General features: G+C 40.6%; 56 protein-coding genes and 2 pseudogenes. 5 read left to right on the forward strand and 53 right to left on the reverse strand.

The features are described from left to right. Positions 1-239 (forward strand): annotated as a pseudogene (locus HT679_RS07625) (IS30 family transposase); the annotation flags it as partial. Positions 240-460: 221 nt separating this feature from the next. Here the strand turns inward: HT679_RS07625 and HT679_RS07630 are convergent. From HT679_RS07630 to HT679_RS07675, 10 genes are all read right to left on the reverse strand, one after another. Beyond that, a complete protein-coding gene (locus HT679_RS07630) occupies positions 461-1,525 on the reverse strand; it encodes a HAMP domain-containing sensor histidine kinase (RefSeq protein WP_173213904.1) in 1,065 nt (354 codons plus the stop codon). Then, positions 1,522-2,220 carry a response regulator transcription factor gene (locus tag HT679_RS07635; protein ID WP_173213906.1) on the reverse strand — a complete coding sequence of 233 codons (699 nt, stop codon included), beginning with the start codon at positions 2,218-2,220 and terminating at the stop codon, positions 1,522-1,524. Before HT679_RS07635 ends, HT679_RS07630 begins: the two co-directional genes overlap by 4 nt. Before the next feature lie 166 nt (positions 2,221-2,386). Continuing rightward, a complete protein-coding gene (locus tag HT679_RS07640; RefSeq protein WP_173213908.1) occupies positions 2,387-4,630 on the reverse strand; it encodes a PavB family fibronectin-binding SSURE repeat adhesin in 2,244 nt (747 codons plus the stop codon). 115 nt (positions 4,631-4,745) lie between these two features. Further along, on the reverse strand, positions 4,746-5,762 hold the full coding sequence (locus tag HT679_RS07645; RefSeq protein ID WP_173213910.1) for a glycosyltransferase family 2 protein: 1,017 nt from the start codon (positions 5,760-5,762) through the stop codon (positions 4,746-4,748). Between the two features lie 271 nt (positions 5,763-6,033). Next, positions 6,034-6,699: a TrkA family potassium uptake protein gene (locus HT679_RS07650; protein ID WP_050082205.1), complete on the reverse strand. Its 666-nt coding sequence runs from the start codon at positions 6,697-6,699 to the stop codon at positions 6,034-6,036. A gap of 13 nt (positions 6,700-6,712) precedes the next feature. Further along, positions 6,713-8,092: a potassium transporter TrkG gene (locus HT679_RS07655; protein WP_173213912.1), complete on the reverse strand. Its 1,380-nt coding sequence runs from the start codon at positions 8,090-8,092 to the stop codon at positions 6,713-6,715. Between the two features lie 33 nt (positions 8,093-8,125). After that, positions 8,126-8,890, reverse strand: coding sequence for a nucleoside phosphorylase (locus HT679_RS07660; protein ID WP_173213914.1), 765 nt, complete (start codon positions 8,888-8,890; stop codon positions 8,126-8,128). A 657-nt stretch (positions 8,891-9,547) separates the two neighbouring features. Then, positions 9,548-10,105 carry a sugar O-acetyltransferase gene (locus HT679_RS07665; RefSeq protein ID WP_173213917.1) on the reverse strand — a complete coding sequence of 186 codons (558 nt, stop codon included), beginning with the start codon at positions 10,103-10,105 and terminating at the stop codon, positions 9,548-9,550. A 102-nt stretch (positions 10,106-10,207) separates the two neighbouring features. Beyond that, positions 10,208-11,062: a VOC family protein gene (locus HT679_RS07670; protein WP_173213919.1), complete on the reverse strand. Its 855-nt coding sequence runs from the start codon at positions 11,060-11,062 to the stop codon at positions 10,208-10,210. A 240-nt stretch (positions 11,063-11,302) separates the two neighbouring features. Next, the gene (locus HT679_RS07675; RefSeq protein WP_173213921.1) at positions 11,303-12,535 is read right to left on the reverse strand and encodes a carbohydrate-binding domain-containing protein; all 1,233 of its coding nucleotides are present in this window, start codon (positions 12,533-12,535) and stop codon (positions 11,303-11,305) included. Positions 12,536-12,764: 229 nt separating this feature from the next. Here HT679_RS07675 and HT679_RS07680 point away from each other — a divergent pair, with 229 nt between their 5' ends. Then, a complete protein-coding gene (locus HT679_RS07680) occupies positions 12,765-13,541 on the forward strand; it encodes a polyphosphate polymerase domain-containing protein (protein WP_173213923.1) in 777 nt (258 codons plus the stop codon). Then, the gene (locus HT679_RS07685; protein WP_173213925.1) at positions 13,534-14,217 is read left to right on the forward strand and encodes a DUF4956 domain-containing protein; all 684 of its coding nucleotides are present in this window, start codon (positions 13,534-13,536) and stop codon (positions 14,215-14,217) included. Before HT679_RS07680 ends, HT679_RS07685 begins: the two co-directional genes overlap by 8 nt. Positions 14,218-14,443: 226 nt before the next feature. On the opposite strand, the pseudogene HT679_RS11405 reads toward HT679_RS07685, so the two are convergent. Then, positions 14,444-14,773 (reverse strand): annotated as a pseudogene (locus HT679_RS11405) (choline-binding protein A); the annotation flags it as partial. 2,074 nt (positions 14,774-16,847) lie between these two features. On the opposite strand from HT679_RS11405, the gene HT679_RS11590 reads away from it, so the two are divergent. Next, the gene (locus HT679_RS11590; RefSeq protein ID WP_261805030.1) at positions 16,848-16,973 is read left to right on the forward strand and encodes a hypothetical protein; all 126 of its coding nucleotides are present in this window, start codon (positions 16,848-16,850) and stop codon (positions 16,971-16,973) included. A 243-nt stretch (positions 16,974-17,216) separates the two neighbouring features. Here HT679_RS11590 and HT679_RS07695 read toward each other — a convergent pair whose 3' ends face one another. From HT679_RS07695 to HT679_RS07730, 8 genes are all read right to left on the reverse strand, one after another. Further along, on the reverse strand, positions 17,217-18,404 hold the full coding sequence (locus HT679_RS07695; protein WP_173213927.1) for a CAP domain-containing protein: 1,188 nt from the start codon (positions 18,402-18,404) through the stop codon (positions 17,217-17,219). Positions 18,405-18,533: 129 nt separating this feature from the next. Then, positions 18,534-19,571 carry an aldose epimerase family protein gene (locus HT679_RS07700; RefSeq protein WP_173213929.1) on the reverse strand — a complete coding sequence of 346 codons (1,038 nt, stop codon included), beginning with the start codon at positions 19,569-19,571 and terminating at the stop codon, positions 18,534-18,536. A gap of 116 nt (positions 19,572-19,687) precedes the next feature. Further along, complete coding sequence (locus HT679_RS07705) at positions 19,688-20,854, reverse strand: SIS domain-containing protein (RefSeq protein WP_173213931.1); 1,167 nt, start codon at positions 20,852-20,854, stop codon at positions 19,688-19,690. Between the two features lie 361 nt (positions 20,855-21,215). Then, on the reverse strand, positions 21,216-21,620 hold the full coding sequence (locus HT679_RS07710; protein WP_078706327.1) for a PTS sugar transporter subunit IIA: 405 nt from the start codon (positions 21,618-21,620) through the stop codon (positions 21,216-21,218). Positions 21,621-21,626: 6 nt separating this feature from the next. Then, positions 21,627-22,442: a PTS system mannose/fructose/sorbose family transporter subunit IID gene (locus HT679_RS07715; protein WP_173213933.1), complete on the reverse strand. Its 816-nt coding sequence runs from the start codon at positions 22,440-22,442 to the stop codon at positions 21,627-21,629. Continuing rightward, a complete protein-coding gene (locus tag HT679_RS07720) occupies positions 22,429-23,334 on the reverse strand; it encodes a PTS mannose/fructose/sorbose/N-acetylgalactosamine transporter subunit IIC (RefSeq protein WP_000617004.1) in 906 nt (301 codons plus the stop codon). The genes HT679_RS07715 and HT679_RS07720 overlap by 14 nt, the downstream gene beginning before the upstream one ends. 27 nt (positions 23,335-23,361) lie before the next feature. Next, positions 23,362-23,838, reverse strand: coding sequence for a PTS system mannose/fructose/N-acetylgalactosamine-transporter subunit IIB (locus HT679_RS07725; protein WP_050289171.1), 477 nt, complete (start codon positions 23,836-23,838; stop codon positions 23,362-23,364). After that, complete coding sequence (locus tag HT679_RS07730) at positions 23,835-25,622, reverse strand: beta-galactosidase (protein ID WP_173213935.1); 1,788 nt, start codon at positions 25,620-25,622, stop codon at positions 23,835-23,837. Before HT679_RS07730 ends, HT679_RS07725 begins: the two co-directional genes overlap by 4 nt. Positions 25,623-25,969: 347 nt before the next feature. Between HT679_RS07730 and HT679_RS07735 the strand changes: the two genes are divergently transcribed. Beyond that, the gene (locus HT679_RS07735) at positions 25,970-26,686 is read left to right on the forward strand and encodes a GntR family transcriptional regulator (protein ID WP_001007208.1); all 717 of its coding nucleotides are present in this window, start codon (positions 25,970-25,972) and stop codon (positions 26,684-26,686) included. Between the two features lie 259 nt (positions 26,687-26,945). Here HT679_RS07735 and purB read toward each other — a convergent pair whose 3' ends face one another. From purB to HT679_RS07895, 34 genes are all read right to left on the reverse strand, one after another. Further along, positions 26,946-28,241 (reverse strand): adenylosuccinate lyase, encoded by a 1,296-nt coding sequence (gene purB / locus HT679_RS07740; protein ID WP_033688008.1) that lies wholly within the window; start codon positions 28,239-28,241, stop codon positions 26,946-26,948. A 174-nt stretch (positions 28,242-28,415) separates the two neighbouring features. Next, complete coding sequence (locus tag HT679_RS07745; protein WP_173213937.1) at positions 28,416-30,803, reverse strand: AAA family ATPase; 2,388 nt, start codon at positions 30,801-30,803, stop codon at positions 28,416-28,418. A 22-nt stretch (positions 30,804-30,825) separates the two neighbouring features. Continuing rightward, a complete protein-coding gene (gene purK / locus HT679_RS07750) occupies positions 30,826-31,899 on the reverse strand; it encodes a 5-(carboxyamino)imidazole ribonucleotide synthase (protein ID WP_173213939.1) in 1,074 nt (357 codons plus the stop codon). After that, positions 31,886-32,377: a 5-(carboxyamino)imidazole ribonucleotide mutase gene (gene purE, locus HT679_RS07755; RefSeq protein WP_038804287.1), complete on the reverse strand. Its 492-nt coding sequence runs from the start codon at positions 32,375-32,377 to the stop codon at positions 31,886-31,888. Before purE ends, purK begins: the two co-directional genes overlap by 14 nt. A 14-nt stretch (positions 32,378-32,391) precedes the next feature. Next, entirely contained in the window at positions 32,392-32,850 is a 459-nt protein-coding gene (locus HT679_RS07760; protein ID WP_173213941.1) for a hypothetical protein, read from the reverse strand. Between the two features lie 19 nt (positions 32,851-32,869). Further along, positions 32,870-34,132: a phosphoribosylamine--glycine ligase gene (purD, locus tag HT679_RS07765; RefSeq protein ID WP_173213943.1), complete on the reverse strand. Its 1,263-nt coding sequence runs from the start codon at positions 34,130-34,132 to the stop codon at positions 32,870-32,872. Positions 34,133-34,253: 121 nt separating this feature from the next. Beyond that, the gene (purH, locus tag HT679_RS07770) at positions 34,254-35,801 is read right to left on the reverse strand and encodes a bifunctional phosphoribosylaminoimidazolecarboxamide formyltransferase/IMP cyclohydrolase (RefSeq protein ID WP_173213945.1); all 1,548 of its coding nucleotides are present in this window, start codon (positions 35,799-35,801) and stop codon (positions 34,254-34,256) included. Positions 35,802-35,825: 24 nt separating this feature from the next. Continuing rightward, a complete protein-coding gene (locus tag HT679_RS07775) occupies positions 35,826-36,335 on the reverse strand; it encodes a VanZ family protein (RefSeq protein WP_050391181.1) in 510 nt (169 codons plus the stop codon). A gap of 84 nt (positions 36,336-36,419) precedes the next feature. Then, a complete protein-coding gene (gene purN, locus HT679_RS07780) occupies positions 36,420-36,965 on the reverse strand; it encodes a phosphoribosylglycinamide formyltransferase (protein ID WP_173213948.1) in 546 nt (181 codons plus the stop codon). Then, entirely contained in the window at positions 36,962-37,984 is a 1,023-nt protein-coding gene (gene purM, locus HT679_RS07785; protein ID WP_173213950.1) for a phosphoribosylformylglycinamidine cyclo-ligase, read from the reverse strand. Before purM ends, purN begins: the two co-directional genes overlap by 4 nt. Positions 37,985-38,197: 213 nt before the next feature. Next, entirely contained in the window at positions 38,198-39,640 is a 1,443-nt protein-coding gene (gene purF, locus HT679_RS07790) for an amidophosphoribosyltransferase (RefSeq protein ID WP_049522364.1), read from the reverse strand. Positions 39,641-39,733: 93 nt separating this feature from the next. After that, positions 39,734-43,459 carry a phosphoribosylformylglycinamidine synthase gene (locus HT679_RS07795; protein WP_173213952.1) on the reverse strand — a complete coding sequence of 1,242 codons (3,726 nt, stop codon included), beginning with the start codon at positions 43,457-43,459 and terminating at the stop codon, positions 39,734-39,736. A 67-nt stretch (positions 43,460-43,526) separates the two neighbouring features. Further along, the gene (gene purC / locus HT679_RS07800; protein WP_173213953.1) at positions 43,527-44,234 is read right to left on the reverse strand and encodes a phosphoribosylaminoimidazolesuccinocarboxamide synthase; all 708 of its coding nucleotides are present in this window, start codon (positions 44,232-44,234) and stop codon (positions 43,527-43,529) included. Positions 44,235-44,403: 169 nt separating this feature from the next. Further along, a complete protein-coding gene (gene comB, locus HT679_RS07805) occupies positions 44,404-45,753 on the reverse strand; it encodes a competence pheromone export protein ComB (RefSeq protein WP_173213954.1) in 1,350 nt (449 codons plus the stop codon). 12 nt (positions 45,754-45,765) lie between these two features. Beyond that, positions 45,766-47,919, reverse strand: a complete 2,154-nt coding sequence (comA, locus tag HT679_RS07810; protein ID WP_173213955.1) for a peptide cleavage/export ABC transporter ComA — start codon at positions 47,917-47,919, stop codon at positions 45,766-45,768. 755 nt (positions 47,920-48,674) lie between these two features. Further along, a complete protein-coding gene (locus HT679_RS07815) occupies positions 48,675-48,881 on the reverse strand; it encodes a bacteriocin immunity protein (RefSeq protein WP_000673799.1) in 207 nt (68 codons plus the stop codon). Positions 48,882-48,959: 78 nt separating this feature from the next. Further along, a complete protein-coding gene (locus tag HT679_RS07820) occupies positions 48,960-49,139 on the reverse strand; it encodes a hypothetical protein (protein WP_173213956.1) in 180 nt (59 codons plus the stop codon). A gap of 80 nt (positions 49,140-49,219) precedes the next feature. After that, complete coding sequence (locus HT679_RS11410) at positions 49,220-49,435, reverse strand: bacteriocin immunity protein (protein WP_138705309.1); 216 nt, start codon at positions 49,433-49,435, stop codon at positions 49,220-49,222. A gap of 3 nt (positions 49,436-49,438) precedes the next feature. After that, a complete protein-coding gene (locus HT679_RS07825) occupies positions 49,439-49,606 on the reverse strand; it encodes a class IIb bacteriocin, lactobin A/cerein 7B family (RefSeq protein WP_001047583.1) in 168 nt (55 codons plus the stop codon). A gap of 8 nt (positions 49,607-49,614) precedes the next feature. Beyond that, positions 49,615-49,815, reverse strand: coding sequence for a hypothetical protein (locus HT679_RS07830; protein WP_023940558.1), 201 nt, complete (start codon positions 49,813-49,815; stop codon positions 49,615-49,617). A 27-nt stretch (positions 49,816-49,842) separates the two neighbouring features. After that, entirely contained in the window at positions 49,843-50,037 is a 195-nt protein-coding gene (locus HT679_RS07835) for a class IIb bacteriocin, lactobin A/cerein 7B family (RefSeq protein ID WP_000180815.1), read from the reverse strand. 34 nt (positions 50,038-50,071) lie between these two features. Further along, entirely contained in the window at positions 50,072-50,227 is a 156-nt protein-coding gene (locus tag HT679_RS07840) for a hypothetical protein (RefSeq protein WP_171039272.1), read from the reverse strand. Between the two features lie 11 nt (positions 50,228-50,238). Next, on the reverse strand, positions 50,239-50,367 hold the full coding sequence (locus tag HT679_RS07845; RefSeq protein WP_000658221.1) for a smi_0059.1 family bacteriocin-like peptide: 129 nt from the start codon (positions 50,365-50,367) through the stop codon (positions 50,239-50,241). A gap of 492 nt (positions 50,368-50,859) precedes the next feature. Further along, positions 50,860-51,906 (reverse strand): DUF6287 domain-containing protein, encoded by a 1,047-nt coding sequence (locus HT679_RS07850; RefSeq protein ID WP_173213957.1) that lies wholly within the window; start codon positions 51,904-51,906, stop codon positions 50,860-50,862. A gap of 29 nt (positions 51,907-51,935) precedes the next feature. Further along, entirely contained in the window at positions 51,936-53,333 is a 1,398-nt protein-coding gene (locus tag HT679_RS07855) for an N-acetylmuramoyl-L-alanine amidase family protein (RefSeq protein WP_173213959.1), read from the reverse strand. A 46-nt stretch (positions 53,334-53,379) separates the two neighbouring features. Continuing rightward, the gene (locus tag HT679_RS07860) at positions 53,380-54,615 is read right to left on the reverse strand and encodes a CAP domain-containing protein (RefSeq protein WP_173213961.1); all 1,236 of its coding nucleotides are present in this window, start codon (positions 54,613-54,615) and stop codon (positions 53,380-53,382) included. Between the two features lie 198 nt (positions 54,616-54,813). Further along, positions 54,814-55,401, reverse strand: a complete 588-nt coding sequence (locus tag HT679_RS07865) for a recombinase family protein (RefSeq protein ID WP_023935475.1) — start codon at positions 55,399-55,401, stop codon at positions 54,814-54,816. 603 nt (positions 55,402-56,004) lie between these two features. Continuing rightward, positions 56,005-56,130, reverse strand: a complete 126-nt coding sequence (locus HT679_RS11595; protein ID WP_007284823.1) for a PncF family bacteriocin immunity protein — start codon at positions 56,128-56,130, stop codon at positions 56,005-56,007. A gap of 2 nt (positions 56,131-56,132) precedes the next feature. After that, positions 56,133-56,363: a bacteriocin-like peptide BlpU gene (blpU, locus tag HT679_RS07870; RefSeq protein ID WP_173213963.1), complete on the reverse strand. Its 231-nt coding sequence runs from the start codon at positions 56,361-56,363 to the stop codon at positions 56,133-56,135. Positions 56,364-56,565: 202 nt separating this feature from the next. Next, positions 56,566-56,766 carry an SPPN_00645 family bacteriocin-like peptide gene (locus HT679_RS07875; RefSeq protein WP_050207636.1) on the reverse strand — a complete coding sequence of 67 codons (201 nt, stop codon included), beginning with the start codon at positions 56,764-56,766 and terminating at the stop codon, positions 56,566-56,568. 32 nt (positions 56,767-56,798) lie between these two features. Next, the gene (locus HT679_RS07880; RefSeq protein ID WP_050967306.1) at positions 56,799-56,987 is read right to left on the reverse strand and encodes a hypothetical protein; all 189 of its coding nucleotides are present in this window, start codon (positions 56,985-56,987) and stop codon (positions 56,799-56,801) included. A gap of 19 nt (positions 56,988-57,006) precedes the next feature. Then, the gene (locus HT679_RS07885; protein WP_050967307.1) at positions 57,007-57,189 is read right to left on the reverse strand and encodes a hypothetical protein; all 183 of its coding nucleotides are present in this window, start codon (positions 57,187-57,189) and stop codon (positions 57,007-57,009) included. A 110-nt stretch (positions 57,190-57,299) separates the two neighbouring features. Further along, positions 57,300-57,440 (reverse strand): hypothetical protein, encoded by a 141-nt coding sequence (locus HT679_RS07890; protein WP_155640144.1) that lies wholly within the window; start codon positions 57,438-57,440, stop codon positions 57,300-57,302. Positions 57,441-57,451: 11 nt separating this feature from the next. Continuing rightward, a complete protein-coding gene (locus HT679_RS07895; protein ID WP_000658221.1) occupies positions 57,452-57,580 on the reverse strand; it encodes a smi_0059.1 family bacteriocin-like peptide in 129 nt (42 codons plus the stop codon). Positions 57,581-57,671 lie beyond the last annotated feature (91 nt).

Below are 57,671 nucleotides of genomic sequence, written 5' to 3' on the forward strand. Positions count from 1 at the left end.
ACACGCTGATTCGCGACATTCTACCTAAAGGAACTTCTTTTGACAATTTAACTCAAGAGGACATCAATCTCGTCTGCTCTCATGTCAACAGCGTCAAACGTGCTGCTTTGAATGGAAAGTCAGCTTATGAACTCTTTGCCTTTACTTATGGAGAAGAAATTCCTAAGCTTCTCGGCATTTCTAAAATACCTGCAGAAGACGTCTGTCAGTCTTCTAAATTACTCCAACATAAGTTCTAAAAACTAACCTAAAACCCTATTCAAACGTCTCACACTAACTTCCACCATAGCGGAACTTAATCTGAAACGCTTTCAGATAAGAGGATTTTGTGCGCTCTTTTTTTCGATTCATTTTGGCTACAAAAGCAATAAAATCAAGCATTAGTAAAACCAGTGGAACTTACCCTGACATGGATTTCCACTGGTTTTTACAATTTTTATCAGATTAACTTCCACTTCTACTAGCGGTGGAACTTAGTTTGGGAATTTACCCCAGAGAGGTTAAGAAGGAGGGTAAAGGTGCTTCCGAGGCCGTACTGGCTAGTAACTGTGATTTCTCCACCCAATTGATGGGCCAATTCACGCGCAATCGCAAGACCTAAGCCATGACCACCTGTTTTCATATTACGCGAAGTCTCTACACGATAAAGGCGTTTGAAAATATTCTCCAAATCCTCTGGGGCAATGCCCTGTCCCTCATCCGTCACACTGATTGAAAGCTGGTTCTTCTCCAGCTTAGCCACCACTTCCAGCTTGGTTCCTGGAGCAGAGTATTTAAAAGCGTTATTGACCAGATTCACCAAGATACGAGAAAGCTTAGCATAATCTCCCTCAATCCGGGCAGACTCTGGGATTACCTGCAAGTGGACATCTCTTCTTTCTTGCTCAATCAAGAACTGAAATTCACTCATGCACTCAATCAAGAGCTGGTCCAGAAAAATACTGTCCTTGCTGGTAGTTTCTACCTGATTTCTAGCTGTATTTAGAGTCAAAAAATTCAACTCTTCAACCAGTTTATTGAGTCTTTCCGTCTGGCGCCCAATAGTTGCTAGATAATGGTCCTGTTCTCCTTCCTTGATAACCCCATCCAAAATCCCTTCTACCGTCGCTTGGATTGAAGTGATGGGAGCCTTAATATCATGCGAAAGTTGAGCAATCATCAAGCCCTTTTCTCGTTCGCTTTCTTCCAAGGAATCAAAGCTTGCCTGCAAATCATGGGACATTTCATTAAAAGCTTGCCCTAATTGTTGAAATTCTAAAGGGCCTTGAACCTCCAGATTTGAAGGAAAATCCTTGTCCGCTACCCGCTTGGCATGTTCCTTGAGTTTGCCCAACGACGTAAAGACCGGTGATAGGAGAAAGAGACTAATCCCAGCACCGACAAGGCTGGCAACGATGGTCATCCCAAGCAAAAAGTAAATCTCGCTTTTCTCAATCAGCATTTTTTGAACAGCCCAAAAAACAACCAAAATGGTTAAGAGGGTTGAAATAATATATCCAACCAAAATATAACTTTTTAGTTTCATGTTTGTCCTCTCGGTTTCTCTATCTTATATCCCAACCCCCAAACGGTCTTAATAGTGGGCGTTTGGTCACTACTATATTTTGCCAACTCCTGTCGAAGAGCATGGATATGCACATTCAAGGTATTGGTATCATCCACATAGTCTTCTTGCCAGACCTTTTCATAGAGGTCTGTCTTGGAGAAAACTCGCTCTGGATTGCTAGCTAAAATCCACAGCAATTCAAATGATTTAACAGTCAAATCCAGCATTTCTTCTTCTATTTGAACTTCATGACTACTATGATTCATTTTCAGATTACCAAGGGAAATCAGCTCTGTTTCGCCCCCACGATGAAGGCGGCGCAAAATATTATGGACCCGCAAAACCAGCTCACGAGGGCTAAAGGGCTTAGCAATAAAATCATCTGCTCCCAAGCTCAGACCGTAAATCTTGTCCTGTTCACTGGTCTTAGCAGTAATAAATAGGAAAGGCTGCTCTGGTGATAAGTATTGAACTTCACTGATTAAATCATAACCATCCATCCGAGGCATCATGACATCTGTGATAATCAAATCAATCGGTTTTTTCTTGAACAGCTCTAGCGCTTCCAGTCCATCATGGGCTACCAAGACCTGATAACCTGCCTGAATTAAGTATCTCTGATGAATATCGGTGATTTCTACCTCGTCGTCAACGAGTAAAATTGTCTTTCCCATCTGTCTCTCCTTTGATAAAAACAGTGCTATACTGCTTTAAGTATAACACTATTTCTATTGTTTTACGATGATTTTAATCTGCTATTGAAAGAAAGTCCTGATTGCTGATTGAGTTGGTAAACTAGCCTTAGTCAGCCCACTATCCATCATTTATTTCCTTAGCTGATTAGTTTTCTTCTTTTTTGTTTTTCAAACCTAGACCACCGAGTAAACCTGCAAGTGCAAGCCCAAGGAAACCAATACTTGCCATTGATGTTTGAGCTTCACCAGTATTTGGTAGCATAGCTTTATCATCTGACATCATCTTGTCTGACATCATCGTATCAGACATCTTGTTAGCAGAAGCAGCCATGTTTTCACCTGCCATCGTATTGGTAGAGCTTGTCATAGTGTCAGCAGGCATGCTATCTGTAGTACCTGGAGCTGGAGTCTCAGTCTTCATACCTGATTTTTCCATTTGGTCATTTGCTGGCATTGCTTTATCAGTCTCTTTGGCTGGTGCCATCATGTCCTTATGGTCAGTAGCTGTTTGATGAGTCGCACCTGTAGCATGACTGTGATTCATCGGAGTCACGCCAGAGCCAGAGTTAGAAGGTGAGAAAGAACCATTCGCTGTGTCTGATGTTTCTTTAACATTTATCTTAATAGTAACTTGTTTAGTTGCTACGACATTTGTCAAGTCAGCTTTACCATCTTTGTTACCGTAAACTTTAACAGTAGCATTGTAAGTCTGAGTACCATTAGCACGAAGCTGATCGATTAAAGCTTGACCTTGTTTACCAACAGTATTGCCATTTAAGTCTACTTCATAGAAATATTGACCTTTTGTTTTCACATTTTCTCCTAATGGAGATAAAGCAGGATTTTTAGCTACACCATTATCAGACCATGGAGCCTTGTCAGAAGCTTTTAGTAATAGACGAGTCAACATACCATCACCAGCGAATAGTTCATAAGGAATTACTTGGTTTACACCGGCTGTGAATGGACCTTTTCCTTCAGCTTTTTCAAGATAAGCAGCAGGAACATCGATACTGTCTTTAATGTTATCTTTAACAGCTTTTTCGACAGTTTCTTTAGCAACTAATCCATTGATGTTGATGTCTACATTTTTAGTAGCAACTAGATTAGTCAAGTCAGCTTTACCGTCTTTATTTCCGTAAACTTTAACAGTAGCTTTATAAGTTTGAGTACCATTAGCACGAAGCTGATCAATTAAAGCTTGACCTTGTTTACCAACAGTATTGCCATTTAAGTCTACTTCATAGAAGTATTGACCTTTGGTTTTCACGTTTTCTCCTAATGGAGATAAAGCAGGATTTTTAGCTACACCATTATCAGACCAAGGAGCCTTATCAGAAGCTTTGAGCAAGAGACGAGTCAACATACCATCACCAGCGAATAGTTCATAAGGAATTACTTGGTTTACACCGGCTGTGAAAGGACCTTTTCCTTCAGCTTTTTCAAGATAAGCAGCAGGAACATCAATACTGTCTTTAACGTTGTTTTCAACTGCAGAGTTAACATCGCTTCTTGTTACAAGACCGTTCAAGGTAATATTTACTTTACGTTCCTTGACAACCTTAGTCAAATCAGGTTTATCTCCGGCTGCTTCATAGACAGTTAGGGTAGCTACATAGGTATTTGTACCATTAGTACGAAGTGTATCTAATAAATCCTGACCCTGCTTACCTGTGGTGTTACCATTCAAAGATACTTGATAGTAATACTTGTCATCAGGTAAATTTTTCACTGGTGGAATTTTCTCGTTTTGAGCGACACCGTTATCTGACCATGGAGCCTTGTCAGATGCTTTGAGCAAGAGACGAGTCAACATACCATCGCCTGCGAAAAGTTCATATTTAAGTGGTTTGTTTACACCAGCCAAGAAAGGACCGGGAACTTTGGCTTGTTCTAGGTAGCCCGCTGGGACATCAATACTGTCTTTAACATCCTTATCGACAGCTTTTTCAATATCTTCTGGAGTTGCTTGTGTCCCTGCCACATCATCTGTATCTACAGCGTCTTTTAAGACATCTGTTAGCTCTGGATTTTCTTGAGCTTCTTCACCTTTTTCAAAAAGTGTATCCAGACGAGAAGGGCTTGTTTCCTCGCTCACTTCAGTTCCTTCTGTAGTTGTCGGAAGTGAATTCGTATTTCCAGCAACGGCCTCAGGTTTCGCTTCAGCAAGAACGGTGTCTCCCTGAGTTTCTGCTAAGTCACCCTCTTTCGTTACCGATTCCCCTTCAGGTAAGACTTGAGCAGGGGTTGGATTGAGCCCATCGGCACGTACAGAACTTGGCTGACCAACTAGGACAAAAAAGCCACTGGCTACAACAACTGAGGCAACACCGACACTAAGACGGCGAATAGACCAACGAGTATATCTTTGATTTGGATTGAATTTCATAGGATTCTCCTTAGAGTTTTTCTTTATTTGATGACTCTAGTATAATCTCCTAAAATTAAAAAGGACTAAGAAAAAGTTAAAATTTTTCTTAAATCCCTCTTATAAAATACTTATATCAATTAAATCCATAAACAGATTTGGTGATTTGATAGACAACATTGGACAGTTTGCGAGCTGGCAAGACAGAATGTTTGGTCAAACGGCTGAGCATGGTCTTGCGGATAGCCTGAAAAACCTCTGGATTTTCCTGCTGAATATAGGTCCACAGCTCCCGTTTTTTGGCAAGATGCTCTGCTGTGCCTGCTCGGTTGAGCAGGGCACTGGAAATCACCGTCGTAATCTCAATATGATTCAGCAAATATTCTCGCATTTTGGGGTGACTCACTTGGGATAAATCAAGCTGGTCTACCAAGAGTCGATTGACTTTCAGTTGCTGATCAATGCGCTTAATCATCACTTGCTCATTGACAGACTGGTCCTCACGCCCAATCAAATAACGATAGAAATCGACAGGTAGATAGTACATGGTTTTGACCTGCTGAAGGGGTGTAAAGACAAAAAGATTATCGACATAAAAAGTATGCTCAGGCAATTGGAACTGGCTCGCTCGCAACAAATCTGTCCGGTAAATCAGCGAGTGCATCATGATATACTGGCCTTTTGAGAAATTTCCGACCTGATCCCAGCCAAAAATCTGCTGGACAGGCAAGACTGACTCGTAACTCATACTCTTCTTACGAGACTGACCTTCCTTTTCATAGACAAAATTAGTCACAAAGGCGTCAACCTCTTGACCCTTGCTCTCAAGTTCCTGCAAGGTTTCAAGAATTTTCAAATAAGCACGAGGATCCACCCAGTCATCACTATCAACTACTTTAAAATAGCGCCCAGAAGCCTCCGCCAAGCCGCGATTGACAGCACCTCCATGGCCTTTATTTTCCTGATAGATGGCTCTAACGAGGTTAGGATACTTGCTAGCTAAACGCTCAGCGATTTCCTGAGTCTGGTCCTGAGACCCGTCATTGATAATCAAAATCTCAACTTGCTCACCACCAATCACTAACGACTCCACACAGTAATGAAGATAGACTGCTGCATTATAGCTAGGAATGGCGATAGACAATAACTTCATAATCTGCTCCTTTAGGGGACTGATTTTTTCTTATACTCTTCGAAAATCTCTTCAAACCGCGTCAACCCTATCTGCAACCTCAAAACACTGTTTTGAGCAACCTGCGGCTAGTTTCCTAGTTTGATCTTTGATTTTCATTGAGTATTACTCTCTCTTGTCACTTCTTTCTATTTTACCATAAAGTTCAGCCTTTGAAGAACTTTTACTAGAATACAAGGCTTCTGTCTCTCTTTGCTATCTTGGGCATCAAAAAAGAGGAGAGCTTCCTCTTTTACGAATTCAATGCTGCTAGGGTATCCAAATACTGGTTGTTGATGACCGCCAAAATATAGGTATCTGCCTTCAAAAGGTCATCTGGTCCAAATTCAACATCCAATGGGGAATTTTCCTGCTCTCGGAAGCCCAAAATATTCAGATTGTATTTGCCACGAAGGTCTAATTTACTCAGACTTTGACCTGCCCAAGACTGAGGAATTTTCATCTCCACAATAGAGACATTTTTATCCAACTGAAAGACATCAACACTATTATGGAAAAGAATGGTCTGTGCTAGGGACTGCCCCATTTCATACTCTGGCGAGATAACCGAGTCAGCTCCAATCTTTTCCAGCACTTTCTTAGCAGTCTGACTTTTGACCTTAGCAATAACAGTCGGTACCCCCAAACTCTTACAGTGCATAACCGCAAGCACACTCGACTCCAGATTTTCACCTGTCGCGACTACAACGGTATCGCAGGTATCAATCCCTGCTGATCTCAATAATTCTTCATCTGTGATGTCACCAATCACTCCACGCGCCAAAACTGGCTCAAACTGATTGATGCGCTCTGCGTGGTCATCAATAGCGATAATATTCATATCCTGCTTGGCTAGGGCAGCTAGGACACTACTTCCAAAAATTCCCAAGCCTAAAATTCCAATCGTACGATCTGACATGCTCTTTCCTTTCTTAACCAATACTAATATCTGCTTTCATATAGTGAATCATATCTTTCTTTTCTGGATGGTAATCTGCTAGGCTGACCAGCAGAGTCAAGGGACCAATTCGTCCGATAAACATGAGAACCATAATCACACTTAGAGCTAATTTCCCTAAATCTGGAGTTAAATTTGCCGTCACTCCGACTGTCCCAAGAGCAGAAATGGTTTCAAATATGAGGTGGATAAAGGGAGGATTTCCCTTGGCTGTCATCCCTAGTAAAATCAAGCCCAGCAAGAAGGTCATCAAAAAGATAATAAAGACACTAAAGGATTTTTGAACCGTTCGCGGCGCAATCGTCCGTCGAGCGATATTGGCATGAGGTAAGCCTAGAAGCTCACTTCGTGCAAAGACCAAGAGGACAAAAAATGTGGTAATCTTGAGCCCCCCAGCTGTTCCTCCTGGAGCCCCACCTAGAAACATCTGCAAGATATAAATCAATAAGGTAACAGGACGAGCCATGCTGTAATCAATTGTCCCAAAACCAGCCGTTCTCATGCTGACAGTTTGGAAAAAGCTGACCAAGACCTTATCTGCAACAGGGAGATTGCCAATCGTCCCTGCATTGTTCCATTCAAGAACGAGACTGCTCACCGTCCCAAAAGCTAGTAGCCCCACCGTCAGTAATAAAACCAGTTTGGTGTGAAAATGCAGGCGCCCTTTTTTCTTTTTCCCTATATGCGTAGCAAGGTCAAACCAGACCATAAATCCAAGACCACCTGTGATAATCAAGCCTGCGATGACCAGATTGACCAAGGGATCAGTCTGAAAAGCAATCAAGCTCGTACTTCCAAAATTATCAAAACCGGCATTACAGAAGGCGGATATAGCTAGAAAAATAGCACTAAAGAGACCGCGCCCCCAGCCAAGTTGAGGAACAAAACGAAAACTGAGGAATAGAGCTCCCAAACCCTCAACCAAAAAAGTCGTGAGAAAAATAGAATAGACAAACTTTCTCAAAGATCGAGTCTCTCCATAACTAAAACTATCCTGAATAGTTGTACGGCTACGAAGACTAAGCTTTTGCTTGCTCTGGATATAGAAAACCCCAATAAAGGTCATGAGCCCCAGACCACCAATCTGAATCAAGAACATACAAATGAGCTGACCCCAAATATTGTAGGTATCAGCGACAGGCTGGGTAAAAAGACCTGTCACACAGACCATGGATACAGTTGTAAAGAGATGGTCAAAATAAGTCGCTCGAGAGCTAGGCACTTGCACAAAAGGCAAGCTCAAAAGAAGAGAGCCTAGTAAAATAACCAAGGCGAAACTCAAAAAAATACGACGAGCAGGCGACAAACGAGATAAGCCTAGCTTTATTTTTTCCTTAGATAATTTAAATAACATACATCCATTGTACCATAAAAAGTAGGAGAGTAGCTATATCTGAAAGGATATCTCAAGGCAGAGTTCCAAGGCCTTATCAAAAGCTTCCGAGCCCCAGTCACGACTATCGTACTGGTCCAAGTCAGCTAGGGAATCTGCTGTGAACAACAATTCACCCCAGAGAACCCCACGCAATTGAGCTACTGCCGCAAGCGCAGCACACTCCATCTCCACAACAGCACAGCTTTCTTCCTTACGATAAGCCACCTTTTCAGCCGTTTCTCGGTAAAAACCATCTGTCGTCCAGGTCATAACTTCTTCATAGGGAATCCCTCTGACTTCCAAAACTCGCTCAATGGCAGCAATAGCCTCTGGCTGCATTTCCATATAACGAGAAGGTGCCACATAGTGGTAACTGGCTCCTTCATCTCGCAGAGCGCGAACAGGGACTAGAAAGGCATTTTCCTCTATATCGGCTAGCACACCACAGGTACCTGTGGAAATAATCTGCTCCACACCATAGCCAATCAACCAATCCATAAACTGGGCTGCTGGAGCTGAACCGACAGGAGCCTGAGCCAGACAAATCTCCTCGCCTTTGTAGTTGATGACGTAGACTGGATAGGTCTTGGTGGCAGAAACGAACTCACCAACACTGTCCGCCCCTACTTCCCTCGCATAGCGGTCAATCTCCTCACCTAAAAAAGCATAAACACACTTCTTGGGCAACTGCAAATCCAATCTCTCGTGATTGGGCATGATAACCGCCTGAGGATTGTCATCAAACTCTAAAATAGGAATCGCATGCTTCTGAATCATAGTCTACCTCCTCTAATTTTGTACTATTGTATCAAAAGCTGACCGAATGTCAAGGAGGAGGCTGAGAATAAAAACAATACAATAACAATATTTTTGACAGAGACTCTTTTTAATGGTACAATGGACTTGCTTAAAAGTTCGATGAAATAAGCATATAAGAAAACACCACCGGTTGCCGCCAGTGGTGTTTTTTTGCGCTTGCTCAAGGCGCTCAGGCTATTTCTTTTTCTTGTCGCATTTGCTTGCTACAAATCGGATAAGCCACTCCGATAAGACATTCGCTAGTGTACCAGCAAGAATAGGTAGCAAGACAAGTTCGATGAAAACGCACATAAGATCACCTCCTGCCTGCGCAGTCTAGTGTTTGCGACCTTACTATTGTATCATCTTTGACTGAAAATAAATAGAAAAATCATTGATATCATCTAGTCATCCACAAAAACTCTCTCCTACACTAATACTTCTTGTATCAAAAAGCATCCCAATTACAAGATGCTTTGCAATTGCTTAATGAAGCAGACTTGCTAAGATATAGAGTAGGTGAATGTGAACCGGGTAAAAATGTAGAAGAAGTTTTTATCTCCACTCCCTTTTTCTCCATTATTGAAGAACAAGAGAATGATAGAAAAAAACAACACCCGCTGTTCCTTTTTACTTCTATTCCACAGATATCTCCTTAATCACGCGCGCAGGGTTGCCAGCTAATACAACATTGTCCCCAAAGGACTTGGTAATCACTGCCCCTGCTCCTGCGACGACATTATTTCCAAGTGTGACTCCAGGCAGGACAATGACGCCACCACCAGCCCAGAAATTGTCTCCGATTGTGATAGGCTTACCGTACTCAATACCTGAATTACGCTCATGTGGATCCAGCGGATGAAGTGGAGTCAGGAACTGACAGTTGGGACCAATCATGGCATTGTCCCCGATACGAATAGGGCAGACATCCAGCATGGTCAAGTTCCAGTTAGAATAAAAATTTTCCCCTAGATGGATATTGACACCGTAGTCCACCATCAAGCGAGTATTGATATAAAGATTTTGCCCAGTTGAGCCAAACCAAGCCTTAATGATTTCAGCTCCCTTCAAGGGATCTTCTTCCTTATTAAAAGCAGCCTGCTTTTGGCGAGAAGCCTGAGCCAAGGCCCGCAATTCTGGGTCCGATGGACGGTAAACCTCTCCTGCAATCATTTTCTGGTATTCACTAGTCATTGTGTTCTTCTCCTTATTCCCTACTATCATATCAAATTTTCTACATATCTGACTAGGATAAGGAGCATTTTATACAATCTATGCTCTGGTCTTTATCACATCCTATCTAGCTAAGCGGATACGCGTCACGATTCCGTCTGGGTCTGTCACTTCCAACTGAGTTGATGTCAGCCACTTGATAGACGCTTCAACTTCCTGTCCTCTTTCGGCAATTGCTAGAAATTCTTCTTTGCTTGCGACTTCAATGACATAGTAGGCCAAGCCGGGTAAACCTTGTTCACGTCTGGCTAGCCTTTTTCTTCCCCACTCGTTGACCGCTAAATGATGATGATAATCCCCAGACGCAATCCAACTAGCGCTAGGTAGACTAAATTTATCCTCTAGTCCTAAAACCTTTTGATAAAACCGGCTTGCTACTTGACTATCCTTGACAGAAAGATGGATATGCCCCATGCGCGTAGTAGAGACTATCTCAAAAGGTTCTACTTTACGTCCCATCTCATATATTTCTTGAGCAGATAAGGCTTCGGTTACTCCGACAATGCGCCCATCCTCACGAATATCCCAGTCCTCTATAGGCTTATCACGATAAATTTCAATCCCGTTCCCTTCTAAATCTTCCAGATAGATTGCTTCACTGTAGCCATGATCCGCCCCACCGACTAGCTGAATTTGCAGCTCTGCTATATGCTTAAACAGATTTGCCAAATCCTCACGACTTGGTAAAAGGATAGCTAGATGATAGAGACCATAGTGATCTTGCACCTCCTCTAGCCTGTCTGTTTTCAGTAAATGAACCAAAGCCTTTCCACCAGCTCCTAAAATACTTTCAGATTCTGTCTGAGAAAGGATCTCCAAGCCTAGAATCTGATGATAGAAGGCAGTCTGACTCACCACATCCTTTACATTTAAAACTGCCTCTGCCAAATAAATCTTACTATTGTATGCGTAGGTCACCTATTTCTCCTTTGCTCTTTTTATTGTAACTTTATTCATTACAACATTATACTCCTTTTTTACTTGGAGTCAAGTAGAACAACTCAAATAGCAGGACCAAACGAGGTTGGGCAAAAAGTCGACTTCAGGAGAAAATGAAGTAAATCTCCCCACAATAAAACGCATAGTACCAAGGTTTCTCTGACCTGATACTATGCGTTTTTCTGATTTCAAAGACTTCTTGCCCAGCATCGTTTGTGTTTATCCTCGTCCGCCAGGGGCTGGACCGCCAGGACCTCCATTCGGACCTCCGCCTCCAGGCATAGAATTGACAATATCTGTTTGTTTTTCGCCGTTGATGTAGATATCCCCACCTGTGTAGGTTGCTGTTCCATCAAAGTCAAAGCCTGATTGTCCTATCAATTTAATGGTTCCGCCTGTGACCGTGATATTCCCGTTTGAGTCAATTGGATCTGTGTCCCCTTGACCAACTTCTACAGTTAGATTTCCACCTGTCATGGTAAAGTAAATGTCGCTTTGCTGGGCATTTTTATTGGCTGCATTGACCCCATCATCTGTCGAGTAGACATTGATATCTCCACCATTGATCGTAATGGCTTTCCCTTCAATTCCTTCTGTGGAATTCTTGACGGTGTAAGTACCACTATCAATCACTAGGTTGCCAGAAGCGTGAATGCCGTCATCGCCTGCTGTGACTGTTATGGTATTGTTCGCCAAATACATATTTCCGACAGTCATATCGTCATCATTATCAACTTTAACACCATCTTCCTTGGCATCGATCGTCATGGTCGTACCAGTGATGTTGAGTTCATCATTGACATTAAAGGCATCTCCTACTGATGTGATGTTAAAGGTTCCACCAGTGATGTGAAGCGTATCATTTGCCTTGATAGCATTGCTTTTCTTGCCATCTACAGTAAGAGTCCCTGAACCATTGATGGTCAAATCAACCTTAGAAAAGAGAGCGGTATTTGCCTTTTCATCACTGTTAGAGCTTGAGTCAGAGAGACTGTTGGTGGTTCCCTCTGCTAGAGTGAGGTAGACATGACCTGCGCTTGTAGCCGAAATAGCCGCATCTGTATTGGTCATGGTCGCGCCTTTTAGGACAAGTTTCACATCATCAGACTTATCAGCTGCGATTTTAATTTGCACTCCGTCAGACTGACCAGAAATGACATAAGTACCTGCTTTTGAGATGGTCACCGTTGAGCCAGAAACTGTCACACCATCTCCAGAGACGTTTGCAGATGAACCAGACAATTCAATCTTAGAAGCAGTGCTTTCATCATAAGAAGTGTCGTAGTCCTTTTCTGTAAAATAAGAAGATTGACTGTTTTTAGCTGAAGTTGTGATAGCAGTGGTATCTGCCGCTGCAGTTGTACTTGACTTGGTCGTTGACTGCCCACAAGCTGTCATCAAGGTCAAAGCTGTTAAACTGGTTAAGATTAGAGTCCATTTTTTTGATTTCATACTTTTTTCCTCGCCTTCATTTAGCTTGACCTTAGTTTACAGGGTAAGTCTGAAAAAAATCTAAACTTTTTCTGAAAGTTTTCTTAAGTTCAGTTTCAGTTAAGTTATCTTTAACAAAAGTTTTAGGAAAATTCCATAGACTAATTACAAGCAAGTTCAACTTGCCCAGACACACCTATCTGCTAATAAGATAGTGTACTGAAATAGTTTGATAAAGGAGACAAGATTTATGAAGCCAATTGAAACAAGCTTTAAACGAATTGAAACCAAATATGTCGTTACCAAAGCTGACTTGGCTAATTTAATAGAGGACTTAAAAATATATCTCGTCGAGGATGATTATCCAACTTCGACCATTTCCAACATCTACTTTGATACAGAGCAATTTGATATGATTCAGAATGATAGCCAATATACTAAGCGCAAAGAAAAGATTCGGATGCGAACCTATCTCAGTCAAGTCCAGCCTAATAGTCAGGTGTTTTTAGAAATCAAATCTAAGGACAGAGCTGGTGTCGGGCTAAAATATCGTCTCTTATCGACTCCCCAGTCTATCACCCAGTTTATGACCAAGGGACAGCTGGATAGCAGTATCAAGGATCGAATGATGATTGAAAAAATTCAACAACTCCAAGAGGAATATCAGAAAGCCATCATCCCTCGTATGTATATCTACTACGACCGTTTTTCTCTCAAGGAAAAGAAAGAAATTAGCGGATTCCCCTACAATAAAATTCGTGTCACCATTGACCAAAATCTAACCTATCGTAATAATAATATCAGTTTATTTTCAGGAAAGGACGGTTTCCCTCTACTAAGCGAGGACATTGTTATCATGGAAATCAAAGCACCGGGCAGAAAACCCCAATGGCTACAAGATATTCTCGACCAATATGGACTGGTAGAACAGAAATTTTCAAAATATAGCTGCGCCTACCACAAGTCTCAAGGGCTGGACTATAACCCACGACCAAGCACAGAAAGTGTAGGTACTACTTATGTCTAATCTTTTCAACTCTATTTTCAACGACACAACTGCTACTGCCAATCCCATCCAGCTCTTTCTAGCTCTCTTGGTCAGCCTGATTTTAGGTTTGGCTCTGACCTGGGCCTACAAACACCGTACCCTCTATACACGGGAATTTGCGGTTAGTTTGACCCTACTCCCCTGCTTGATGACCTTGGTCATCTTTCTGGTAAATGGCAGCTTAGGAACCTCTATCGCTGTTGCAGGAACCTTTAGCCTCATTCGTTTCCGTTCAGCCACCAGTGGCTCACGGGAACTAATTGCTATCTTTCTTGCCATGATTATCGGGCTGGCGGCAGGGACAGGCTACCTAGCCTTAGCTGTTCTCTTCACCGTCTTTATCTTAGCAGTATGGCTTCTTTTAGAAAAACAACAAAGCAAGAGCAACCACCAACGTCGCAGACTATTAACTATCACAATCGCCAACCAAGAAAATCAACTCCAAACTATCCAATCTGGGCTATCACAATTCTGTACTGAGTTAGACCTCATCTCCATTGATACCAGCAATGATGGAGAACAAGTCACCACTGTCTACGAAGTGGATTTCAAGGCTCAAACTAATGATTTCCAAATCATCAATTACCTCACTAAAGAACAAGATACTTACCAGGTTTCCCTGACCAAGAATGCCAAGAAGAGAAAGAATTTGTAATTTTCAAATCAAATAGCAAACTAAGAATCTCTTGAGTGCCGCCATTCTTTACCAATCAAAAAAACTCCGTAGTCTCTAGCGCCATAAATCCGGCTAGAGATTACAGAGTTATTTTTTAATCTAAACTTCCTACAAGAGTATATTGTCTACTGGAAGGATATGGTATTTGTAGGGAATACTTTAAAGAGTTCTTACAGGAAGTCAATATTAACTAGTTATATTAGGTTTAGTTTACCCATTCACCATTAGCATTGACTCTATAGCCCTCTACAGTTGTGTTGACTGCAAGGGCACCTGAGCCATTGACATAGTACCATTTGTCTGATACTTTGAACCATTGGCTTGCTTTCATAGCACCTGATGCTTCAAGATAGTACCAGGTATCTCCATCTTTCACCCAACCTGTTGCCATTGAACCGTTAGCATTTAGGTAGTACCATGAACCGTTGTCTTGTAGCCATCCTGTCGCCATTGAACCATCAGTATTGTAGAAGTACCACATACCATTTTCTTGTTTCCAACCTGTTTTTGGAGCGGCTGGTTTAGCTGGTTCTACTACAGAATATGAGCTGTATGATGGAACATATGATGAGTATGAAGGGACATATGTCGGATTAGATGGTCTTGCAGGAACAGAAGGTTGTGCTGGAGTTTCAGCTGGTTTTTCCGCCGGTTTTTCAGCTGGTTTTTCCGCCGGTTTTTCCGCTGGTTTTTCTGCTGGTTTCTCCGCCGGTTTTTCTGCCGGTTTTTCCGCTGGTTTTTCTGCTGGTTTTTCTGCTGGTTTCTCCGCCGGTTTTTCTGCTGGTTTCTCCGCTGGTTTTTCCGCTGGTTTCTCTGCCGGTTTTTCCACTGGTTTTTCTGCTGGTTTCTCCGCCGGTTTTTCTGCTGGTTTCTCCGCCGGTTTTTCCGCTGGTTTTTCTTTAGCTTTATCTTCTTCTGCAGCTTTCTTATTTAATTCATCGATAAATTTTTCAGCTTGTTTTGCAGTTAAGCCTTTTTTGAAGCCTTCTACAATTTGTTTTCTTGTTTCATCTGATGCTGCTTTTAATGCTGCAATTGTATCAGCTTTTGCTTTTGCTTCTTCTGGACTATTAGTTTCAGCTTTTTCTAATTCTGCGATTGCTGCTTTCAATGCTGCATCATAGTTTGCTAAAAATTCTTCCTGAGCCGCTTTCTCTTTTTCTGCTGACTTTTTATTTGCATCATCGATTGCTTTTTCAGCGTCTTCTGCAGTTAAGCCTTGTTTGAAACCTTCTACGATTTTAGCTTTTGTTTTATCTGCTTCTGCTTTTAATTTTGCAATCGTATCTTGAATTTGTTCTTCTATTTCAGGATTATTTTTTGCATCTTCTTCTAATTTTGCAATCGTATCCTTTAATGCCTTGTCAAAATTAGCTAAAAATTCTTTTTGAGCAGCTGCTTCTTCCTTAGCTTCTTGTTCCTCTGCTACTTCCTCTTCTTTAGCTTTTGCTTCTATTTCTTCTTCAGCATCTTCTGCAGTTAGACCTTTTTTGAAGCGTTCTTCATAGTCAGCTTTCTGAGCTTTAGTTCGTTTTTTAAATTCATCAATAAACCCTTGAATTTGGTTTTGTAATTCTGGATCTTCTTTTGCATTGTCTAAATATTCTTTTAATTCTTTAACTGTAGCTTCTGCAGCTTTATCAAAATTAGATAAGAATTCTTTTTGAGCAGCTGCTTCTTCCTTAGCTTTTTCTGCAGCTTCTTCTGCAGCTTTTTTATTAGCTTCATCTATTGCTTCTTCAGCGTCTTCTGCAGTTAGACCTTCTTTGAAGCGTTTTTCATAGTCAGCCTTCTGGGCCTTAGTTCGTTTTTCAAATTCATCAATAAACCCTTGAATTTGGTTTTGTAATTCTGGATTTTCTTTTGCATTGTCTAAATCTTCTTTTAATTCTTTAACTATAGCTTCTGCAGCTTTATCAAAATTAGATAAGAATTCTTTTTGAGCAGCTGCTTCTTCCTTAGCTTCTTTTTCTTCTGCAACTTCCTCTTCTTTAGCTTTTTCTTCTACTTCTTCTTCAGCCTTTTCTACAGTTAGACCTTCTTTGAAGCGTTTTTCATAGTCAGCCTTCTGAGCTTCAGTTCGTTTTTTAAATTCATCAATAAACCCTTGAATTTGTTTTTCTAATTCTGGATCTCCTTTTGCATTCTCTAAATATTCTTCTAATTCTTTAACTATAGCTTCTGCAGCTTTATCAAAATTAGATAAGAATTCTCGTTGCTTCTCTGATAAAGATTGTTCGACAGCTTGTGGAGCGTCTTCTGCTCTTACAACAGTAGGCTGAGACGCAACAAAACCAGCCCCTAAGATAGCGACGCTGGCTAGACTTGTTAAAATCATTTTTTTCTTATTCATCATTTACCTCTTTTCTGATAATCATTTTCAGACTATGCCTATATTAAGTATACCCCCCCCCCACAAATCTTTGTCAAGTGTTTTATATTAAATTTTTGTTACATTTTTGTTCGGGATTTTATTTGTTTTATCAAAGTTTTTATGAAAATCGTTTTGAAAACTTTGATATTTCTTTACATTTTCTTTCCTAGAGTTTCTCTTTTATTCTGGTGTGTATTTGCTTCTCACACTGCTTTTCTATTGCAGATGAGACTCAATGAAAATCAAAAAGCAAACTAGGAAGCGAATCGTAGGTTGCTCAAAACACTGTTTTGAGGTTGCAGATAGAACTGGCGAAGTCAGTAACATATACCTACACCAAGGCGAAGCTGACGTGGTTTGAAGAGATTTTCGAAGAGTATAAAGCTCACATTCCAGAAATAAACAGATACCAAAAGCAAATGTTCAAGCTTGATTTTTGAATTAGGAATACTCCAGCGATGACTCGTCCTTATTTTCAGTGAATAGCAACTGACTCTAAACACTCCAAAAAAAGAGGCCAATGTTTGCCATCAACCTCTTTCTTATCGTTCATTCTTTTTACTAAGTAAGATGAATACTTTACCTATGACTTACTATCTTCATTCTAGTTTACCCATTCACCATTACCATTTACACGGTAACCATCTGGTGTTGTTGTGCTAACAGCCAAAGCGCCTGAACCATTTGCATAGTACCAGTGTTGACCTACTTTAAACCAACCCGTCTTCATGATCCCTTCTTCATCAAGGTAATACCAGGTACCATTTTCCTTGTACCAGCCTGTTTTCATAGCTCCTGAGCTATCAAAGTAGAACCATCTGCTACCATCTGTTCCCCAGCCTGTAAACATAGCGCCTGAGTTACTTAGATAATACACCGATCCATCAACTTCTACAAATCCAGTCTGCATGACACCTAGGTCATTCAAGTAGTACCATTGACCACCTGTTTTCAACCAGCCTGTCTTCACATCACCAGACTCATAAAAATACCACTTGCCATTAGACTGCACCCAGCCAGACTGATCAGACGTAGATTTTCTGAAATCTTTCAGCGGTGTTTCTACAACCATTGCTTTACTTTTAACTGTTGAAAGGTTTGAGGCAGTCACTTCTGTGTACTGAACAGCAGAACCATATCCACCAGCTAATTCCTCTGAAGAAGTCGTAGTTCCTAAAGCCAGAGCAACCGTTGCTGCCTTCTGAGGACTAGCTGCATTTTTAAAAGCAGCAAGACCCACATGGGTAAATTTAGGGTTAATCAAGTTCTCATAATAAGATGAAAATTCTTTTGATGTTTTATCTTTCTTTTTCGCCACATATTGCGCCTTTTCAGCATGCCAGTTTTCAATTGCTTTTAGAAATCCATCAGGATTCAAATCTAAAGCTTCTCCACTTAGGCTATTACCAGATGGAAAGGCAGTCCAGTTGTTTTTGCTGGAAAGACGTTCAGCCTTCAGCGCAACAGATACCTCAGCAGCGCGTACAAAAGCCGTTTTTTCATGGTCAACTGACCATTTGACAGGAACATACTTATCTACCAAACCTTCGTCGGCTGCTTCTTTACGAATTTTATTGATAGCATCTAAAATAGATTGTTGATGAGGAGGCAAAAATTCTCCCTTGATTCCAACCAAAACATTGCCACTAGAAGGTTTTAGCACCTCTGAGGTCAATACATTACCATCAGCAGATTGCGTTGCCACCAATCTGTCATTCGCAAAAACATCATTTGTCAAAACTGCTCCTGCCAAGGTCAAAGCCAAGGCACTAGCAAATACAATTTTCTTCATTGTTTACTCCTTATATCTTTTGAATCGTATCTTGATAAATACTTTTTAACACCTAATTATATCATATTTTCCTACTATTTGTCTTTGCTTACCTATTCCTAAATCCCAAAAGTAGGCGCAATGATTCTTTTATTTCACAACAAGCTCATAACGTGTCTTACTTGTAAAGATTTGACCGGCTTTGAGAATGACTTGGTCTTTGAGGTTACTGTGAATGGCATCTGGTAAAGCTTGCGCTTCAAGGGCAATCCCATTGTGCTGTACCATTGGCTGACCTCTTATGATGACACTCTCATCCACAAAGTTTGCTGTGTAGACTACAAAGCAAGGAGCCTCTGTCTTGAAGAGCAGGAAGCGACCTGAGTTTTGGTCATAAAGGAAACCAGCATTATCATGACCTGCAGGAAGGGCAAATGGATGATCCAAACCAGATACCAGCTGGATTTGCTCATCTTCTTCTGCAAAGATATCCTTCAACAAGGCACCATTGTAGATGTGTTTGACCACATCACGATTGGCATCTGGAGTTTTGGCTGGAACACCGTCGGGAGCGATTGGATAAATGCCCTCTGTGTTTAGTTGGAAGACATGGCGGTCAATGGTCTGCGTGAAATCACCAGACAAGTTGAAATAGCTGTGGTTGGTTGGATTGACCAGCGTATCCTGATCTGTTGTTACCTTGTAGCTGATTTCATAGGCACCAGTTTCTTCCAAGTGATAGCTGATCCAGATTTTGAGATTGCCGGGAAATCCTCCTGTCCCATCTGTACGCTCTGTGTAGAGGGTCAAGCCATGGTCGCTCACTTCAACTCGTTCAAACAAGCTGGAATCCCAACCAGTTGAACCACTGTGGTTACAGTTGCTAGCATTGTTGACTTCCAGATGATAGGTCTTGCTATTCAGCTCAAAGGTCGCACCTGCAATACGGCCCGCCACAGGACCTACGCTAGCTCCATGCTTGGGACTATTGCCTACATAGCTATCAAAATCATCAAAACCCAAAATAACATTGGCAAAATTTCCAGCCTTGTCAGGTGTGACATAGCGCAGGATGGTCGCACCATAAGTCATGACCTCAAGTTGGTAGCCACCGTTCGTCTCAAAACGATAGGCCAAGACATCCTTGCCCTCAACATTTCCAAATACACGCTCTGTATATGCTTTCATTCTGTTCTCCTTTTACTATTTCTCCCAAGCAAACAAACCATAGAAAGCACCTTGACAATCTATGGTTTACTTGTATGATTTACAAACCCCTTTATCAAGAATCTATAAACGCAGTATTACTTTTGATATTCGTGGATGATAACACCTTGTACCACACGGTTTACTGTACCAGTAGGTGATGGTGTGTCTGGTTTATTTTCTACCTTGAGTGAAGTCAATAGGGCAAAGAGTTGGGCATAAACGATGTAAGGGAAGACACGGTAAATATCATTCAAGACACCGCCACAACCAAGGGCAACTTCTTTGACATTTTCAAGACCAAAGGCTTGATCACTCAAAAGCACAACACGGCGAGCAATCTGATCACCAGCAACTTCACGAACCAAGTCCAAGTCGTACTTGCGAGTGTAGTCTGTTGTTGTACCAAAGAGCAAAACAACTGTATTTTCGTTGATAAGAGATTTTGGACCGTGACGGAAGCCGACTGGACTTTCATACATGGTCGCCACTTGGCCAGCTGTTAATTCCAAAATCTTGAGCTGAGCTTCATGAGCAAGCCCAAAGAAAGGACCAGCGCCTAGATAGATGACACGGTTAAAGTCTAGGTCAACAAGTTCTTTGACATCTTCTGCATTGTCTAAAACTTTACGGGCAAGACTAGATACAACTTCAAAACGTTCAGCTTTCACAGCAAATTCTGTAGGATCAAAGACCAAAAGAGCTGTCAACATCATAGAGGTAAAGCTAGAAGTCATGGCAAAGCCAGCATCATTAGAGGCAGCTGGTTGCAAAAGCAAGAGATTGCGCTCATCTCCATGAGCTTGAAGAGCCAATTTACCATCTGCTGCACAAGTAATCGTCACTTGGTAAAGCTCATCCACCAAGGCTTTTGCCAAATCAACAGTCGCCACACTTTCAGGCGAATTTCCACTACGGGCAAAGGAAACAAGGACAGTTGCCACATCTTTTTTCAAATAGGTTTCTGGATTGGCAACGATATCTGTTGTCGCAATAGCATTGAAATTCCATTTGCGTTCGTCATAGACTTCCTTAAAGTAAGGTACCAAGGTATCTCCCACATAAGCAGAAGTCCCCGCACCTGTCAAGATAACCTTGATATAGTCATGTTTATCCGCAATCCCTTGTAGAAAGGCTGCAATTTCTTCACCTTGTGCTTGATAAGATTCAAAAGCTTCTTTCCATACATCAGGCTGTTGGTAAATTTCACGTGTAGTGATTTCTGCACCCAATTCGAGTAAGTCTTCTTTTGTATAATGTAGCATTGAGTTCCTCTTTTTCTATTAAAGATGGGAATGGGAGTAAGCCCCATTCCCATGTATATTCTATATCAGTTATTCTGACGATGTTCACGTTGTCACATGAATTGAATCGAGTTCCAACTAAAATCTTTGGGAAAAAGACCGATTATCGTCGGAGCATCGCTCCATCCTCCTATCGCCTATTTTCCCTGTGATTTTCACGCTGTCACATCGTATACTCAATGAAAATCAAAGAGCAAACTAGGAAACTAGCCGCAGGCTGCTCAAAACACTGTTTTGAGGTTGTGGATAGAACTAACGAAGTCAGTAACCATACCTACGGCAAGGAGACACTAGTATGGTTTGAAGAGATTTTCGAAGAGTATTATTCATCTTCGTCATCATCGAAGCCCGCTAACAGGTCATTGACTTTCACAATGCTTTCTGCAGCACGGTTCTTATAGTCCGCATCTGCGCCTGTAAGGCTCGCATTGATAAATTCAATCACCATTGGAAGATTCATCCCTGCGTAAAGTTCGATGTCACGACCTTCCATAATCAAACGGCTTACCACGTTACATGGTGTTCCACCGAGAAGATCCGCAAAGACTAGAAAATCATCCAATCCTTCAATAGCAGCTTCAAATTTTGCAGTAAATTCTTCTGGCCCATCTTCTGGAAGAAGAGCTACTGTGTAAATGTTGTCTTGTGGGCCCATAATCATTTCTGTGCTACCTTTAAGCTCCTCACAGAAGCGACCATGGCTCACCAAAATTAATGATTTGGTCATAAGGAATTACATTCCAAATGCAAAGTGACCAAGGGCAGAAAGACCTACTGCAAGAGCGATAATGATACCGATAGCTTTAGTAGAAGTCATACCTTTCTTACCAAGCAACCAGAAGATAAAGGCAGTAAAGATTGCTGGAAGCAAACGTGGGAAGATTTGGTTCAAGATGTCTTGGAAATCAATCATCTTTTCACCGATTGGCAACTTGTAAGAAATTTCAAAGTTGATCATTGTTGCTACAAGAGCACCCATCATGAAGACACCAAGTACAGATGCAGCGTCAATCAAAGCTGTCAAGGTACTTTGCATGTTGTTGATAAGGTTAACCCCTTCTTTGTAGGCAAATTCCAACTGTTTCCAACGGAAGATGTCATACGCTACTGCAACTGCAATCCAAAAGAAGATACCCCAAGGTTGGCCAGCGATAGCCATAGTTGCTGCGACTGACCCCATGATAGCAGGTACAAGTGAACCAAAGATTGTATCTCCAAGAGGAGCAAATGGTCCCATCAAACCTGTCTTGATACCGTTAACGGCGTCTTTTGAACCCACACCATCTTTTTCTTCCATGGCAAGGTCAAAACCAGCGATAATGGTATGGAAGAATGGTGAAGTATTGAAGAATTGAGTATGAACTTTCATCATTTCTTTCAATTCAGGAGTTCCATCCCCATACATTTTACGCAATTGAGGCAAGATCATATAAAGGTAACCAGAAGCTTGCATACGTTCGTAGTTCCAACCTAATTGGAAAGTAAACAAGCTACGTTTGTTGATTTGATTAAAATCTTCTTTTGTTAGTTTGTAATTAGAATTCGTCATCTTCGATTTCCCCACTTTCTGATGGTGTAGAAGGTGCTGCTACAGCTACTTTTTGGCTATTTTTGAAGTGAAGCACTGCAAGGAAGATACCTACGATAGAAATACCAATCATAGACAAACCTTTGAAGTTGTTCACGAAACCAATTTTTTCAGCAACTTCAGCAGGAAGAGTACCTACGATACCAGCAACAGCGCCACCAAGACCTGTTACATATGAGTAAAGAACAGTCAACATAGCTGTCAAACCAAATCCCATAGCAAGGTAGTGAAGGTTACGTTTAACTGGAAGGTAACGAAGCAAGATTGCAAATCCAAGACCTGGAAGCATACGTCCTGCGAGTGTCAAACCATCTGCAATCCATTGGTATTCTGTCACTAAGTCTACTACATGTTGTACAAAGGCACCACCAAAAGCAAGCGCAAAGAAGACTGGAAGGGCACGAGATAGAGCCCAAGGAATCGCACCAAGCAGGTAGTTGCGTTCAATACCTTTATAGTCATAGCGTTCGATTGCAGCATCCACACGGTGAGCGAAGAAGGTAGTAGTCATACGACCAAGAACGTCGAAGTAAGTCAAGAGAGCTGCTACTGGTACAGCGATTGTAGTAATTGCAAGCGGTGCATCAATTCCTTGTGAAACAGAGAAGGCTGTCGCAAGAACCGCACCAGAAGTTGCGTCGATACGAGAAGCACCACCGAAGGTACCAACCCCAAGAACGAACAGTTGCAAGTTACCACCGATAAGCAAACCGGTAGTCACATCTCCCATGATTAAACCAGTAATGAAACCAGCAAATACAGGGGAACCTGCAGATGAAACGATCGTCAACTCATCACAGATTTGATAAGCTGAGTACAAAGTGAGAAGTAAAATTTGCCACCATTGTATCATAACAATGACCTCCTAAAAATTTTTTTCCTATTTTAATAAGCTCAAAAAGTCTGAAATTGGATCATTTGGAACCATTTGAGCAGTAAGTTTAACACCTTTTTCTGCCAGTTTGTGGAAATCTTCCACATCCTTGTCCACTACGTTGATAGAACGTGTAATAGAACGAGTTTCTGGTGTTTGAGACATATTCCCAACATTTAGGGTTTCAAGTGGTACACCTGCTTCTACCAAACCAAGGAAGCGGTCTGGCTTACGAGCCACGATAAAGAGACGTTGGCTATCGTATTTACCAGCAAGAATATTGGCTGCGGCTTTCTCAACTGGCAAAATACTCAATTTTACACCTGGTGGTGTCGCAAGTTTCAAACCACTCTTTTCAACGTCATTGTTGACAACTTCGTTATCTACAACCATAATACGTGAAACATTTAGTTTCCCAGCCCAAAGATTGGCTACTTGTCCGTGGATCAAACGTCCATCGATACGGCATCCTACAATTGTCATAAGTTTTCCCCCTTTATATGTTTTAGTGTAGGTTTACGAGTTAAATGAATCTCTTCTTTATATTGACCTTCTGTTTCAAAGATGATGATGCGGTTATCACCTTCCTTGAGATAGCTATGAGGGATATAAAGCGAGAGGGTCGGGCCGACGTTCCAAAAACGTCCTAGATTCTGCCCATTGACAAAGGCAACTCCCTTACCAAACTCAGACAAGTCTAGGTAAGTATCTTTTGGCTCTTGGACTGTAAAGTCATAAGCGTAAAAGGCTGGTTGTCCTTGAGTCCATCCTTTTGAAAAATCAATTTTCTCAGGATTATCTAGTGGGAGTGGATAGTGTTTCCAGTTTAGTAAGAAGTGCAAATCCTTACAAACCCCTGTCCGAATTCCCTTACGTTGCGTATCCGCTAAGAACTTATGACCATAGTTGACACGCCCCATATTTTCTATCAAGACATCAATCCTAGATAACGCTTTCTTTTCGCCTTGATAAAAAATATCTTCCCCAATCTCTGTCTGATATTGGGTTTTGACCCATTGATCATCGACATACAGCTGAGCCCTATCTCGACCATCAATGATACGAAGTCTTTCTTCTTCTGCATCCCAGTTTGTTTCTGTTCGATAGAGTAGGTAGCCATAGCTTTGTCCCAACTCCTCCATCTTTTTAGGATAGAGACTTTCTACTGGACTTGACAAGCTATCCAAGGTTTCAAACAAGGAAACTTTTTCAACCAGTGGAATAGCATCCAACTCCATACTCTCTTTGTAGAGGGGTTCCAACTGCGGATACTCTGGAAAATGTGTTGCCATCATCTTCTTGACTGCCAGATATTTGGCAGTTGGATTTCCTTCTTCATCCAGAAGGGCATCGTAATCATAAGATGTAACTTGTGGCAGGTCCAAGGTTCCTCGAGCTGAGCAACCATTCATGAAGCCAAAGTTTGTACCACCGTGGAACATGTAAAGATTGATGGAACCTTGCTCCAAAACCTCTCGAACTGCATCTGCCAATTCCTTAGGATCCCGTGTGATAATCGGTTCTTTCCAACGATTGAACCAGCCATCCCAGAACTCCATACACATGAGCGGCCATTTCTTGCCATGTTCATCAAAGAATTCCTGCATCTGTGAAAAGTTGTAAGGTGCCTTAGAACCAAAGTTGCCTGTTACAAAGAGATCATCTTCAATTAAGGTTCCCGCTTTTAGAGTAGCTCTCCAAGGACCATCTGATGTAAAGAGAGGACAGGTTACGCCACGCTCTTCCATCAGCTGTCGAATGGCTCTCAGGTAAGCCTTATCTTCTCCGTAAGAACCATACTCATTTTCAACCTGCATCATGAGGATATTGCCACCATTGTCCAACAGATGTGGAACCAATCGTGGTAAGAGCTGATCATAATAGCGACCGACAGCCTCAATATAGGCAGGATCTGAAGAACGAATCCTCATGTCTTTGGTTAAGAGCCAAGCCGGCAAACCACCGAATTCCCACTCCGCACAGATGAAGGGTGACGGACGAACGATAGCGTAGAGACCCAAATCTTGTGCTGTCTGAAGAAACCTCTCCAAATCCAGAGCCCCTTCAAAGTTAAACTCGCCCTCACGAGGCTCGTGTAAATTCCAAGCAACATAAGTCTCTACCGTATTAAAGCCAAGAGCCTTCAAGTTATAGAGCGAATGATACCAATCTTCTGGAGGAACCCTAAAATAATGAATGGCGCCAGATAAAATCTTAAATGATTTTCCATCGAGATAGAAATCATCTCGTATCTCAAATCGTGTCATAAAACTACCTTCTGACCGCGAAAGTTTACGCTTTCATTTGTTGTTATAGCAATTATAAACCAATCTGTTTGAATTGTCAATAGAAATTGTCGGAATATTTGCTAGAATTTTACTATTATACACACGTTCAATTAGTTTCAAACATTTTCAGACCCATTTCAAACGCTCTTTACATTCAGAATATAGAACCTAAAATAATTTTGTATAAAATACATTTATAAAATACGAGCAATCCCTATATAGCTTAATTTTTCAAACTATTATTCTAATTTTTTATTCAAAAGACTACTATTTTTTTCGCTTTTATGGTAAAATTTTCTATGGAGAAGGAAAATAGAGGTAAAAATATGGCAATTCCCAAATATCAATACATAAAAGACGAATTAAAAAATAAAATCATCTCTGGGCAGTTTAGCAGTGGAGATAAATTTTACACTGAAGCAGAACTCATTTCAATGTACGATGTCAGTTCTATCACAGTTGTCCGCGCCTTAAACGACCTTGCTAAAGATGGATATATTGTCCGCCAACAAGGAAAAGGAACCTTCGTTTCACGTGCACGCAAACACAAGCTTGTAGAGTTTTCGGATGTAGAAGTTTTTGAAACTAAAGATGATAAAGTTACCGTCCTTTCTATTGAGCGCGGAAACAAATTAAACTACTTAGAAAAACTTGGGCTACGCGGTGACCAGTTCTACTACAAGATTGAACGTATACGCGCAACGAATGGTGTCGTATACATCTACCACACATCTTACATTCCAGAACAATACATCAACGCAAATTATCCAAATCTTGAATATTATAGCTCTATCTATAACCGTTTCAAATTGGATTACCACATTCATATGAATGATGAACATTTTGAAGAAATCAATGAAATAACATTTCCAACTCCAGAACATGCGGCTTCGGTCCTCGGAGTCGATGAGCAATTCCCAACCGTTTTACAAACCAAGACTACTAAGTTAGAATCCACTGGCCAAGTTCTCGCATACAGCGAAACTTATAAACGAGCGGATTACTACAAGATTAAATTCATCTCATGTGACCGTGATCACTAAGAAGAAAGCCTGAGCCTAATCGCTTGGGCTTTTTTCTATGCTTATTATATGACATAGTAGATTGAAATAGAATATGGACAAATCGATTAGGAAATTCAAATCAATTTCTAGTAATATTTTAGAAGTCACAGTATACTATTCTATATTCAACATATTATAAAATATTGGTTATTTTTTTCAAAAGCACTTTAATAAAAAAGAAACATCGAAGTTCTGCTACTCCAGTAAATAGAGTAATAGAACTTCGATTTTATTTTAATTATCCTAAACCAAGACGTTCAAAGATATCATCCACTCGTTTAGTGTAGTAAAGAGGGTTGAAAATCTCGTCGATTTCCTCTTGTGTGAGGCGTGATGTTACTTCTGGATCTGCTTCCAACAGTGGTTTAAAGTCTACTTGATTATCCCAAGAGTAGGCTGTTTTTGGTTGTACCAAGTCATAGGCTTGCTCACGGGTCATCCCTTTTTCAATCAAAGTCAACATAGCCCGTTGGCTAAAGATCAAACCAAATGTAGAGTTCATGTTGCGAATCATGTTTTCTGGGAAGACCGTCAAGTTCTTGACAATATTTCCAAAGCGGTTGAGCATGTAGTCAATCAAGATAGTTGTATCTGGTGTGATGATGCGCTCAGCTGATGAGTGGGAAATATCGCGTTCGTGCCAGAGAGCAACGTTTTCATAGGCTGTAATCATGTGACCACGGATAACACGCGCCAGACCAGTCATATTTTCAGAACCGATTGGGTTGCGTTTGTGAGGCATTGCTGAAGATCCTTTTTGCCCTTTAGCAAAAAATTCTTCTACTTCTCGTTGTTCTGATTTTTGCAAACCACGAATCTCAGTCGCCATACGCTCGATTGAAGTCGCGATGCTAGCAAGAACTGCAAAGTACTCAGCGTGAAGGTCACGAGGAAGGACTTGTGTAGAAATTTCTTGGGCACGGATACCCAATTTGTCGCAGACGTATTGCTCAACGAATGGTGGGATGTTGGCGAAGTTTCCAACCGCACCAGAAATCTTACCAGCTTCCACACCAGCAGCCGCATGCTCAAAACGCTCGATATTGCGCTTCATTTCACTATACCAAGTCGCCAATTTAAGACCAAAGGTTGTCGGCTCAGCGTGCACACCGTGGGTACGACCCATCATGATGGTAAACTTGTGCTCCTTAGCCTTATCAGCGATGATGTTGGTGAAATTTTCAAGGTCACGACGGATGATGTCGTTGGCCTGCTTGTAAAGGTAACCGTAGGCCGTGTCCACCACGTCAGTAGAAGTCAAGCCATAGTGGACCCACTTGCGCTCTTCACCAAGCGTCTCAGAAACCGCACGCGTGAAAGCCACCACGTCATGACGAGTCTCCTGCTCAATTTCCAAAATACGGTCGATGTCAAAGTCCGCTTTCTCGCGGATCAAAGCCACATCTTCCTTAGGGATTTCCCCCAACTCAGCCCATGCCTCGTCAGCCAAGATTTCCACCTCAAGCCAAGCACGGTATTTATTTTCTTCACTCCAAATATTCGCCATCTCAGGGCGAGAGTAACGGTCGATCATTGTTGTTTCTCCTTAAAAATCTTTTTTATCTATGAGGCTCAGGAAACTTTGCATTATTAGATGCTAAATTAGGGTTTGTAGAAAATAAAATTAGGAAGTAATAATCCTTTGATTACTCTAATCAGCTATCATGCAAACTTCAACCATTGCAATAAGTCAAATGGTATGATTCTCTTATTCTAAAATCTCACACTTCCATTGTTCAAGTCTATTTTCCGCATTTGATACACCCTCTAAATGTTTTAAAACATGTAAATCATCTAAAAGATAAAGCAAAACTAGTAAATCTCTAGCTGTTTTTTTTCGTTCTTCATCAGAAATGGTATCAAAGAAATCAATACTCAAAGTTTTAACCGGATCCTTAAAATGACTTTCACCGTTTAAAACCAGTCTATACATAAGATTCTCAAAATAAGTTCTGTATTCTTTATCAATTTTTTCAACAATTAAAGGATCTGTTGTTAGCTCGGCAATTCCCTTCTTATAATTAAAACTACCATAGGCTTCTAAAATTTTTCTCATTGCATTCCCAACAAAACTTTCCGAAGTAGGTGTACTATTTCCCAATGCATAACCGAAGACTATTTCAAGTAGTTCTGTATAATCGTGAGTACTAGTTTTGAATTCTTGTAATTTACCAGAAACCAATTCTAACTTCTTGTATTTAGATTTTTGTCCACCTTCCTCTTCTTTACAGGATTCCATTATCTCTTTCAAAAAGATATCAAAGTCATATATTGTTTGTTTATCATGGGTCATTAGTAAAACTCTAGTATTACTATTCCCCTTAAAAAATCTAGTTAAACAGTATTTTAAATACGAGGTTATTCCAACTTTATTTTCCATATCAAAACTAGAAATTGGATCGTCAATAACAATAAAATATTCATGACTATAAGCATCTGCTAACTCTCTCTGTTGAATTATCTCAGTAAAGAAATAACATAATGCCAGCGCATTTCGTTCCCCTACGGAAACCCTACTGGGGACCACAGACTTACCTCTTGATAACAGATAGTATTTTCCGTTTTGATTCTGTATAGCTAACCGATTTTTTGAAAAAAATATGTAATTTAAACTTTTATTAATTTCATCAACTGCAATATCTATATTAAGTTTCTTGTCTTCTAAATCAGAAATCTGCTTTTCATAATCCTTTACTCGTTTACTACTGCTATTATAATTATTTTCACAAATTGCTTTTTTATTTGTTTTCTCTTGAAACTTTTTGTATGCATCTTGAATTTCATAAAAAGCTAATTCATTATTTATTTGAAGGAGATCTACTTTTAACTTTTGAATATCCGAGATTTCTGAATTATGTTTGATAATTGCTTGGTTAATTTTTTCAATATCATGCTCTGCTTGACTTAATTCTTGAGAAAAGCTTATATTAGGTAACTCAACTATATTATATGGATTATCAATCTTCTTATCGATTATTGAGTTAATTTCGTTAAATTTAGCATTCAAAGCATTAATACTATTTTGATAAGACTGAATTAATATTGGATCTATCTGTTCATAACCAGAAAAATCTTGATTAATCTCATCAATTTTTTTACCTCTCAATGCGGATTGGTGTTCTTCGACTGCTCTTGATAGTAGTTTAGTTATGCCATTCGTGAGTTCAACTTTAACATCTTCTGATACTGATTGAGTACAGAAAGGACATTTTTTTTGATGTTCATCTTCAAAGAAATCTTTAACTTCTCTCAAATGACGTTCACCTTTTGTGGAATCAGATAATAATGTCAGTAAATACTTATCCCTAGAATTCAACTCAGGTTCTTCGATTTTTTCAGACAATAAAGTTGATAATTCATTGCTATCAAAATTAATATCAGGTAAAGATAGTTCATTATTTATAGTAACTGCGGAATCTCTTATTGAAAAATATCTAGCTTTTTTATTGTTGAATTCAACCTCTAACTCATTTTTATCTAAGATTGGTTGTAAATCAACAAAATTTTGAAAGGTATTATTATGAACGGGAGATGCAGCTCGATTTCCTTTTATCTCCCTATCTCTTTCGGCCCAGTTGCCTACTCCTTTCAAAGAATCTGTCATTTCCTTTTTCCAAAAGTCTGGAGATTTTTCATTTTTTTCATCTAAATATTCTTCATATTCAGCATAATAATCTTGAGATTCAATTTGTGATTCTGATAACTGCGTTCTTAATCTATCCAGTTCCTCATCGATATCAACCTGTTCACCTAAAATTACAATTGTATCTAACCCTTCTTGAGCAATTTTGACTTTCTGATCAACATAGTGTTCATTGAAAACAAATATCGATTTTCGTTCAGTATCACTAAGTACAATATTATTATTATTTTTATCAATAAATGATACTCTATCTGTTCCAAACTCACCATTTTTTAATTGATTTATTCCTCGAGCAATGGTACTTTTCCCTGAACCATTCCTTCCAAACAATAAACTTGCCCTATCGTTTTGTACTGGATTTGTTCCCTCAAAATTTCCTTCAAAGAGTTCTAATTTTGTTTCATCTTCAAAAATACCTGATTTTATATTAATTCCTTTAATTTTTTCAAACATTTTTTCTTTAGACCCCTCTCCCCTAAAACTCTCCCACACTATCTGGTTCATCACTAAATAAAGTCACATGTCCCATCTTGCGGTTGTGCTTCGCTTCTATTTTACCATACATGTGGAGGTGGGCGCTTGGATTTTCTGTGACATATTTTTCAGCAGCTTCGACATGCTGGCCGAGGACATTGAGCATGACGACTGGAGCATGCAGTTTGATAGCTGGCAATGGTGCCCCCAGAACACCCAGAATATGGGCATCAAACTGGGAGAAGTCGCAAGCTTCAATAGAGTAGTGCCCAGAGTTGTGTGGTCGTGGGGCAATCTCGTTGACAATGATATCATCAGCTGTCGCAAACATTTCCACGCAAAGGGTTCCAGACAAGTTGAGTTGCTCAGCGATTCTCACTGCCATAGCTTTGGCTTTCTCGGCTAAACTTTCAGAAATGCGAGCAGGCACAATAGTTTTTGAAAGGATATTGTTTCGGTGGATATTTTCCTGAACTGGGAAAACCGTCACGTCCTTGCCATTTCCTGATACAATGACAGAAATTTCAAGGTCAAAATTGACAAATTCTTCCAAAACACAGTCTGCTGAATCGGCTAGTGCATTGGCTTCTTCCAAGTCTTCTGCCGAGCGAATGACCTTTTGTCCATGGCCATCATAACCACCTGTTGCCGTCTTGAGGACATAGTTTTTCGACAGGTCGATATCTGCCAAGTCTTGGCTAGAAGTCACAACCTTGTAAGGTGCTACAGTGACTTGAGCCTTGTTTGAGAGGAAGTCTTTCTCAAAGATCCGGTTTTGGGAGATGCGAAGCAGGTCGGTCCCTTGAGGGAGTTGCCCATCCTTGATAACAGCATCAAGACCGTCAGCATCTACATTCTCAAATTCATAAGTCAGGACATCGCAACGCTCAGCTAGCTGACGAAGGGCATCCACATCGTTATAAGGCGCCACAATGATTTCCGCCACACGAGAGGCTGGGCAATCCGCAGCAGGATCCAGCGCAATGACCTTGTGCCCCATATAGATAGTTGAGATCGCCATCATCTGACCCAGCTGACCGCCACCGATAATTCCGATTGTTTTAGATGAGCTCATTGGTAGACTCCTCTGCGATTTTTCCTTGTTCTTCTGCAAAATCTGCCAAAGCTGTCGCGATAGCTTGATCCTCTACTGAAAGAAGACGGAGGGCGAAGAGAGCCGCATTTGTCGCACCAGCTTCACCGATAGCCATTGTCGCAACAGGCACCCCACCCGGCATCTGAACGATAGAATAGAGTGAATCCACTCCACTAAGAGCACGAGATTTGACTGGCACACCAATGACTGGAAGGGTTGTTTTAGCAGCGACCATACCTGGCAAATGGGCTGCACCTCCAGCACCTGCGATGATAACCTTGATGCCACGACTACGAGCTTCTTCGGCATGTTGGAACATGAGGTCTGGTGTACGGTGGGCAGAGACAACTTTCTTTTCGTAGGCTACACCGAAGCGGTCTAAGACTTCTGCTGTTTTTTGCATGGTTGCCCAGTCAGATTTTGAGCCCATGATGATGGAAATTACTGGTTTAGTCATAATTTTTTCTCCAACTAATTCAATTTGTTATATAATTTTGAAAGTTGTTTTTGTAAACTTTTCTTAAATAAATCATCAAATTTTATACACTTTTTATTTAATTCTTGTCTGAACTCTTCATATTCATCAGAATCTTCAATTATCAAGTCTTTATTTTTAATATACTCAATTATCAATTCAGTTAACTCATTATATGAATCATCTATTCTAAATTCTTCATCCAGTAAAAATTTTATAGCATCATATTGCTGTCTTGAATATGTAGCAGTTTTGGATAGATTACGTATATCTAATTTAGAAAATTCTTCAAGATAAGATTGATAAAAATCATAAAGTTTCTCATATCTAAGTATTACAATTTTATCTAACCTATTTTTATAGAATGATCTTATTGAAAACATTGCTTGATAAATTGCAATGAAAGCAGTTAAAAAACTAGTGATAATTGCTATATTTTCTGTCGAAAAATTCATGAAAAATCTCTTTTCTGGTTTATTTTATCGCCTTACTTCCGATATCTGTTCGGTAAAAGAGGCCTTCTGTTTTTTGTTGGGAGAGTTCTTGGTAGATGGTTTCTTGGGCTTCTTTGACGGTATCTGCTGTGGTAACGAGCATATAGACTCGTCCGCCGTTGGATAGCAGTGCTCTGCTATTTTCCGCAAACTTAGCACCTGCATAGTAGGTGATGATGTCGCCATCGGTTTTGGCTGGAAGCTTGATACCCTTCTCATAAGCCAGTGGGTAACCGTTTGATGCGACAACCACACCCAGAGTCACACCCTTGTCCGTCCAAGTGATGGCTGGTTCTTTACCTTCCAAAATATTAGTAATATTTTGCGCAAAGTCAGATGTCAAACGAGGCAAGATAATCTGTGTTTCAGGATCTCCAAAGCGAGCATTGAACTCGATGACTTTAGGACCTTCTGCTGTCAGGATAAGCCCTGCGTAGAGGATGCCAAGATACGGACGGCCTTCTTTGATCATCCCTTCAAGAACTGGCTTGACAATAGTCTCAACCGCTGTGTCAACTACACTCTGTGGCAAGTGTGGAACTGGCGCATAGGCACCCATACCACCCGTGTTAGGCCCTTTGTCGCCATCATAGACACGTTTGTGGTCTTGCGCTGTCGGCATGATATAGAACTTGTCGCCATTGACAAAGACAAAGAGTGAAAATTCCTCTCCTTCAAGGAATTCCTCAATAACTACACGTGCACCGGAGTCACCAAATTTATTGTCCAAAAGCATCTCATGAGCGGCTTCGACCGCTTGCTCAACCGTCTTAGCAACGACGACACCCTTCCCAAGCGCCAAGCCATCCGCCTTGACCACGATAGGAGCTCCCTGCTTTTCGATATAGGCCTTGGCTTCCTCAAAGTCCGAGAATGTGCCATAGGCTGCTGTCGAAACGCCATATTTGACCATGATTTCCTTAGCAAAATCCTTGGACCACTCCAGCTCAGCTGCCAATCTTGTCGGACCAAAGGCTTTGAGACCAGCTGCATGGAAATCATCCACGATACCAGCCGCAAGGGCGTCATCTGGCCCGATAAAGGACCAAGCAATATCGTTGGCCTTTGCGAAGTCAATCAATTTAAAATGTTCGGAAATAGAGATATTTACCAATTCCAGACTATCCAGAGTCATCCCATCATTCCCAGGAGCTACAAATACTTTTTCAACGTCTTTTGACTCAAGCAACTTCTTAGCAATCGCATGTTCACGACCACCCGAACCGACAACTAACAGCTTCATCTTGTTACCTCTTTTGCGAATTATTTAATAACATTATACCACAAACGTTCGCTTTAATCTTGTTTCACTCCGCATTTTTACGCAAAAAAGGAAAGAAACTGTTCTCTTCCCTTTAACGTTCTTAATGTCTAAAATGTCTCACGCCTGTGAAGACCATGGTCAAGCCATACTTGTCAGCGGCTTCGATAGACTCTTGGTCACGGACGGATCCACCCGGCTGGATGATGGCCCTGATCCCTGCTTTGGCGATTTCTTCCACATTATCCGCAAATGGGAAGAAGGCATCCGAAGCAAGGACAGCGCCATCCAGACGATCCTTGGCTTGGTCGATGGTAATACGAACGGAGGCCACACGGTTGGTTTGACCTGGGCCAACACCCAGTGTCATATGGTCATTGGTGATGATGATACCATTTGATTTGACGTACTTGATAGCTTTCCAAGCGAACTCAAGAGCAGTCGCTTCTGTCTCAGTTGGCTGGCGTTTGGTCACCACTTGCCAGTCAGCTGGGCTTTCTTTGACCACGTCTTGGTTTTGTACCAGAAGTCCACCGACAACACCTGTGTATTCTGCTTCCACTTCGCTAGCCTCTTGAGCATCAAATGGCAAGGCAAGGATACGCAAGTTTTTCTTTTTATTAGTCAAAATAGCTAGCGCTTCATCCGTATAGCTTGGTGCGATGATGATTTCAAGGAAAACACCATGCATCTTTTCAGCTGTCGCAGCATCCACCTCACGGTTAAGAACAACGATACCACCAAAGATAGACACTGGGTCAGACTCATAAGCGTAGTCCCAAGCAGTCTCAATGTCATCAGCCTGACCAATACCGCATGGATTCATGTGTTTGAGAGCCACAACGGTTGGACGGTCTTTGAAGTCACGGATGATACGGATAGCAGCATCCGCATCACGGATATTGTTGAATGACAATTCTTTACCGTTGAGCTGTTTGGCTGATGCAATTGAGTAGTCTGTCGGCAAAGCTTTTTGGTAGAAGTCCGCATCCTGTTGAGGATTTTCACCGTAACGCATAGCCTGCTTAAGGTCATAGGTCAAAGTGAGTTTTTCAGGTTTGCTTTCTCCGACTTGAGCTGTAAAATACTCTGCAATCAAGGCGTCATAAGCCGCTGTGTGACGGAAAACTTTGGCTGCCAAACGTTGACGGGTTTCGTAAGTGGTTTCGCCGTTGGCTGACAATTCGTCAAGAACTACAGCATAATCCTCTGGATCTACGACAACTGTTACGCTGGCGTGGTTCTTCGCTGCTGAACGAAGCATAGATGGCCCACCAATGTCAATGTTTTCCACTGCATCAGCGTAAGTCACATCTGGTTTGAGGATGGTTTCCTTAAATGGGTAAAGGTTGACCACAACTAGGTCAATAAGCTCAATTTGATTATCCTTAGCTGCTTCCAAGTGACTATCAAGGTCACGACGAGCGAGTAATCCACCGTGAATATTTGGGTGAAGCGTCTTGACACGACCGTCCATCATTTCTGGAAAACCGGTCACATCATCAATCGCAATGGTATCTACCCCAGCATTGTCAAGGGCAACCTTTGTCCCACCTGTCGAGATGATGTCCCAACCAAGTTTTTTTAGTTCTTGGGCAAATTCAACAATGCCCGCTTTGTCTGAGACGCTGATTAAGGCGCGTTTAGTCATTATATTCTCCTTTTTAATCATTAGTTAAACACCAATTAAATGCAGTAACAGTAAAACAAGATAAGCAAAACCAAGGCTAAGCATACCTAAGATATTGACCCATTTTCTAGTCTGTGATTTGAACACTCTTATAAACATTTGGTAAATCAGCAAGCCTACACAAACACCTAGCGTATTTAAAGCCAAATCCGTTATATCTGTTATACCTATTGCTAAAATATACTGTAAGCACTCAAACAATAAACTAATCAAGAAACCTGTCCCGACTATTCTTAAACTAGATAAATTAGTTTTTATCAGAGGGAAACAAACACCTAATGGAATAAAGGAAATCAAATTAAATAACATTTCAGCAAAAACAATTTTTCCATCTACTATTAGTGGTTCTGAAAATGGAATCCAATTGATGTACCTTGGAGCTAAGAAAAATGCTATAAATTCAGGATTAGTTTCAAACTTAAATAAGATTCCCCAAGTTAATAACATCAGATAGACATAAAATACATATCGAGTTGTTTTTTTAGATTCTAACATTACAAATACCTCCGTTTGAAGCCGTCTTCAACAAGATACTGACTCCAATTTAAAATCAAAGATATCATATGAATCAACAAAAAGTCAATCTGTAAATAGAGTCTTCACTACTTCCGGATACAACTTGTACTCTGCCTCATGAATCCTAGCTTCAAAGCTTTCTATGGTATCATCAGCTAGTCGCGGCACACGTACTTGTTTGATGACCTTTCCTGTATCCACTCCAGAATCCACCCAGTGAATGGTCACGCCAGACTGATCCACGTCAGCATTCCAAGCATCCTCAATCCCATGAGCTCCTGGAAATTCTGGCAGGTAGGCTGGATGAATATTGATGATTCGACCTTCATAAGCTGCCAGCAAGGTGGGCCCAACGATTTTCATGTATCCTGCTAGACAAACCAAGTCAATCTGGTGCTCTTCCAAGAGTTCGACAATGGCTGCTTCGTAGTCTGCCTTGCTCTCAAACTCCTTAAGTTCAAAGGCATAGGACAGAACGCCGAGCTTGTCTGCACGCTCAAGCACATAGGCGTCACGATGGTCTGAAAAGACAAACTCTACTGGAAATTGTTCCGCTATCACCTGAAAATTTGAGCCATTACCAGAGGCAAAAACCGCTATTTTTTTCATTTGATGATGACACTTTCGTTTTCTTTCTTGACGATACGACCGATTTCATAGACTGGTTCATCCAACAATTCCTTGATACGACTTACATTTTCAGGGCTAACTGCCAGCATAAGCCCCACACCCATATTGAAGATTTCAAACATTTCTTCATGTTTGATTTTACCATATTTTTCAAGAGCTTTGAAAATAGGAAGCACTGGAACCTTGTCTTCCTCAATCTCAGCTGCTAGGTCATCTGCAAACATACGAGGGACATTCTCGATAAAGCCACCACCTGTGATGTGGGCAATGCCGTTGACCAACTCTTCCTTGATGAGTGGCAAAACAGCCTTGACATAGATACGAGTTGGCTCAAGAAGAACGTCCTTGAGTTGCTTGCCTTCCAATTCTGGAAGAACTTCCTCACCTGTGTAATCCGCAAAGACACGACGGACGAGAGAGTAACCATTGGAATGAATCCCACTTGAAGCAAGTCCGAGAAGAACATCTCCCTCTGCCACCTTTGAACCGTCAATGATTTGAGATTTTTCTGCAACACCGACCGCAAAACCAGCCAAGTCATAGTCATCTTCGCCGTACATGCCAGGCATTTCAGCCGTTTCCCCACCGATGAGGGCAGCACCTGCCTGCACACAACCTTCTGCCACACCAGCAACCACTTGTTCTAGCTTAGCTGGTTCATTCTTGCCAGTTGCGACGTAGTCAAGGAAATAGAGGGGCTCCGCACCTGCAGCAATGATATCGTTGACACACATGGCCACACAGTCCTGACCGATAGTATCGTGCTTGTCGTACTTGATAGCCAGCATGAGTTTGGTTCCGACACCGTCAGTTCCTGAAATCAAGACGGGTTCTTTAACCCCAGTCTTTGAAAGGTCAAACATACCACCAAAACCACCAAGAGCTCCCATAACACCTGCACGCTCCGTACGAGCCACGTGCTTCTTGATCCGTTCAACAACCTCATAACCCGCTTCAACATCCACGCCAGACTGGGCATAAGCATTTTTATTTGTCATTTTTATGTTCCTTTTCTTTGAGAAAGATTGCGACGTATTTTTAGATAAACAATTATTTTATCTAAAAATACTAGTCAGGTCTCTAGCTTTGTTCCCATAGGAGAAAGCGTCTACTGACAAATGCTTTAGCTTTTAGTCAGTAGTGAGACGTGGAGCATAAGCATTTTTATTTGCCATTTTTATATTCCTTTTCTTTAATGGAGGATCTATTGTCTATTTGTAAAAACTCGTCTTTTCTTCCAAACTTCTACGATAGTCTTCTTCATAGTCGTAGAGAGGCGTTGGGTAGTCACCATCAAAGTAAGCGACACATAGACCACCATTTGGCGCATCTGTTTCAATACCAATTGAATCAATCAACCCCTCAACAGAAAGATAAGTCAGACTGTCCGCACCAATGATTTGGCGAGTTTCTTCGACCGTATGATTGGCCGCAATTAGCTCCTGACGGGTCTGGATATCAATCCCGTAGAAACATGGATAAGCTAGCGCTGGACTACCAATAGCAACGTGAACCTCAGTTGCACCCGCTTCTTTCAAGAGCTGAACGATCCGACGAGAGGTTGTTCCACGTACAATAGAGTCATCAATCATAACCACACGCTTGCCTTTTACAACACCAGAAACAGCAGATAGTTTCATCCGCACCCCTTGCTCCCGCAATTCTTGAGTCGGTTGGATAAAGGTACGTTGGGTGTATTGGTTCTTGATAAGTCCCATTTCATTTGGCAGACCAGATTCTTCCGCAAATCCCATAGCCGCGCTAAGGGAAGAATTGGGCACACCGACCACAATATCTGCTTCATGCTTGAATTCACGCGCCAATTGAGCACCCATACGTTTACGTGCCGTATGAACATTGACACCATGAATGTTAGAATCAGGGCGAGCAAAATAGATATACTCCATAGAACAGATTGCTAACTGAGTATCATCTGTATAGCTATCATACTGGATGCCCTTGTCATCAATGATCACAATCTCACCTGGCTTCAAATCACGAATCCATTCAGCACCAATAACCTCAAAAGCACAGGTTTCAGAGGAAACCACCACCGCTCCGTTGGCCATTTTCCCGATAGAAAGTGGACGGAAACCATTGGGGTCAAGAGCCGCAATCAACTTGTCCTCAAACAGCAAGATATAGGCAAAACCACCTTTGACAAGGCTGAGCGCTTCCTTGATTTTGCCCATCAGGCTAGGATTATGACTGCGACGAATGAGGTGAGCCAAGATTTCAGAGTCCGAAGTCGCACTGAAAATCGCTCCTCTATCTTCCAATTCTTTCTTGAGAGAGGCAGCATTGGTCAAGTTTCCATTATGAGCCAAACCAAACTGCATATCGTGAAAACGGAAGAGGAAAGGCTGGATATTATCTACAGAAGCTTCGCCAGCAGTCGCGTAACGCACATGCCCAATCGCACCAGTTCCCGTCAATTTATCCAAATTAGCAGGATTTCTGAAGACTTCTGATAAAAGTCCCATGTCACGATGGCGCTTCAATTGTCCCTGATCGTTGGAGAGGATTCCTGCCCCCTCCTGACCACGGTGCTGAAGACTATGGAGACCAAAATAGGTCAATTTAGCAGCATCTGGATGTCCCCAAATACCGAAAACACCACATTCTTCATTAAGAGATTTTACTTCGTATGTCATTTTATATACCTAATTTTCATTTGTGTATCATCAAGAGCTAGATTTACCTGACTTTTACATTACTGATACTATCTATTAGAAAATCTGCAAGTCTTATTTTCCAGTAAAGTATTTAACCGCTGACGCGAAGAGGTGCTGGTCTTTATTTCCTGGTATGTTTTGGAAAAGACCGTCTTCATAACGTTCTGAGTGTCCCATCTTACCGATGATTTGGCCGTTCTTGCTGGTAATTCCTTCGATGGCATGGACAGAACCATTCGGATTGTACTTAGAGTCCATACTTGGTTTTCCATCAAAGTCAACGTATTGGCTAAAGATTTGACCATTGTCACGGAGCTCCGCAAATTCCTCAGCCGTCACGACAAATTTCCCTTCACCGTGTGAAACAGGAATGGCGTGGATGTCACCCACTTGCACCCCAGTCAACCATGGTGAGTTGGTATTGGCAATCCGAGTTTCCACCATCTTGGCCACGTGTTGATTGGCATCATTGTAGAAGAGGGTTGGACTAGTACTATTAGCATCCTCGAAATTCCCGTATGGAAGAAGACCTGATTTGACCAAAGCCTGGAATCCATTACAGATACCGATAATCAAGCCACCACGGGCGATAAAGCTATCAATAGCTGCACGCACTTTTTCATTAAGCAAGATGTTGACGATAAACTTAGCTGAACCATCTGGCTCGTCCGCAGCTGAGAAACCACCTGCAAAGAAGAGAATGTTAGCCTTACCGATGTTGTCAACCATGGTTTCAACTGACTTGACAATGGCTTCTTCATTGAGTGTCACGAATGGCACCAAGTTAACCTCTGCGCCTTCTTTTTCAAATGCCTTGGCTGAGTCATATTCTGAGTTGGTTCCCGGGAATACTGGGATATAGACCACCGGTTTTTCAACCTTTTCTTTTGCTTTAATCACAACATCTGATACCACAGCTGGTACTTCAGCCAGTTCTTTGGCTTGAGCAAATTCTGTTGGGTAAACTTCTTCCAATTTGCCTTGGAAGGCACTGTCAAGTTTGTGTCCATCTAGCTTCACACCGTTGACAGTCAGTGTAAAGGCTGCTTTCGTTTGTCCAATCTTCTCTAATCCAGCAATTTCTTCAGGCGATGTGAAGACAAATCCGCCCAATTGAGCTGTCAAAGAACTTTCAAGTTCAGGCAAGATTACCTCCGCACCGATATGGTTCCCAAAGGTAGCAAGAGCCAAACTTTCAACTACACCACCGTATTTGACAGCTGATGCAGATGTTACTTTGTGTTCAGCTTGGATGGCTTCAAATTGAGCAAAGTTAGACTGAATCAAGTCGAAATCAATCTCTGCAGAGAGGGATTGACCTGGAATGTAGTAGATGTTTTCACTGGCAGTCTTGAACTCAGGAGAGAGAACCTTACGGCTATCCGCTGTCGTCACCCCAAAGGCAACCAAGGTTGGTGGTACGGTTAATTCTTCAAAGGTACCAGACATAGAGTCCTTACCACCGATAGATGGCAAGCCAAGCTGAATTTGTGCCTCGATAGAGCCTAGGAGAGCTGCTACTGGCTGACCAAAACGCTCAGCTTGTTTATCCATACGCTCGAAATACTCTTGGTAAGAGAAACGAGCCTTAGACCAGTTGGCACCAACAGCCACCAAACGAGCAGTTGCTTCAATAACCGCATAAGCAGCACCGTGGTATGGAGACCATTCTGCAATATAAGGATTAAACCCTTGAGCCATGACAGACGCAGTATGAGTCACACCGTGTTGGACTGGCAATTTCTGTACAGATGCCTCAGTTGGTGTGAGTTGATAGCGACCACCAAGTGGGTGATTAACCGTTGAACGACCGACCGAACAGTCAAAGATGGTCTGCAAGCCTTTTTGACTCGCATGGTTGAGGTCAGATAGAACCGCAAGGGTATCTGCTTCCAGTGTGTCAGCGCTTGTTGTACGCTCTTCTGGGAGTTTGACATCCTTGTCCACAACCTTTGCATCGACAACGACACGTACACCATTGGTATCAAGGAAACGACGCTCCAAGTCCACAATTGTCTCACCATTCCAGTGCATAACCAGATTTGGTTTTTCAGTGACTGTCGCAACCACAACAGCGTCAATATTCTCTTTGTTACATTCTTCAACAAAGGCATCTACGTCTTCAAGACGCACCACAACCGCCATCCGTTCTTGTGATTCAGAGATGGCAATTTCGGTACCATTCAAGCCCTGGTATTTAAGAGGCACCTTGTTAAGATCAATTTCAAGACCGTCTGCTAATTCACCGATAGCCACACAGACACCACCAGCACCAAAGTCATTAGATTTCTTGATAACACGAGTGACATTGCCATTACGAAAAAGGCGTTGAATCTTGCGTTCTTCGATAGCATTCCCTTTTTGAATCTCAGCACCAGCAGTCTCTACAGACTCAACCGTTTGAACTTTAGAAGAACCCGTCGCACCACCGACACCGTCACGCCCAGTCTTACCACCGAGGAGGATAATGACATCGCCCGCTTCCGGTTTTTCACGGACAACATTGCCCTTGGGAGCCGCACCAACAACGGCACCAAGTTCCATACGCTTAGCAACGAAACCTGGGTGGAAATATTCACGAACGTAGGTTGTTGCAAGCCCAATCTGGTTACCGTATGAAGAATAACCATGAGCCGCTGTTTTAGAAATGACTTGTTGTGGCAGTTTCCCAGCGCGAGTTTCTGAAATCGGTGCTGTAATATCACCAGCACCTGAGATCCGCATGGCTTGGTAAACATATGAACGTCCTGACAATGGGTCACGAATGGCTCCACCAATACAGGTAGCAGCCCCACCAAATGGCTCAATTTCCGTTGGGTGGTTGTGAGTTTCATTCTTGAACATTAGGAGCCATGGCTCTTTCACACCATCAACATCCACTTCGATTTCTACTGAGCAAGCATTGATTTCGTCTGACACTTCCATATCATCCAAACGTCCATTAGCACGCTCATAACGACCGAAAATAGTCGCCATATCCATCAAGGTTTGCGGTTTTTCAGAACGCCCCAACTCATCACGCATGGCAATATACTTGTCATAGGTTGACTGCAATTGCTTTTGAAATTTAGAAGCTGAAAAGTCGATGTGTTTCAACTCTGTCTCAAAAGTCGTGTGACGGCAGTGGTCAGACCAGTAAGTGTCCAAAACCTTGAGTTCTGTTTCCGTCGGCACGCGCCCGATTGACTTGAAATAGTCTTGGATAAAGAGTAAATCATCCACTTCCATGGCCATCCCTTGCTCGGCCTTGTAGCGAGCAAAGTCTTCTGCCGTATAGCTTTCAAAGAAAGTCAATTTTGGAATGGTCTTGTCTGACTCTGAAAATTCCTGCTTGGCAATCCCTACCGTGATGTCCTTGAAACGAGAATCAACTGGGTTGAGCAGATAGTTCTTGACCGCTTCCAACTCAGCCGCATCAATATCTTTATTCACCAAGTAAAGTTGGGCTGTATTAACCGTTACATCAGTCGAACTTCCTAGTAAAAGCAAGGCTTCCTGCGAAGATGCTGCACGCTGGTCAAACTGCCCTGGTAGGCTTTCAATGGCAAAGAAAGCATAGTTGGCAAGATCCGCCTGCACAGCTACTTCATCCAAAACATGGTCTGTCACCTGCTCAGAGAATATGTGCTTCTCTGCAGGTGCAAACAAGTCCTCAACCAAGTCAAAGACATCATACACTTGCACGATGCGAATACTTTTCAAGCTTGAAAGTCCCAAGTTATGCTGGAGTTCTCTAACCAAACTCTCTGACTTGACCTGAAAATCAGCCTTTTTTTCAACAAAAATACGTTTATCCATCAATTCTTATTCCTTTATTTCAGCTCTTGCAATGTTTCCAAATGACCTTGAGAGTCTTGCAAATAGATTATTTCAATTCCTTCAACTTTTCCCAAACAATCTCATAAACGTCTGTTAGCTCTCCTAATCCCCTACGGAAAACATCCTTATCCATGTGGTTGCCATCTGCATCCCACAAACGGCAGTTATCTGGTGAAAATTCATCTGCCAAGATAATCTTGCCATCCTTGTCAAAACCGAACTCTAGCTTAAAATCAATCAACTTAAGCCCAATCTCAGCAAACCAGACCTTCAAAAGTTCATTAATACGACGCGTTTCTTCCTTCAAGTAGACGATTTGCTTGTCATCCGCAATCTGTAGGAATTTCACATGCTCGTCATTGATAAATGGATCATCCAAATCATCATTTTTGTAGTAAAATTCGACAATCGGAGTCTCCAAGGCAATTCCCTCATCCACACCAAAACGTTTTGAAAAGGAGCCAGCAGTATAGTTGCGGAGCACGACTTCCAAAGGAATAATCTTAACCTTTTTATTGAGTTGTTCCGTGTCTGAAAGCTTCTCCACAAAGTGAGTCGCCACACCAGCCGCATTTAATTTCTCAAAAATAAAAGATGAAATCTGATTATTCAACACTCCCTTGCCCGCAATCTGCTCCTTCTTAACACCATTGAAAGCAGTCGCCTGGTCCTTGTAAGTTGAAATAATAAGATTTTCATCCTCAGTTGTATAGATATCTTTAGCTTTTCCCGAATAGATCAATTGTTTTGACATTTTAAAGTTCGCCTTTCGTATTACTTGAGCACATTCTACCATAAAAAACCTAAAATTACAAGAATTTAACCGAATAAATAACGTGGTAACCTCAAAAATCATAAAGAAAAAACTGCAAGAAAAAGATTTCTCACAGTTTTAAAATCATTTAACTCTAAAAACACGAACATTACTCTTTGCTCAAAAATTGATCTAAATAATAACGTAGATAACTTTTCCTGCCCGTAATCATCTGCAGACGACCTTCCACCCCGTACCGAAGTTTTGCAGCCTGCTCAGAAGTTAGATTAGTCTCCGCCTCAATTTTAAAGAAATTCCCTTTTTCAGTCTTGGTAGCTGTCGCATCAATACTTGTAATAGTAGAATCTAGGAAAAGTTGATTTTTGGCATCATGAGTCGTAGTATAGCGAACAGAATCACCGACCTTAATCCTTGCTACATCCTTTGAACTAAGATAAGCTGTTAGTTTGGCTTTTCCTTCTCTTTCCAAAGATGGATAGAGTTGGGCTAGTAGGGTACCTTCTGCTACCATGGTAGAATCACTAGACTCAGGATTAAGGTGAAGCACCCCATCCTCACTAGCCGTAATTTTCCCCTTGTCTAGAAGATTTCCCTGAACCTTCCTACCTGACTCTGCCTCCAAGATTTTCTGGTCTAGAAGGGTCAATTCCTGACCAACCTTTGCTAAGTGTTGAGATTTAAGGGACTCTAATTGACTGCTTAAGCCTGACGCATAGGCTTGCTGGGTACCTGAACCTGCATACTGAACACGGTAAGTAGCAAGACTAGATTCTAACTGAGAAAGCTGCGCTTCAACCTGCGTAACAGCCTGGGCCTTAGCTTGCGGATTTTCCTCGCCCTGAGACTTGTAGGACTGGTAGAGAGAGTAGGCTAGATTCTGACTAGCCAAGGAAGCACCTGTTTCAATAGCTGACTTAGCTGTCTGGTAATCGCGAATTTTAGCCTCTGTTTGACTGATGAGGTTCCCGATTTCAGCTTGGGTTTGGCTAGCTGCTGCATTCTGGGACGCGATGGTCTCATTTTGTTGCGATGTACTAGCCCTAAGACTAGCCGCTTGGCTGAGGTAGTCGCGAAAGGTGGCTTGGTAGCCAAACTTATCCTCCTCTGGAAAGTGGTTCTCCCCTTCTTGCAGACTTTTTTGCAAATACTCCAATTGCTTTTTTTGATCCTTAAGCATGTCCAACTGACTGTCATAAGACTTCGCTTGGACACCCTCTGCCTCTTCCTGATATTGAACCAGAAGCTCCCCCTTCTTAACCAGCTTATTTTCTTCCAAATGATTGACAAGAATACGATTGTTGCTAGTTGACTGGATATTTGAAAGGATACGACTAGGCTCGACAGTAGCTCTAGTTGATAAACTCATCTCCTTCTCTGCAAATGTTGCAAAGCCAAGTAAAAACACGAGCAGAAGGGACATGGGGACAATCACCCGACTGGAAAAATTATGGTAACGACGATTATAAAACTCCGCACTTTCTAAAAATTCTGGTTTCATCCTCTCCTCTTTCTAGCTATTTACCAAATGGGCATAAAAGCCACCCTGTGCAAGCAAATCAACATGCTTTCCTTCTTCGACAATCTTGCCCTGATCCAAGACAACAACCTTCTCTGTCCGCTCAGCAATGGTCAAGCGGTGGGCGATGAAAATCAAGGTCTTGTCTAAAGCCATGAGATTATCGACAATTCGCTTCTCTGTCAAAATATCCAAACTGCTGGTCGCCTCATCCAAAATCAAGATCGGCGCATCTGTCAAGAGAGCACGCGCCAGAGCAATTCTCTGACGTTGACCACCTGAAATCCCTGCCCCATCCGAAGTCAATTCTGTCTGGTAATTCAGTGGCATGCGCTCAATGTCCTCCCGAATCTCTGCCAATTCGACCGCCCGTAAGATATCCTCTTGAGTCGTCCCTTCCTTGGCTCCAAGGAGAAGATTCTCCAAAATCGTTCCGTTAAAGACATAGGGCTGTTGAGGCAGATAGTTAATATACTGGCGCAGAGCCTTTTTATCAATCTGATTGAGATTGACACCACCCAGACTAATCTCCCCTTGACTTGGGTCGTAAAAATTAACCATCATCTTGGCCAAGGTCGTCTTACCTGACCCCGAAATCCCCACAAAAGCCACCTTAGAACCCTGCGGAATAGTCAAATTGATATCTGACAAGACGTCTCGACCATAGCCATACTTGTAGGAAACCTGCTTGAAGGTCATCTCTCCCTTCATCAAGCTCAGATCCTCAACTGTTTTCTTCTCCTCAAACTCCGAAGCTACCAGATACACTTCATTTAAACGGTTATTGGCAACCTGCGCTGTTTGAAGCTTGGTTTGCAGGTTGATGATATTCTCCAAAGGATTGGTAAAGTAAACAAGCAAGGTATTATAGGTAATCAACTGCCCCAAACTCATCTTGCCATCCATGACCAAAACAGCCCCCATCCAGAGAATACCGACATTGAGCAAGAGATGGGCAACTTTTTTCAGAGCCTTTTGCTGACTCTCTGCCCGACTATAGGTAAAGGATTTTTTCAGATAATCCACAAATTCCTTGTCAATTTTTTGGTAACGCTGACTTTCACTGGTCAAGGACTTGATAGTCTCAATACCGTTGATGTCCTCAATGATAGAAGAAGACAGAACCGCATTAGCTTCCATGGTGTCCCGATTCATCTTTTCAAACGGCTTCATAAAGGCAAAGATAATCACTGTGTAGATCGGAAGTGCCAATAAAGTCATGAAAAAGAGATTGGTATTTTGTGAAAATAAAACAAGGGAAATAATGACAACCGTTGACACATCTAGGAAAATCGAAAGAATGGTCGAAGCCAGCGCATCAATGATACTGTTAGCATCCGTGAAACGAGACACAATTTCCCCTGTCCTGCGTGTCGCAAAGAAGGACATAGGTAGGTGAAAAACATGCTTGATATAGGACAAAATCACATCAATCGACAAGCGTTGCCCCAAAACAAGTAAGAGATACTCCTGAGCGTAAGACAAGACCTGCTGGAGAATATAAACGATAACCAACCCAATAGAAATAATCCCCAGTGTCGAACGCATCTGATCTGGCACATAGGTATCAATGATAGACTGCAGATAATAAGAACCCACAATATTAATCAAGGTTACCAAGAGTGTTGCCAAAACGATATTGGCAATCAAACCACGCTGTTTCACTAATATAGGGATAAAAGAGAGCAGGCCATTCTTCTGATCCTTATGAGGCTTGTAGTCTGGACTAGGTGCCATAAACAAAGTAACTCCTGTCCATTCTTCCGCAAAACGCTCACGTGGCAGTTTGGTCAATTTCACCCCAGGATCTGGATCGGCAATATGAATGCTATCCTTATCCTGCCCAGTCACCACATAGTAGTGGAGCAATTTTCCTTCCTTAAGCACATGGGCAACAAAAGGAAAAGTCAGATCTGGCAAGTCAAAAAGCGTCATATTCGCCTTGATGGCCCGCGTCTCAAAACCAAGCTCCTCTGCCACCTTGACCAAACCCAAAGCCGTCGTCCCATCCATGGTCGTCTTAGCCAATTCTCGCAAGTGAGCCAAAGAATAATAACTACCATAGTAGCCAAAAACCATGGCTAATGAAGCTACACCGCAGTCCATCTGATCCACCTGCGGACGATAGTGACGTTTCCCAAATTTCATATTCATCTCCTTTTTCTAAACTCATCTGATAATAACTATCTTACCCCAATCCCCAAACAAAAACTGGACTTCCTTCCCAAATGTGCCTATCTACCTCCCAACTGCACTTTTTAGATAAAAAAATAGGCAGAACAAACGTCATGCCTAAAATATATATTTATTTCTTTTTCTTCCTAATTCTTTTGTCAATCATATACAACACGATAATCGAAAACAGCGGTGGTACAATATAACTCTTTTCACTCATTGTCAGCTGAAATCCCAGAGTTGCTAGTATCTTAAAGATGAAAATATTCATCAAAAATACATGTAATACTCAAGGAAAATCAAAAAGCAAACTAGGAAGCTAGCCGCAAGCTGTACTTGAGTACGGTAAGGCGACGCTGACGTGGTTTGAATTTGATTTTCGAAGAGTATAAAACTCCAAATAAACACCTCAACTACACTTTTTTTGGCAAAAAATAGGCAGAACAAACGTCCTACCTACTAAAAATATGCTATTGAAAGGAAAATGATTTTTTTCTGACACCCTAGGCAAGCTTGGGACAAATAAATCATTGATAGTAACCTTTACGACATCCTATTTAAAGTTACTTCAATTTTTAATGTCTCTGCTATTTCTAAGCCACCTCTGGTATGATCTATTTATAGTCAGAATAGATAACACAGTTCTAAATTACGATTCATAGTTACTCCTTTTTTTGATTCGTTACTATAAGACACCTATTCCCTATAGAACGTCTACTACCTCAAATTTATCCATTCTTTTTTTCTTTACTTCTGTATAAAAGAATGAAGACCATCATAAATAATGCAATCGTTGGTATATTGAAACTATCAAACCAAGTAGGTAAAGATACTTTATTCATATCAGCTACTAATCTGATGATGATATAAGACATCGAACTAAGTAATACCATGATTTCAGGCCAAACTTTCAGTATTGATTTAACAAATTTCATATTAAACTCCAATGTGATGCATTCTTAGATTCTAGCCTAGCTATTTTCAGCGCAGACTAACAAGTCATTCTTAACTGTTTACTCTACTCGCTTTTTATTGACCTTATATCCTAGATAAAAGAACCCAAATAAAACAGGGTAAATTTCTGGATAAAATAGGGTATTGATTGGATTTCTCAAAATCAAATACGTTGCGATGTAGATTATGAGCGATACGGTAAAATAACCCTCAGCAAAGCCTAATAAAAATGTTTTCATAGAAAGCTCCTATTTACCTGACAAGAATGGCGGAAAAACGCTACCATTCATATACACAAAATCCTTTTGATTCATGTTCTTCATTTATAGTTTTGATTATTTTTTGACAAATCTTTGCGAAAAATACCAAAATATGCTGAGAAAAGCAAACCAACCAAAGTCCATTGCCAATTAAAGGATACTAACGAACCTGTACGAATCACATGAAGCGCGACATTAAGAATTATTCCCAACAAAGGAAATATCGTGGCTAGTTTAGGTAACAATGTATTGAGATTAAGGTTGCGATTATTCATTATCTAACGCCCACGACGAGCCAAATCTGAACCAAATTTGTAACCAGCATTAAAAATTTGTACAGCAGCATTCAGTACTCCTGCAATCCCAACTGCTTCCGCAAGACCAAAACCACCTTTTGTTCCCACTAATTCATCGTCAGATAATTGATAAAATTGTTCTAAGTTCATATTCGTCATTACTCCTTTGTATTATATTTTATTGCTATGTAAATGATTAAAATGAGTATTGGATAAGTAAATACTTCTGAAATATCCATAAAATTTACACTATACTGTCCAGATAATATTTTATAGTCAATTAAAATTTGAACGATAGTAAAAATAATACGTAGCGATAACAATACCCCTAATAATATCACTTCTTTTTTTAAAAACATAGAAATGCCTCTCTGACTACAATCAGATTATGGTCTATTCGCATAATACCCCAAAGCTGCTCCTCCAGCAAAAAGCGCTGCTGCTCCACCTGCTACTGCTGCACCTATCTTCCAGATAGACACTCCGGCGATTACAAGAGGCAATGCTCCCCCATCCACATCCATCAACTCTTCTTCTGTAAGAGCTACAAAGTTCTGTTCCATTTTGTCAAAATTTGTCATCTTTTTTCTCCTCTTGTTCTATTTTTTCTAAATCTTATCTTCTAAAAAATGGGGTTCCAATAAATACACCGCGTAACAATAGACCTGTAATTAGACCCCGTTGATAGCTTTCCTTGCTACCACCCACCAGCAAGGCTAAGTCGCTTTCCTTTAATACTTCAATAGTATACTTATCATTCATTTCATTCATCGCTTATCCTCCTAAAAACCAAAACCTCTACGAAATCCAATGTACCAATCTACAAGGGTCTTCGTCCAATTTTCTCCACCTTGAATATCGGTCAATTCTTCCGAAGTTAGCTCAACAAATCCGTAATAATGTTCTTTCATTATTTTATTCCTTTCTTTTTCCTCTCACTTATTTATTCGAAAAAAATTTCGAAAACGTACAACTAAATTAAATTTTATTTAAAAAATAATTTAATGAACCACGGATACAAGATTGGTAGATACATGAACTAGGCTCCTTTCTTTTTCCTCTTACTTATCTATTCGAAAAATAATTCGAAAATGTACAACTAAATTAAATTTTATTTAAAAAATAATTTAATGTACCATGAATAGAAAATCGGTAGATACATAAACCAGACTCCTTTCTTTTTCTTCTTACTTATCTATTCGAAAAACAATTCAAAAATGTACAACTAAATTAAATTTATTTAAAAAATAACTCAGTGAACCATGGGTAGAACATTGATATAAACATGAACTAGGCTCCTTCCTTTTTCCTCTTACTTATCTATTCGAAAAGGAAGTCAAAAAAATAAGAATATCAGAAAATTTTCCGACATTCTTATTGATAAATTTGTAAGTCTATTAAAACTATTCTACCTTGTAAAAAAATCCCTCGGTACTACCATTGATAAGTTGGTGTCCAAACCATAAGCGGTCTTGTGTAATATCAGATGAGTCGGTATAGCCATTATCTGCAGAAGAGGTGACAGACATGGTTATAGGGATTCCTGCTGGTAAAAAAGCAATAGCTGCACCAGCACCTCCATCTTTCGAAATAGAATTTGCCTTAAGATAGTGGTCAATTTCTTTAGCATATTCAATTGAAATCTTGGAATGATCACTTACTAAACCATTTTTGTCAAAGGTGAATTCAATACCTGTACGATTCCTCCAAGTGCCTGCGACACTAGAAAAATCTCCATTTTGAATTGCAGAAATATCCATCCCTTTACTTTCTGACGGAAGGGTTGTTTCTCCATTTATGAGACTTGTCACAGATTTCCAAGAGAAAGATCTTATGTCAAGGGAAGGTGGTTTTGTCCCCAGTCCCTCTTCTGTATCTGATTCAATGACTAGTTCTAACCGTGTTCCATCCTGATTCAACTTGTATAGTTTAAGTTGGATTTGATTAATAGATACTCGGGTAGATAATTGAAAATAACCCTTTTCTAAAGGATTAAAATGTACTCGCTCTCCAATAAAGTCCAGATTGTTTTCTGCATTGGTCAGTCGAATAACTTCACCATTTTTAAGAGTTCGAATATCTAATAAGTCGTAATAGTTAGAATCCATTTTTAGGGCAATCAAAAGTTCGTCCGTACCGTCTTGGTCTAAATCATACAAGCTATACTGTAATCCAGAATATTCGTTAGGATAAGTGTTTTTTAAGTTTGCTTTTGAATTGACCTCTGTAGGTGAAGCAGGAGAATCATCTAATACTTTGGCATATTCTTTAAGGACAGGATTATATAGGGTGTAATCAGGTTTCTTCTCTTCCGATGTAGAAGAAGTTGAACTAGTACTTGAAGCAATTGCTTCAGAACTTGCTGAGGAAGTGTTTTCACTCTGAACTTGGCAAGCAGTTAAAATAGGAACAGCTAAAATACTAATACTGAATAGAAATAATTTTTTCATATGTTTAATTTTACAATTTGAAATTGTTTTTATACCCATTCACCATTGTAATTGACACGATAGCCATCAGGTGTAGTTGTATTGATTGCGAGTGCACCAGAGCTATAGGCATAGTACCATTTGCCAGATACTTTCATCCAGCCTGTTTTCATAGCTCCTGAATCTTGAAGGTAGTACCAGCTACCGTTATCTTTGACCCAACCTGTCTTCATCGCACCTGAGCCGTCGAGATAGTACCACGTGCCGTTGTCTTTTACCCAGCCAGTTTGCATCCAACCAGAGTTATCAAAACGATACCAAACACCATTGATTTTTTCCCAGTCATTAGTTGTATAAGTGCCATCTTCGTGTTTATACCACCAGCGACCATTCGAATACATCCAAGTAGATTTAGACTGATGGGTCGTCATGGTTGTATCCGTGTTAGAATAGTTTCCAGATGACGAACTTGTAGAAGTTGACGAGCTAGATGAATTCGAACCTGATTGAGTTGTGGTGTTAGTATTTGAATTTGTTGAAGGATTTCCGATAGTCACCTCTTTTCTAACTTTAAAGACACGTTTTCTATTATCAACTGAGTGATCGTGCGGAGAGCCAGCTTCTCCAGACATCTCCAAGATGTATGTTCCGGCAGGAAACTGTCTGATATCGAAAACATCCCCTTTAAATTTATTACTATAAATTAAAGGCAAAAGAAATTGGTCGTTGACGTCATTAGTTAGACCACTAAAGATGACATCATTATTATGTTGGTACACAATCTTTCCGGTAGCCTTATCAATTAGAGTAACATTTCCTCTAGCTGCATTATCTCCTCCGTGTTGTAGTGGCTCTGAGAGTACACCTTCAAAATTAAATCCAAAATGATGAATTTCAACCTTTGTAATTGTTGCTTCTATTTGTTTTTCAGTACTCGTATTCGAGATAGTATTTGCTTGATTAGTCGATAAGACTTCTAGTTTGGTCACATAAGTGTAAAAAGGTGCCCCTTTCCCTACGTTTTCTCTAACATCGGCTGTTAGTTTGTAACGAACTCCATCTAATTCAAACTTCATGGTATAGATACCATAATCTGTTGCTTTAAAGACAATTGTTTTACCGTTAAATGTAGCAATGCCGTTGGATTCAAAACTTGCAAATTGCTTAGAGAATTCTTGTCTATAAGCATTATCTACCCAATCAACCGTTGTAAATTCACCATCAGAAAATGCTCCAAGTTGTGCTTTTCTTTTTTCTACAAGCGTCACATCTGTTGCGACTAAATCTGTATCACGATAACCAGGAGCAGGTTCTTCAACATAAGCATTAGCTGCAGGAGACCAGAACTTGACCATCGGGACGCCACTTGCTGCATTGACACTTGAAATTGTAGCTCCTGTTGCTAGGAGTGATAAAACTGCTGTAGTCGTTAAAACGATTTTTTTCATAATTTTTGTATTCCTTTTCTTTTTATCTATTTTTTATAATCTTATCCTAGACCCACTCACCGTTGTAATTGACACGGTAACCATCAGGGGTCGTCGTATTGATTGCGAGTGCACCAGAGCTATAGGCATAGTACCATTTACCAGATACCTTCATCCAGCCTGTTTTCATAGCACCTGAGCTATCAAGATAATACCAACTACCGTTATCTTTGAGCCAGCCAGTCTTCATAGCACCTGAACCGTCGAGGTAGTACCACGTGCCGTTGTCTTTTATCCAGCCAGTTTGCATCCAACCTGAACTATCGAAGTGATACCATATATTATCTAATTTTGCCCACTGATTGTAAGGGTAAGACCCATCAAGTTGCATAAACCACCAACGAGAGCCAGATTGTCGCCAAAAACCCATACCCCTACCAATATCTTGCATTTGAAAAAAGAAACCTGGTTTATTAGTCCCGTTAGACTTACCTTGTTTTGTTTTCTTACTAGTATGAGTTCCGATTGCCTTCAAGTCTTTGTCAAAAAGACTCGCCTTAGTCGCAAATGTTTGAATCTGAGAAGAATTTGCTTCTGTATATTGAATGGCCTTTCCATAACCACCAGCTAATTCTTCAGAGCCACCAGATGATGTTCCGAAACTTTGTGCAACGGTAATCCATCCATTTTGAGTGACAGGGTTTTCAAAGGCTGCCAAACCCATATAGGTCAATTCTGAATTGATTAAGGATTCGTAGTGTCCAGTTTGACCAGATACACTTGCCCCACTACGAGATTTGACGTAATCTGCTTTTTCGTCATACCATTGATTAATAGCTGTCATAAATCCATCATAGTTCCAAGCTAAGTTTTCGGCTAGTGAAAAATTCCCTGAAGGCCAGGCACTCCAAATATCTTTATTAGATAAACGTTTATGATGCCTAGTTACAGAGGCTTCTGCTGCCCGAACGAAGGCTGTTTTTTCTAGTGCAGTTGACCATTTGATAGGAACATAGCTAGTAACTAGACCTTCATCTGCTGCCTCTTTTCGAATGGCATTGATACGATCTAAGATAGCCTGTTTATCTGGCGTTAAGAAAGTCCCTTCAATCCCAACTAGAGTAGTACCAGAAGAAGTACTAGTGACCTCAGAGTTTAAGATATTGTAGGATTGACCATTGATTGCTTGAGTGGAAACCAGCCTATCATTAGCAGCTACTGATTGTGATGTAACAATTCCTACCCCAAGAAGTGATAGAGCTGAAATCGTTGCAAGTGTGAACTTTTTAGCTTTGGTGTCCATTTCGTGTCCCCCTATTTTTATTTATTGTAAAATAATCAGTTTGTCCTAAAATCTAGACTTTTTTGGACAAACTTGATAAAATGAAAGTGTAATAATAATTGGTCAAAATGCTGGATTTTAGAACCTTTTTTCTAACGAAAACGCTTCTAAAATAGACTGTATTTTCTGTCCAAAAAATCCTAGGTTTTTTGACAAGAACTATGAATTTTTTATCCAATTATGAAAGGTGCTTTTTGATACTCCTAAGATGTCTGCACCTTCTCGTAAGGTTATTTCTTTTTTCTTATATTGAGCTATCACATCAGGGAGATTATTCGGGACAACCAATTTTGGTCTACCGAATTTCTTCCCTTTTTTCTGTGCTTCCCGTATTCCTTCCATTTGTCTTTGTTTGATTTGTTCTCTTTCAAACTGTGCCACATAAGATAGGACTTGTAAAACGATATCGGAGATTAGTTTTCCTGTGATATTATCATTGCTATTCTTTGTATTTAATAAAGGGAAATCTAAAACAGTTATATTTACTTTCTTTTTCTTAGTAATTGCTTGCCATTGTTCTAAAATTTCATCATAGTTTCTTCCCAACCTATCAATTGATTTAATAACCAATTCATCATTTTCTTTCAAGGTAGTTAATAATTTTTGATATTCCATTCTGTCAAAATCTTTTCCTGAAACGTAATCAATAAAAATATTCTCTTTTGATAATTTGTTTTCTACTAAGGCTGAAAATTGCCTATCAATATTTTGTTCTTTTGTAGATACTCGAACATAACCGTAACGCATAAAAACTATCCTTTTTACACTTATTGTAAAATATAAAAGAGGGCAAAATGCCCTCAAGGAGTAGTGTATTCAATTTCTAGCAATTATATATTAGTTCAAGCTACTTCATCAAGACTTAAAAGTATGTAAAAAATCACAAACTAAGACCTTCTTCATTCCTTTTCTTCAACTTTCCTAATTTCTATACCTATTTTTTTTCAAAAATACATGTAAAACTCCAAATGATGCAAATAGACACTTCAACTGCACTTTTTAGCAAAAATAGGCAGAACAAACGTTCTGCCTACTAAAAATATGATATGAAAGGAAATTGATGTTTTACTGACACCCTAGGCAAGCTTGGGACAAATAAATCATTGATAGCAACATTTACGACATCCTATTTAAAGTTACTTCAATTTCTAATGTCCCTGCTATTTCTAAGCCACCTCTGGTATGATCTATTCCTAGTCAGAATAGATAACACCGTTCTAAATTACGATTCATAGTTACTCCTTTTTTGATTCGCTACTGCAAGATTCCTATTTACCTGATAAGAGGAAAGATGGTCCTCTTTACATGTGCAAGATAATTTTGAATCAGATTCATCATTTATCGTTTTGATTATTTTTTGACAAATTTTTCTGTTTTCTTCTCCGAAGACTTTAAAAATTTTTTTCTAATTAAATCATCCATATAGGGACCAAATATACCAACTACTAAACCAATAATAAAACTTTTAAAATCCATAATTACCACCAACATGTCGCTGCATAGGCCACACCTCCAAGTATAGCTCCTCCCGCAGTACCAGTTGCTGCACCTTGCCAGGTTCCTGTTTTAATTCCTAGCTGAAGACCTCGTGCTGCTCCTCCTCCAACACCTGCTTTGGCAAAATCTCCCCAATTGCATCCGCCACCTTCAAGGCAAGCAAGCATCTCAGTATCCATAATTTCAAATTGTGACATCGTTTTTGTATTCATAACGAATACCTCCTTTTTTATTTTTAATATTTGTCTTGTTACAAACTTGACAAGTTTGGTATAGCGGTGTTTATTAAATTGTTTCATCCAAATCTTGAATTACTGAAATAATCATTCCCTGTATTCCTCTTATTTATCTATTCGAAGATAAATTCGAAGATAAATTCAAAAATATAATATATATCAATTTTAATAAACTATATTAATAAAATGCATTGTAAACATTTCGACCAAATGCTCTACCAGCATTATAGATACCACCGAAAAATCTTCCCGTACTATCAATCACTTTATGGACATCGATGTTAATATTACCTCTCCATGACACTCGACCGCCCTCTACTGTTGCTAAATCTTTTTCTGTGAGACTTGTAAATCTTTCTTCAATTTTTATCATATTCATTGTATTTGTTCCTCTTTATCTATAATTTTTTATTAAAATAAATAATTGTAAACCATTTCGCCAAACTTCTGTCCCGCCCAATAAACCGGTCCTAAAAGTAATGTCCCTAAAGCATAAACCCCAACTACTCCAACTATGAAAATCAATACTTTTACAGGAATTGACTGCAAACTGTAAAAGGTCTCTACCCTAGTAATCCAACTTTCTATCATGCGTTCCATCAGCGCTCTTCCTTCCCTGTTAACGTCCACGACGCTTAGCATGTGCTCCTGAAGCACCATCTACCGCACCCAATAAAAATGTTCCTGCAATTGCGACTCCTCCAACTACTACCAGACCAATTAGCAAGCCTCCTTCTACATCGGCCATTTCCTCATGACTCATTACATGAAAACTATCTTCCATATTTTTAAATTTTTCCATCTTATTCTCCTTTTTTGATTCTTAACAATTGAAAAAGGTAGTTTTTTGTCTTTCCTTTTTCATATATTCTATTCGTTGTTATAGATAACCTTTACTCTCTAAATATTATCTTAGAATCCAAATAATGCACGACGGAACCATAGACCTGTATTTAAACCCCGTTGATAGCTTTCCTTGCTACCACCCACCAGCAAGGCTAAGTCGCTTTCCTTTAATACTTCAATAGTATACTTATCATTCATTTCATTCATCTCTTATCCTCCTAAAAACCAAAACCTCTACGAAATCCAATGTACCAATCTACAAGGGTCTTCGTCCAATTTTCTCCACCTTGAATATCGGTCAATTCTTCCGAAGTTAGCTCAACAAATCCGTAATAATGTTCTTTCATTATTTTATTCCTTTCTTTTTCCTCTTACTTATCTATTCGAAAAAAATTTCGAAAATGTACAACTAAATTAAATTTATTTGAAAAATAATTT

This window comes from Streptococcus sp. 4886, from assembly GCF_013276485.1.
In the GTDB taxonomy this organism is placed as follows: domain Bacteria; phylum Bacillota; class Bacilli; order Lactobacillales; family Streptococcaceae; genus Streptococcus.

Coding starts and splice junctions, on each gene's coding strand:
- HT679_RS07795 (WP_173213952.1), bottom strand. CDS start 43,459: ATGGATAAACGTATTTTTGTTGAAAAAAAGGCTGATTTTCAGGTCAAG.
- HT679_RS07735 (WP_001007208.1), top strand. CDS start 25,970: ATGGCAATTCCCAAATATCAATACATAAAAGACGAATTAAAAAATAAA.
- purD (WP_173213943.1), bottom strand. CDS start 34,132: ATGAAGCTGTTAGTTGTCGGTTCGGGTGGTCGTGAACATGCGATTGCT.
- HT679_RS07865 (WP_023935475.1), bottom strand. CDS start 55,401: ATGCGTTACGGTTATGTTCGAGTATCTACAAAAGAACAAAATATTGAT.
- HT679_RS07880 (WP_050967306.1), bottom strand. CDS start 56,987: ATGGAACGCATGATAGAAAGTTGGATTACTAGGGTAGAGACCTTTTAC.
- HT679_RS07650 (WP_050082205.1), bottom strand. CDS start 6,699: ATGTCAGATCGTACGATTGGAATTTTAGGCTTGGGAATTTTTGGAAGT.
- HT679_RS07830 (WP_023940558.1), bottom strand. CDS start 49,815: ATGTTTTTAAAAAAAGAAGTGATATTATTAGGGGTATTGTTATCGCTA.
- comA (WP_173213955.1), bottom strand. CDS start 47,919: ATGAAATTTGGGAAACGTCACTATCGTCCGCAGGTGGATCAGATGGAC.
- purH (WP_173213945.1), bottom strand. CDS start 35,801: ATGACTAAACGCGCCTTAATCAGCGTCTCAGACAAAGCGGGCATTGTT.
- HT679_RS07840 (WP_171039272.1), bottom strand. CDS start 50,227: ATGAATGAAATGAATGATAAGTATACTATTGAAGTATTAAAGGAAAGC.
- HT679_RS11590 (WP_261805030.1), top strand. CDS start 16,848: ATGAAAATCAAAAAGCAAACTAGGAAGCGAATCGTAGGTTGCTCAAAA.
- HT679_RS07655 (WP_173213912.1), bottom strand. CDS start 8,092: ATGTTATTTAAATTATCTAAGGAAAAAATAAAGCTAGGCTTATCTCGT.
- HT679_RS07835 (WP_000180815.1), bottom strand. CDS start 50,037: ATGACAAATTTTGACAAAATGGAACAGAACTTTGTAGCTCTTACAGAA.
- HT679_RS07860 (WP_173213961.1), bottom strand. CDS start 54,615: ATGGACACCAAAGCTAAAAAGTTCACACTTGCAACGATTTCAGCTCTA.
- purF (WP_049522364.1), bottom strand. CDS start 39,640: ATGACATACGAAGTAAAATCTCTTAATGAAGAATGTGGTGTTTTCGGT.
- comB (WP_173213954.1), bottom strand. CDS start 45,753: ATGAAACCAGAATTTTTAGAAAGTGCGGAGTTTTATAATCGTCGTTAC.
- HT679_RS07640 (WP_173213908.1), bottom strand. CDS start 4,630: ATGAAATTCAATCCAAATCAAAGATATACTCGTTGGTCTATTCGCCGT.
- HT679_RS07845 (WP_000658221.1), bottom strand. CDS start 50,367: ATGAAAGAACATTATTACGGATTTGTTGAGCTAACTTCGGAAGAATTG.
- HT679_RS07630 (WP_173213904.1), bottom strand. CDS start 1,525: ATGAAACTAAAAAGTTATATTTTGGTTGGATATATTATTTCAACCCTC.
- HT679_RS07685 (WP_173213925.1), top strand. CDS start 13,534: ATGTCTAATCTTTTCAACTCTATTTTCAACGACACAACTGCTACTGCC.
- purK (WP_173213939.1), bottom strand. CDS start 31,899: ATGAGCTCATCTAAAACAATCGGAATTATCGGTGGCGGTCAGCTGGGT.
- HT679_RS07695 (WP_173213927.1), bottom strand. CDS start 18,404: ATGAAGAAAATTGTATTTGCTAGTGCCTTGGCTTTGACCTTGGCAGGA.
- purB (WP_033688008.1), bottom strand. CDS start 28,241: ATGATCGACCGTTACTCTCGCCCTGAGATGGCGAATATTTGGAGTGAA.
- HT679_RS07825 (WP_001047583.1), bottom strand. CDS start 49,606: ATGAACTTAGAACAATTTTATCAATTATCTGACGATGAATTAGTGGGA.
- HT679_RS07890 (WP_155640144.1), bottom strand. CDS start 57,440: ATGAATGAAATGAATGATAAGTATACTATTGAAGTATTAAAGGAAAGC.
- HT679_RS07885 (WP_050967307.1), bottom strand. CDS start 57,189: ATGGAAAAATTTAAAAATATGGAAGATAGTTTTCATGTAATGAGTCAT.
- HT679_RS07715 (WP_173213933.1), bottom strand. CDS start 22,442: ATGACGAATTCTAATTACAAACTAACAAAAGAAGATTTTAATCAAATC.
- HT679_RS07760 (WP_173213941.1), bottom strand. CDS start 32,850: ATGAATTTTTCGACAGAAAATATAGCAATTATCACTAGTTTTTTAACT.
- HT679_RS07745 (WP_173213937.1), bottom strand. CDS start 30,803: ATGTTTGAAAAAATTAAAGGAATTAATATAAAATCAGGTATTTTTGAA.
- HT679_RS07725 (WP_050289171.1), bottom strand. CDS start 23,838: ATGACAATTGTAGGATGCCGTATCGATGGACGTTTGATCCACGGACAA.
- blpU (WP_173213963.1), bottom strand. CDS start 56,363: ATGAATACAAAAACGATGTCACAATTTGAAATTATGGATACTGAGATG.
- purC (WP_173213953.1), bottom strand. CDS start 44,234: ATGTCAAAACAATTGATCTATTCGGGAAAAGCTAAAGATATCTATACA.
- HT679_RS07820 (WP_173213956.1), bottom strand. CDS start 49,139: ATGAAAACATTTTTATTAGGCTTTGCTGAGGGTTATTTTACCGTATCG.
- purM (WP_173213950.1), bottom strand. CDS start 37,984: ATGACAAATAAAAATGCTTATGCCCAGTCTGGCGTGGATGTTGAAGCG.
- HT679_RS07850 (WP_173213957.1), bottom strand. CDS start 51,906: ATGAAAAAATTATTTCTATTCAGTATTAGTATTTTAGCTGTTCCTATT.
- HT679_RS07720 (WP_000617004.1), bottom strand. CDS start 23,334: ATGATACAATGGTGGCAAATTTTACTTCTCACTTTGTACTCAGCTTAT.
- HT679_RS07855 (WP_173213959.1), bottom strand. CDS start 53,333: ATGAAAAAAATCGTTTTAACGACTACAGCAGTTTTATCACTCCTAGCA.
- HT679_RS07895 (WP_000658221.1), bottom strand. CDS start 57,580: ATGAAAGAACATTATTACGGATTTGTTGAGCTAACTTCGGAAGAATTG.
- HT679_RS07675 (WP_173213921.1), bottom strand. CDS start 12,535: ATGAAATCAAAAAAATGGACTCTAATCTTAACCAGTTTAACAGCTTTG.
- purE (WP_038804287.1), bottom strand. CDS start 32,377: ATGACTAAACCAGTAATTTCCATCATCATGGGCTCAAAATCTGACTGG.
- HT679_RS07710 (WP_078706327.1), bottom strand. CDS start 21,620: ATGACCAAATCATTAATTTTGGTGAGCCATGGTCGCTTCTGTGAGGAG.
- HT679_RS11410 (WP_138705309.1), bottom strand. CDS start 49,435: ATGAATAATCGCAACCTTAATCTCAATACATTGTTACCTAAACTAGCC.
- HT679_RS07875 (WP_050207636.1), bottom strand. CDS start 56,766: ATGAATATGATAAAAATTGAAGAAAGATTTACAAGTCTCACAGAAAAA.
- purN (WP_173213948.1), bottom strand. CDS start 36,965: ATGAAAAAAATAGCGGTTTTTGCCTCTGGTAATGGCTCAAATTTTCAG.
- HT679_RS07730 (WP_173213935.1), bottom strand. CDS start 25,622: ATGACACGATTTGAGATACGAGATGATTTCTATCTCGATGGAAAATCA.
- HT679_RS07700 (WP_173213929.1), bottom strand. CDS start 19,571: ATGAAAGCATATACAGAGCGTGTATTTGGAAATGTTGAGGGCAAGGAT.
- HT679_RS07635 (WP_173213906.1), bottom strand. CDS start 2,220: ATGGGAAAGACAATTTTACTCGTTGACGACGAGGTAGAAATCACCGAT.
- HT679_RS07775 (WP_050391181.1), bottom strand. CDS start 36,335: ATGTTAGAATCTAAAAAAACAACTCGATATGTATTTTATGTCTATCTG.
- HT679_RS07660 (WP_173213914.1), bottom strand. CDS start 8,890: ATGATTCAGAAGCATGCGATTCCTATTTTAGAGTTTGATGACAATCCT.
- HT679_RS07645 (WP_173213910.1), bottom strand. CDS start 5,762: ATGAAGTTATTGTCTATCGCCATTCCTAGCTATAATGCAGCAGTCTAT.
- HT679_RS07705 (WP_173213931.1), bottom strand. CDS start 20,854: ATGCTACATTATACAAAAGAAGACTTACTCGAATTGGGTGCAGAAATC.
- HT679_RS07665 (WP_173213917.1), bottom strand. CDS start 10,105: ATGACTAGTGAATACCAGAAAATGATTGCAGGAGAGGTTTACCGTCCA.
- HT679_RS11595 (WP_007284823.1), bottom strand. CDS start 56,130: ATGGATTTTAAAAGTTTTATTATTGGTTTAGTAGTTGGTATATTTGGT.
- HT679_RS07680 (WP_173213923.1), top strand. CDS start 12,765: ATGAAGCCAATTGAAACAAGCTTTAAACGAATTGAAACCAAATATGTC.
- HT679_RS07815 (WP_000673799.1), bottom strand. CDS start 48,881: ATGAAATTTGTTAAATCAATACTGAAAGTTTGGCCTGAAATCATGGTA.